Below are 51,115 nucleotides of genomic sequence, written 5' to 3'. Positions count from 1 at the left end.
CTTCCGGCACGTCCCTCCTTTTCATAGAAAATGTTGTCTTTCTCTGTTATAGAACACAAAAAAAGAGCAAATGGCGCTTACCATTCGTACACATTAAATGTTGAAAACATATAATATAGTAGATAAATAGCTTTTCGACAAATTTCACAACTTGTGGACAACCTTCTACACAAGCTGTGTGAAATCAATCCACAACTTATCCACACTTTGTGGATAAAGAGGAAAGGTAGTATTAGTAATCAAGAGTTAAAACACAAATATAATACCAAAATAAACGAGAGCTTGCAATGGTTGTCACAATCTTATCCACAAAGCGGACAACCTGTTGAAAAAACCTTGTCCACAGGGGTTGGTAATGTGAAAATGTTGTCGATAACCTCTGTGGATACTAAAAAAAGCCGAAAAAGATATCCACATGCGTGATTTTAGGGGCAAATTATTTGGATTTGTCTTTTTTCCGTAAAATTAACGAATCTAAAAAATAAGGTTTCGAAAGTTGAAAAGGTATGGTATCCTATTATGGTTGCAAGAAATAAAAGCACTAGTGAAGTTGACAATGAATAGGTAACGCAAATATAATAAGTAAGACTGTCTTTAACAGCTATTCCTCGAGGGAGGTGTCATAAATGAAAAGAACATTCCAACCGAATAACCGTAAACGCAGCAAAGTTCATGGCTTCAGAAGCCGTATGAGTTCAAAAAACGGTCGTCTAGTTTTAGCACGCCGTCGCCGCAAAGGCAGAAAAGTATTATCAGCTTAGGCCACTGAATAATGTCAGTGGTCTTTTTTCACGTTATGGGAAAAGATAGATGTGATGCGTAATGAACTGGGGCATGCTTCCTGGTTCAGATGCATCTCATGTTCATAATAAATTTTAAAAGTTTCTGCCAGCCAGTATCGGAGTGAGTCATTTGAAGAAGCGAAATCGTTTAAAGAAAAATGAAGATTTTCAAAAAGTGTTTAAACATGGGACATCAGTTGCAAACCGCCAGTTTGTCTTATATACGCTTGATCAGCCTGAAAATGATGAACTGCGTGTCGGGCTTTCCGTCAGCAAAAAAATTGGCAATGCCGTGATGCGAAATCGGATCAAACGTTTGATTCGGCAGGCCTTTCTTGAAGAGAAAGAGAGACTGAAGGAAAAGGATTACATCATTATTGCCAGAAAACCGGCGAGCCAGCTGACATATGAGGAAACGAAAAAAAGTCTGCAGCATCTATTCAGAAAGTCTTCATTATATAAGAAATCTTCGTCAAAGTAGGCATCACCACTGCTTTCTTACAACTTTTAAAAGCGCTTCCTTTCTGGTTGATCAGAAAAAGACACCATTTAAAACTGAAAGATGCTAAAATACATACAAGTATGCTTTGCAATAAAAGAGTGTAAAGATTAATTATAGGAGGAAATGTTGTTGAAAAGGAGAATAGGGTTGCTATTAAGTATGGTTGGCGTATTCATGCTTTTGGCTGGATGCTCGAGTGTGAAAGAGCCGATCACTGCAGATAGTCCGCATTTCTGGGACAAGTACGTAGTATATCCATTGTCTGAGCTCATTACGTATGTAGCGAAATTGACGGGAGATAACTACGGGCTTTCAATTATTCTAGTTACCATTTTAATTCGTTTATTAATTTTACCGCTGATGATTAAGCAGCTGAGAAGTTCGAAAGCGATGCAGGCTTTACAGCCGGAAATGCAAAAGCTTAAAGAAAAATACAGCTCAAAGGATCAAAAAACGCAGCAAAAGCTTCAACAGGAAACAATGGCTTTATTCCAAAAGCATGGTGTCAATCCATTGGCTGGATGTTTCCCGATTTTGATCCAGATGCCGATTTTAATTGGATTCTATCATGCGATCATGAGAACCCAGGCGATTTCAGAGCATAGCTTCTTATGGTTTGACTTAGGAGAAAAAGATCCTTACTATATTCTTCCTATCGTTGCCGGTGTCGCTACATTTGTTCAGCAAAAACTGATGATGGCTGGCAATGCGCAGCAAAATCCGCAAATGGCGATGATGCTTTGGATTATGCCAATTATGATTATCGTATTTGCGATCAACTTCCCGGCGGCTCTTTCTCTTTATTGGGTAGTTGGTAACTTGTTTATGATTGCGCAAACTTTCCTCATTAAAGGACCTGATATTAAAAAAAATCCTGAGCCGCAAAAAGCCGGAGGAAAGAAAAAGTGAGGAATGTGACTGCTGCAGGGCGAAATGTCGATGAAGCAGTACAGTCCGGATTGCAAGAGTTGGGATTAACGAAGGATAAGGTAGAAATTACTGTTATTGAAGAGGGAAACAAAGGGTTTCTCGGTATTTTCGGTAAAAAGCCTGCGATCGTAAAGCTGGTTGAAAAGATTGATCAGATTCAGCAAGCGAAGTTATATCTTCAAACGATTGCCGAAGCCATTGCCGGGAAGTCTGATGTGACTGTTCAAGAAAGCAAAAAGACAGTGAGATATCATATAACAGGTGAAAAGGCAGCATTGTTGATTGGGAAAAGAGGACAAACCTTAAACGCCCTTGAAACTTTGACACAGCTTGCCCTTAACCGTTATCCAGGCCAATATAAAAATGTGACGGTGGATGCAGAAAACTATCGTTTGAAAAGAAAAGAAACACTGAGCCAGCTGGCCATCAAGCTTGCTGACCAGGTTTTGAAAACGAAAAAATCCATCCAGCTTGAGCCTATGCCGTCCAGCGAAAGAAAAATTATTCACGATACTCTTTCTGGATATGCAAACCATCAGATCAAAACATATTCAATGGGTGAAGGCGAAAATCGTCATCTCGTTATTTCCCATAAAAGATAGCATAAAACCGAAGTCCGATAAAAATTGGATTTCGGTTTTTTTGTATCCGAAAAATCTACTTTTCCTAGTAATATCAAGGTTTTGCCGTTTAAGTTTTTTCTTTTTAGGTGTATCCTGTTGATAAAAAGGAAGTTCAGGAAATAAAATTAATTGTTATTCACATGTGGATAAGTTAAAGTAATAAGGGACGAATTTCTATTTCTGTGGATAACAAATCTTCCACTTCGAACCAAACTATGTTATCTTTTAGTTTTGGCATAATAAAAATTTTTTTATATAGATGAAGTATAAGTAAAGAGAGGTGAACAACATGGATACAATTGCGGCAATTTCCACACCGATGGGAGAAGGCGCGATTGCGATTGTACGGTTGAGCGGACCAGAAGCCATTCAAATCGCAGATAGAATTTATAAGGGACCGAAGGGGAAAACACTCAGCTCGGTCGAATCACATACGATTCATTATGGTCATATCGTAGACAGACCTTCAGATCGTGTCGTTGAGGAAGTAATGGTATCAGTGTTAAAAGCGCCGAGAACTTTTACACGGGAAGATGTTATCGAGATAAACTGTCACGGGGGAATTGTGACTGTGAACCAAGTGCTTCAGCTCGCATTGAGAGAGGGAGCGAGACTGGCAGAGCCTGGCGAATTTACGAAACGTGCGTTTTTAAACGGGCGAATCGATCTTTCACAGGCGGAAGCGGTTATGGACTTAATTAGAGCGAAAACGGACCGGGCAATGAACGTTGCTATGAATCAAATGGAAGGGCGTCTTTCTGCTTTGGTGCGCCGTTTGCGCAGTGAGATTTTAGAAACACTGGCCCATGTTGAGGTGAATATCGATTATCCGGAGTATGATGATGTAGAGGAAATGACGCATCAGATTTTAGTCGAAAAGGCAACCGCCGTGAAAAAGGAAATTGAGGCGCTGCTGAGGACTTCTGAGCAAGGAAAAATCTTGCGTGAAGGTCTTTCTACCGTCATTATCGGCCGGCCAAACGTAGGAAAATCATCTCTTCTGAACAGCCTCGTTCATGAGGCAAAAGCCATTGTAACCGATATTCCCGGAACGACACGGGATGTGATTGAGGAATACGTGAATGTAAGGGGCGTCCCGCTTCGTCTGGTTGATACAGCAGGTATTCGTGAAACAGAGGATATTGTTGAGCGAATCGGTGTTGAACGTTCTCGCCAGGTCCTAAAGGAAGCGGACCTGATTTTACTTGTGCTTAATTATAGTGAAGAGCTTTCTGAAGAAGACGTGAAGCTTTTTGAAGCCGTTAGGGGCATGGATGTTATCGTGATTTTGAATAAGACTGACCTTGAGGCGAAGATTGACACTGAACGTGTCCGTGAGCTTGCCAATGGACGTCCAGTTGTTACGACTTCTCTTTTAAAAGAGGAAGGCATTAATGATCTGGAAGAAGCGATTCAATCGCTGTTCTACACGGGTGCCATTGAAAGCGGGGATCTGACTTATGTCAGCAACACGCGTCACATCTCTATTTTACAGCAAGCAAAACGCGCCATTGAAGATGCGCTTAGCGGCATCGAACAGGATGTCCCGATCGACATGGTGCAAATTGACCTTACAAGATGCTGGGAGCTTTTAGGGGAAATCATTGGAGATTCTGTCCACGAAAGCTTAATTGATCAGCTCTTTTCTCAATTCTGTTTAGGAAAATAATTAAAGGAGGAACTAGAATCATGGGGTATGAAGCAGGCCAATACGATGTGATTGTGATTGGCGCCGGGCATGCCGGTGTTGAGGCTGCCCTCGCATCTGCACGCCAAGGCGCCAAAACGCTTGTCTTGACCATCAACCTAGATATGGTTGCATTTATGCCATGTAATCCGTCTGTCGGCGGCCCCGCAAAAGGGATTGTCGTCCGCGAAATTGACGCGCTCGGCGGAGAAATGGGAAGAAACATCGATAAAACACATATTCAAATGAGAATGCTGAATACAGGAAAAGGTCCTGCGGTTCGTGCATTACGTGCGCAAGCAGACAAATTCCAATATCAGCACGAAATGAAAAATACGCTTGAAAAAGAACCAAACTTAACATTGCTGCAAGGAATTGTGGAGCGGCTGATCGTTGAAGACGGCGAATGCCGAGGCGTTATTACACAAACCGGCGCACATTATCGTGCGAAAGCAGTTGTCATGACGACAGGGACATATTTAAGAGGACGTATCATTCTTGGCGATCTGTCTTACTCAAGCGGCCCGAATAACCAGCAGCCTTCTATTAAGCTTTCTGAGCATTTGGAGGAACTCGGTTTTGACCTTGTTCGTTTTAAAACAGGTACGCCGCCTCGCGTTAAAAGCGACACGATTGATTACAGTAAAACGGAAATTCAGCCTGGTGACGATGTGCCTCGCGCTTTCTCATATGAAACAGTGGAATATATCACAGATCAGCTCCCTTGCTGGCTGACATATACAAGCCCTGAGACACATGAGATTATTGACAGCAACCTGCACCGTTCACCGATGTATTCCGGTATGATCAAAGGTACGGGCCCAAGATACTGCCCATCCATTGAAGACAAAGTTGTCCGTTTTAATGATAAACCGCGTCACCAAATCTTCCTTGAGCCGGAAGGCAGAAATACACAGGAAGTCTATGTCCAAGGTTTATCTACAAGTCTTCCAGAAGACGTACAGCAAAGAATGCTTGCAACGATTCCTGGACTTGAAAACGTACAAATGATGAGAGCCGGCTATGCGATCGAGTATGATGCAATCGTACCGACACAGCTCTGGCCGACACTTGAAACAAAAAAAATCACAAACCTTTACACTGCAGGCCAAATTAACGGAACTTCCGGTTATGAAGAAGCTGCGGGACAAGGGATTATGGCGGGAATCAATGCAGGACGAAAAGCGCTTGGAAAAGAAGAAGTGATTTTAAGCCGTTCTGACGCCTATATTGGTGTTCTGATTGATGACCTTGTGACAAAAGGTACCAATGAGCCATATCGTCTTTTGACATCACGTGCGGAATACAGATTGCTGCTTCGCCATGACAATGCTGATTTGCGTCTGACAGAAATCGGACATCGCATTGGATTGATTTCTGATGAGCGCTATGCGGCTTTTGAGAAGAAAAAAGCGGCGATCGAGGCGGAGAAAAAACGTCTTCATTCTGTAATTATCAAGCCGTCTCCGGAAAATCAAGAATATATCCGTTCTCTTGGCGGAAGCGAATTGAAAGATGGAGTTCGCGGCACAGACTTGATGAAGCGTCCTGAAATGAACTATGAAACAGTCACAAAACTGGCGCCGCCAGAAGTGCCGGTTCCTCAAGACGTGGCAGAACAAGTAGAAATCCAAGTGAAATATGAAGGATATATTGAAAAATCTCTTCAGCAAGTGGAAAAACTAAAGAAGATGGAAAATAAAAAAATTCCAGATCGAATTGATTATGACGCAATTAAGGGGATTGCGACCGAGGCGCGTCAAAAACTGAAAAATGTACGGCCTTTGTCTGTTGCCCAAGCTTCCCGCATTTCCGGTGTAAACCCGGCGGACATTTCAATTCTATTGGTGTATTTAGAGCAGGGACGCATTGCGAAGATAGCCGAATAGAAAGGATGACGGCATGAATATTGAAGAATTCACTTCTGGTTTGGCGGAAAAAGGGATCTCCCTTTCTCCCCGTCAGCTGGAGCAATTTGAGCTGTATTACGACATGCTGGTTGAATGGAACGAAAAAATCAATCTGACTTCAATAACAGAGAAAAAAGAAGTGTATTTAAAGCATTTTTATGATTCCATTACAGCTACTTTTTATGTCGACTTCAATCAGGTGAACACGATTTGTGATGTCGGAGCGGGAGCGGGTTTTCCAAGTCTGCCGATAAAAATATGCTTTCCGCACCTCAATGTCACAATCGTAGATTCACTGAATAAACGGATCACGTTTTTAGAAAAGCTATCTGAGGCTTTGCAATTGGAGAATACAACATTCTGCCATGACAGAGCTGAAACGTTCGGGCAACGGAAAGACGTGCGTGAAAGCTATGATATTGTGACGGCACGAGCAGTTGCGAGATTATCTGTTTTGAGTGAGCTTTGCTTGCCTCTGGTGAAGAAAAACGGTTTATTTGTTGCTTTAAAAGCCGCATCAGCTGAAGAAGAACTGAATGCAGGCAAAAAAGCAATCACGACGCTTGGAGGAGAACTTGAGAATATCCATTCTTTTAAGCTGCCTATTGAAGAAAGCGATCGTAATATTATGGTGATACGCAAAATAAAAAATACGCCTAAGAAGTATCCAAGAAAACCGGGAACTCCTAATAAATCGCCAATTGAAGGGTAATTTAGACAGCCTGATATGACAATACCATCATATTTTCATCAAAATTGATGGATGTACAGCAGGAAAAACCATGAGAAAATAGAATTATAAAAATGGCAGTTTTTAAAGGTGGTGTAGGTACATGAAGCATTCATTCTCTCGTTTCTTCGGGCTTGGTGAGAAGGAACAGGAGCCGGAGATTGCTGAACATGATACAAACAAAGAAGAGATTCTGGAAATACCGGTAAATGCTATCGTTCCCAACCGTTTTCAGCCACGCACCATTTTCTCAGATGAAAAAATCAAAGAGTTAGCAATGACCATTCATACACACGGCATTATTCAGCCGATTGTTGTTAGGCATACAGAAGAAGAAGGCCAATACGAACTCATTGCAGGTGAAAGACGCTGGAGAGCGGTGCAATCGCTTGAGTGGGAAAAGATTCCGGCAATTATTAAGGATTTTTCCGACACGGAAACCGCTTCTGTGGCGTTAATCGAAAACTTGCAGCGGGAAGAACTGTCTTCTATTGAGGAAGCGCATGCTTATGCTAGGCTGCTTGAGCTGCATGATTTAACACAGGAGGCACTCGCACAGCGCTTAGGAAAAGGGCAGTCTACAATCGCGAATAAGCTTCGGTTATTAAAGCTGCCTCAGCCGGTCCAAGAGGCGATTATGGAGAAGAAAATCACCGAGCGCCATGCCAGAGCGCTGATTCCGCTGAAACAGCCTGAGCTCCAAGTCACACTGCTCACAGAGATTATTGAGAAAAGTTTAAATGTAAAGCAGACGGAAGACCGCGTGGTGAAAATGCTGGAGCAAGGCAAGAGAAAGCCAAAGCCGAGACGCAAAGCATTCAGCAGAGATACAAGAATTGCGATGAACACGATTCGCCAGTCACTATCAATGGTGGAAGACAGCGGTGTAAAATTGAATACGGAAGAAGAAGAATTTGAAGAATATATTCAATTAACGATTCGCATACCAAAATAGAAGCTCTCCTGAAAAGCAGGAGAGCTTTTTATATTTTTAATAAAAGGTAATCACTTACTTTTAGTGAAAATTATTATATTAGAATTCTTTTCTTTGAGTTTGTGGATAAACTCTTCAGATTTTTGCGGTGAAATCACTGCATGTCCCCATCCCCCCTGATAATATATTGTGATGGCATGGCGAGAGCCGATCAGACGAAAACCGGACCATAGTTTCTTTTTTTGAACGACTTTATCGATTTTTTCATAAGGAATTTGATGTTTGATCAATCCGGCTTTAATGATCAGATGTTGTTCCTTCAATACATATTTTAGGTCAATAAAGCTCCAAATGATGAGTCCATTTAAAAGAGTCAACAGAATAAAAATGATCCAGCCGGAAACTCTCATATTTCCCAGCACAAAAGGAACAATGGCATCTGCTTGTATCAGTAATATGAGAAACACAATCATCAGCGTAACGGGTACATCCCTCTTCGTTTGATAAACCATTTTCTCACCATCCTGTTTCCACGTTCTGTACTGTGACTTCTTCTTTTTTTCTTTAAGAAATTCCTTTTTTAAGTCAAAAAAACATAGAAATTGCAGAATTTATAAGAGAAAGCATAAAGCGTGCTTGAATTTTCAATTATTTCCCTTCTGATTCGGAACAAAATGATGAAAAAAATGAAACGCTTTAATCTTTTTTTGATAGAATAGAAGCAAGATAGTACATGTTCATGTGAAAGTAGGTGACATCGTGGGAAAAATCATAGCAATTACGAACCAAAAAGGCGGGGTCGGCAAAACAACGACGTCTGTCAACCTTGGGGCATGTTTGGCTTACATAGGGAAAAGGGTTCTGCTGGTAGATATTGATCCGCAGGGAAATGCGACAAGCGGATTAGGGATTGAAAAAGCCGATGTAGAGCAGTGTGTGTACGATATTTTAGTAGATGATGCAGATGTAATAGATATTATTAAAGCAACGACAGTAGAGAACTTGGATGTGATTCCTGCGACGATTCAGCTTGCAGGGGCTGAGATCGAGCTGGTTCCTACAATATCAAGAGAAGTGAGATTGAAGAGAGCGCTTGAAGCAGTAAAGCAAAATTATGATTATATTATCATTGATTGTCCGCCGTCATTGGGCTTGCTGACGGTTAATGCCCTTACTGCCTCGGATTCCGTTGTGATTCCTGTACAGTGCGAATATTATGCCTTGGAGGGTCTCAGCCAGTTATTAAATACAGTACGTCTTGTGCAAAAGCATTTGAATACTGATTTAATGATTGAAGGTGTATTGCTGACAATGCTTGATGCCCGGACAAACCTTGGTATTCAAGTGATTGAAGAGGTTAAAAAGTATTTTAGGGATAAAGTATATAAGACAGTTATTCCGCGTAATGTCCGTCTGAGTGAGGCACCGAGTCACGGAAAACCCATCATTTTATACGATCCGCGGTCAAGAGGTGCGGAAGTATATTTAGATTTAGCAAAGGAAGTGGCTGCGAATGGCTAAAGGCCTTGGAAAAGGGATTAATGCGTTATTTAATCAGGTAGATTTGTCTGAAGAGACAGTTGAAGAAATTAAAATTGCCGATTTACGCCCTAATCCTTATCAGCCAAGAAAACACTTTGATGACGAGGCATTAGCTGAACTAAAAGAATCTGTGTTGCAGCATGGCATTCTTCAGCCGCTTATCGTCAGAAAATCTTTAAAAGGCTATGATATTGTTGCGGGTGAACGGCGTTTTCGAGCGGCAAAGCTGGCAGGTTTAGATACAGTTCCGGCCATTGTCCGTGAATTATCAGAGGCGTTAATGAGGGAAATTGCTTTATTAGAAAACCTTCAGCGTGAAGATTTATCTCCGCTTGAAGAGGCTCAGGCATATGACTCCTTGTTGAAACACTTAGATCTCACACAAGAGCAGCTTGCCAAACGTCTTGGGAAAAGCAGGCCGCATATTGCGAATCATTTAAGACTGCTGACACTGCCAGAAAATATTCAACAGCTTATTGCCGAAGGCACGCTTTCTATGGGACATGGACGCACGCTTCTTGGCTTAAAAAACAAAAATAAGCTTGAACCGCTGGTACAAAAAGTGATTGCGGAGCAGCTCAATGTTCGCCAGCTTGAGCAGCTGATTCAGCAGTTGAATCAGAATGTTCCACGTGAAACAAAGAAAAAAGAACCTGTGAAAGATGCGGTTCTAAAAGAACGAGAATCCTATCTCCAAAATTATTTTGGAACAACAGTTAATATTAAAAGACAGAAGAAAAAAGGCAAAATCGAAATTGAATTTTTCTCTAATGAAGACCTTGACCGGATTTTAGAGCTTTTGTCTGAACGAGAATCATAAATGAAAAAACCATCTTTCAAACGAAGATGGTTTTTATTTTATATGCGCCCAGTGAGCCTTTGCAACGGGTTAAGGCGTTCTTGCCTCCACTCTGTCCGATCTGTTAAACTCAAACCTTCCGCTAAAACATTTGCCATATTCATGACCAAGTTGAGTCTAGTATTTTGCAATACAAAATATTCCATAAAACCGCTCACATTCACGATTCCGTTAATATGAAGATCTCCCACTTCAGGAAGGTCTTTTTGTACACCGGCGCCGGGCTTTAATGGCCCGTCCCCGATTTGAAATGAACCCACACTCTTAACGCGGCCTAAGCATGCATCGACTGCTATAACAAATGGGTTTTTATGTAATTTATGAATGTCATTGATTTTATCCTTCATGTTCACAGCATGGACGGGGTCAGATAAGGTTCCGTAGACATGGAATCTGGTGAGCTGCATCTGTTTGAGTTTCATTCCTACGAGCGGGCCTAATGAGTCACCGGTTGAACGGTCTGTTCCGATACAAACCACAACAATTGGTTTGCCGGCCGCTTTACGTAAGGATGAAGAAAGAATGGTTTGGATTTGTTTTGCTGCAGCTGCATCTGTATGTGAAACATATTGTTTTACTCGTTCCTGAGAGGAAAAAAGCCCGCCTTTTCGATTCATAGGTTTCACTTCCTTGTTATAGTAGGTAACAGAATTGCTATGGTGTGTGTTTCGTTATGTAAGGTTGTTTACAGTATATCCAGCAGTACGGTTTTTTATGCTTTGTGTATGACACCGGAGATTTTAAAAAAGTAGAGGTTATTATGAATGGTTAGTGGGTGAATTATAAATATTGTCCCCCATTGCCTCGATCATGATCAAGCTACGGTTTGCTTACAAAACACTTTATAGATAGGAATGGTTAATGAGGTTCATTCCTTCATTCCACTGCAAGATGATATATTTTTAGACTGCCTCCATTAGCAGTCTTTTTTTTATGTGTATTTCGTATGATAATTTCACCTTGTATTTAAATGTCTATGAAAATATGGCATGTTTGCTTTCTTTTATTTATATAGTAACAATAACGGAAACAAGCTGAACTTTGTCTATGAGGTGATAGTGTTGTGGAGAGCCGGAATGAAGTGGATGCTGCTCATATTAGGGAGCCTGATCGGGGCCGGTTATGCGAGCGGTCAGGAGATATGGCAGTTTTTTGGGGCGGAAAGCGGACTTGCTATTGTGCTGTTTACAATCATGTTCATTTTCTCGTCTTATATTGTGATGAAAATCAGTTTTAAAGTTCAATCCACTCATTTTCTGCCGGTTCTGGAGCATTTAATGGGGCCATGGCTGGCGAAAATTTATGATGTCCTCATCATTTTTTATTTGTTTTCGACGACTATGGTGATGATTGCGGGAGGCGGTGTGACCCTGCAAATGTACAAGCTTCCTTTCTGGTGGGGAATCACGCTGATTTGCATCGTGACAGTGTGTTTGTTTTTGTGGGATGTGAAAGGAATATTATCTATAAATAGTATTTTGATTCCTGTGTTAGTAGCGGGGCTTTTATATGCGCTGATCTCTTTTCAGAGCACACATCACCATACGTGGACGATTGATTTGTCCCAGCAGTATAACTGGCCTGCGAGCATTACGTTTACCTCTTTAAACATCCTTTCAGTTGTTGCGATTTTATCCTCTGTTGGGAAAGAGATGAAAGGGCTCGGAGAAGCAAAAATCGCAAGTGTGGCAAGCGGTCTTATTTTTGGCGTGATCTCATTTGTTTATAATGAAACGTTGGTGGAGCTGGCGGGCTCCCTTTCTCAGTTTGAAATACCGCTGTTTGCCGTTCTGGAGGGTGCGCCTTATTTCCTTTTTTTATGTATGACGGCGGTGCTGTGCCTGGCGATTTACACGACGACGGTAGCAGGTTTGCTGGGGCTGTCCAGCCGGCTGATGGCGTTTATTCATATGCCTAGATGGATGATTGTGTTGATTTTGTTAGTGTTAATGGTACCTTTTACTTCTTTCGGATTTTCTGATTTGATCGCGTTCTTGTATCCGATATATGGGATGCTCAATTTGTATTTGTTAGTTTGTCTGCTCTTATATCCTATTTTGAGTAAATGGAAATAAGAGGATGGATTTCTTTTCGGGTATCTTGATTGCTCTTATGATCAGTTTTTTTGTACAATAGATACAGCAGTTTAGGAAAAGAGGTGAAGGGTCTTGGCGGATAAAGACTTTGGCCTGAATGATATCGTAGAAATGAAAAAACCGCATCCATGCGGAGCGAACAGCTGGAAAATTATACGCATGGGAATGGATATTCGAATTAAGTGTGAGGGATGCTCTCACAGTGTTATGATTCCGAGAAGAGAATTTGAAAGAAAACTAAAAAAAGTACTAGTCAAGCATGAGGAGCCTACTTCATAAATAGGCCGACACTCATGCTTTTTCATATAGAAGGTAAGGAGAAGACGGCGATGAGCAAAGTGCATCAGTCGGCATGTCCGCTGAATTGTTGGGACAGCTGCGGCTTTTTGGTGACTGTTGATGATGGAAAGGTAACAAAAGTGGACGGAGATCCAAACCATCCGATTACGGAAGGTAAAATCTGCGGCCGCGGCAGAATGCTTGAGACAAAAACAAATTCTCCTGATCGGCTTCGCTATCCAATGAAAAAACAAAATGGCGAGTTTGTGCGGATTTCTTGGGAGCAGGCACTTGATGAAATTGCCGATAAACTTCGGGAAATCAAGGAAACGTCGGAGACGACTGCTGTTTTGCACAGCCATGATTATGCGAATAACGGTCTGTTAAAAGCGCTTGATCAGCGTTTTTTTAATGGATATGGAGGCGTGACTGAAATCGTCGGAAGCATATGCTGGGGCTCCGGCATCGAGGCGCAAAGCTGGGATTTTGGCCGTTCGTACGGTCACGGCCCGCTTGATATTTACAACAGCAAGCATGTTGTTGTGTGGGGAAGAAATGTATCCAGAACAAATATGCACTTATACCATCACTTGCAGCAGGTGAAAAAGAAGGGCGCCACGATTACGGTGATTGATCCGATCTTCAACCCGACTGCAAAGCTTGCTGACCGCTATATCTCTGTAAAGCCTGGAATGGACGGCTGGCTTGCGGCAGCCGTTTTGAAGGTTCTGATTGAGACGGGAAGAACGGATGAAACGTTTATTTCTGAGCATTCTGTCGGTTTTGATGATGTGAAAGAGCTTTTGAAAACTGTTTCTCTGGAAGAGTTTATTGTGAAAACAGAAACTTCTATGGAGGAGCTGGAGTATCTGGCCGGTTTGTATGCTGATGGTCCGGTGTCTACTTTTATGGGGCTTGGCATGCAGCGATATAAAAACGGCGGCGGAACGATTCGTTGGATTGATGCACTCGTTGCGGCAAGCGGAAATGTCGGAATTAAGGGCGGCGGCGCGAATTTCGGAAATGTCCAGATTGGCGAGAGCTTTGCAAAAACAAAGCTGACGTTGCCGGAATTAAAAACAACATCACGTTCTTTTTCAATGATGACGCAGGCTGAAGAAGTGTTGACCGCTGCTGATCCTGCGATTGAGATGATTATTGTGACGTGCGGAAATCCGCTGACTCAGGTGCCGAATACAAATAAGGTGAGACAAGCTTTTGAAAAGGTTCCAATGACGGTCGCGATTGATTCCATTATGACGGATACCGCAAAGCTATGTGATTATGTTTTGCCGACTGCCACTGTTTTTGAAGAAGAAGATATCTACTATTCCAGTATGTATCATCATTATGTTCAGTACGGGAAGAAGCTTGTGGAGCCGCAGGGTGAAGCGAAGTCGGACAGCTGGATCTGGTCAGAGCTTGCAAAACGTCTTGGGTTTGGCGAGCTGTTTGAATACAGCACTCAAGAATTTTTAGAGATGGGGCTTTCTTCATTGGAAGCAGAGGATGTGACACTTGAGCGTTTAAAAGAAAAAGGCCACCTCCCTCTTCCAGTAAAACAGGTGCCGTGGGATGATTATCAGTTTTTGACGCCGAGTGGAAAATTTGAATTTACTTCGTCGCTAGCTGAGCAAAAGGGATTTAGCGGCTCGCTTCAATTAAATGTGCCCGAAGAATCTGTTTTCCATAATGAGGAGTTAGCTGAAAAGTACCCTTATACGCTGTTATCCATTCATCCGCAGCGTTCCAACCATTCACAGCATGTGCCGTTTATTGAAAAGCTTCAGCACGTTCAGGTCGATATTTCTCCAGATATAGCGGCTGAGCAGGATCTTCAGGATGGAGACGAAGTTGTTATCTTTAATGACCGCGGACGCTTGAAGGGCAAGGTGAAAGTGATGAAGCAGGCTCATGCGAAGACGATTAATATAGATGAAGGCATGTGGGCGGCTTTTGGAGGGTCAGTCAATGCACTGACAAATGATACAAATTCTGATAATGGAATGGGAAGTACGCTTTTTGACTGTTTAGTAGGCTTGAAAAAAGCATAATCAAAGGGATTGGCAGGCTGAAAATGCTTTTTTGTCAGCTTGTCTTTTCCAGTGAACCTCCTTATAATTGCTCTAGGTTCAAAATACGTTCATACAATGACGGTTTTATATAGAGGAGATGAAAGAATGGCTTTAACAGCTGGAATTGTTGGTTTGCCGAACGTCGGAAAATCAACACTATTTAACGCAATTACACAGGCCGGTGCCGAATCAGCCAACTACCCGTTCTGTACAATTGATCCGAACGTGGGAATTGTAGAGGTGCCGGATGATCGTCTGCAAAAGCTGACTGAGCTGGTCAACCCGAAGAAGACTGTGCCGACTGCTTTTGAATTCACTGATATTGCAGGGATTGTAAAGGGCGCATCTAAAGGAGAAGGACTCGGCAACAAGTTCCTATCTCATATTCGCCAAGTTGACGCGATTTGCCACGTTGTCCGTGCTTTTTCCGATGACAACATTACACACGTTTCCGGAAAGGTTGATCCGATTGATGACATTGAAACGATCAACCTTGAGCTGATCCTCGCTGATATGGAAACGGTTGAAAAGCGGATTACACGCGTCAGCAAGCTTGCGAAGCAAAAAGATAAAGACGCTGTATTTGAGTTTGAGATTTTATCTAAACTGAAAGAAGCGTTTGAGAGTGAAAAGCCTGCTCGATCTGTAGAATTCACTGAGGAGCAGCAAAAGCTTGTGAAGCAGCTCCATTTACTGACTTCGAAGCCTATTTTGTACGTGGCCAACGTAAGTGAAGATGAAGTTGCTGATCCATCTGGCAATGAAAATGTAGCGAAGATTCGCGAGTACGCTGCCGGCGAAAACGCAGAAGTTATCGTTGTGTGTGCAAAAATCGAATCTGAAATCGCTGAGCTTGAAGGCGAAGAAAAGCAAATGTTCTTGGAAGAGCTGGGCATTCAAGAATCAGGTCTTGATCAGCTGATCAAAGCGTCTTACTCTCTTCTCGGCCTCGCAACATATTTCACAGCCGGAGAACAGGAAGTCAGAGCTTGGACATTCAAAAAAGGCATGAAAGCCCCTGAGTGTGCAGGAATTATTCATAGTGACTTTGAGCGGGGCTTCATTCGTGCTGAGACAGTTGCTTATGAGGATCTTCTTGCGGGCGGCGGTATGGCAGGAGCTAAAGAGGCAGGAAAAGTCCGCCTTGAAGGGAAAGAATATGTGGTTCAAGACGGAGATGTTATTCATTTCCGATTTAATGTATAGGATGCAGTTGTAAAGGGACAAGAGCTTTGGTATAATATAAAATTGTGAGTAATAGAATTATTGCTCCTTGCCCATTATGGGCCGCTTAGTCCAAAAGGAGGTGCAAACAGATGAGAAAGTACGAAGTTATGTACATTATCCGCCCAAACATTGACGAAGAGTCTAAAAAAGCAGTTATCGAGCGTTTCAACAACGTTCTGACTTCTAACGGTGCGGAGATCACTGGAACAAAGGATTGGGGTAAACGTCGTCTTGCTTACGAAATCAACGATTTCCGCGACGGTTTCTACCAAATCGTAAACGTTCAATCTGACGCTGCGGCAGTTCAAGAATTTGACCGTCTAGCTAAGATCAGTGACGATATCATTCGCCACATTGTTGTTAAAGAAGAAGAATAAGCAATTTTGAAATATATAATGGTAAAAGGTGGTCTTTCTTATGCTTAACCGAGTTGTATTAGTCGGAAGACTGACAAAAGACCCAGAGCTTCGTTATACGCCAAACGGTGCGGCTGTTGCTACGTTTACTCTTGCTGTGAATCGTACATTTACGAACCAGTCCGGAGAACGTGAGGCCGATTTCATTAATTGTGTCACTTGGAGAAGACAAGCCGAAAACGTTGCAAACTTCTTGAAAAAAGGAAGCCTTGCAGGCGTAGATGGCCGTTTACAAACAAGAAACTATGAAAACCAGCAAGGACAGCGTGTCTTCGTGACAGAGGTCCAAGCTGAAAGTGTTCAATTTCTTGAGCCGAAAAACGGCGGCGGTTCTGGTTCAGGTGGATACAACGAAGGAAACAGCGGCGGAGGCCAGTACTTTGGCGGAGGCCAAAATGATAATCCATTTGGGGGAAACCAAAACAACCAGAGACGCAATCAGGGGAACAGCTTTAATGATGACCCATTTGCCAACGACGGCAAACCGATTGACATCTCGGATGATGATCTTCCATTCTAATGTGATTATCGCCTAAAATGAAAAAGAAAGGAGGGAAATGACAATGGCAGGAGGACGCAGAGGCGGTCGTGCGAAACGCCGTAAAGTGTGTTATTTCACTTCTAACGGTATCACGCACATCGACTACAAAGATGTAGATCTTCTTAAAAAGTTTGTTTCTGAGCGCGGTAAAATTTTACCACGTCGTGTAACTGGAACAAACGCTAAATACCAACGTAAATTGACTGCAGCGATCAAACGCGCACGTCAAATGGCTTTACTTCCATACGTAAGTGGTGAGTAAGCTGATGCGTAAAGAGCAAGAACCTTCGGGTTCTTGCTCTTTTTTATAGGGGGGAGGATGAAACATGAAGTTGATTTCATGGAATGTAAACGGCCTGCGGGCTGTGATGAGAAAAATGGATTTCCTCTCTTATTTGAAAGAAGAGGATGCAGATATTATATGTCTTCAGGAAACGAAGATACAGGACGGCCAGGTTGATCTCCAGCCTGAAGGCTATCATGTGTACTGGAATTATGCAGTGAAAAAAGGATATTCCGGCACAGCTGTTTTTTCTAAGCAAGAACCGCTGCAGGTCATCTACGGTATCGGAGTAGAAGAGCATGACCAAGAAGGCAGAGTGATTACGCTGGAATTTGAAAACGTGTATGTGATGACTGTTTACACGCCCAATTCCAGAAGGGGATTAGAGCGGATTGATTACCGCATGCAATGGGAAGAGGCTTTATTGTCTTATATTCTTGAATTGGATCAGAAAAAACCAGTGATTTTATGCGGTGATTTGAATGTAGCCCATCAGGAGATTGATTTGAAAAATCCAAAGGTGAACCGGAATAACGCTGGATTTTCAGATCAAGAAAGAGGGGCATTCACTCGTTTCTTAGAAGCTGGCTTTGTTGATTCTTTCCGTCATGTTTATCCTGATCTTGAAGGCGCTTATTCCTGGTGGTCGTATCGTGCCGGCGCCCGGGACAGAAATATCGGATGGCGGATTGATTATTTTGTTGTTTCTGAAAGACTTAAGGAACAGATTGAAGATGCCAGCATATCAGCGGACGTCATGGGTTCCGACCATTGTCCTGTTGAACTTATCATCAATATATGATGAGATAGCAGTAAGGATTTTACACTTACTGCTTTTTTTATATGAAAAGGAGAAAGAGATGGCAAATATAAAAGAGATCGCAAGACTGGCAAATGTATCTGTTTCGACTGTCTCGCGTGTATTGAATCATCATCCTTATGTGTCTGAAGAAAAGAGAAAGCTTGTTCATCAAGTCATGAAGGAATTGGATTATACGCCAAATCGAACCGCAATCGATCTCATTCGCGGGAAAACCCATACGGTCGGTGTGATTCTGCCTTATAGCGATCATCCCTGCTTTGATAAAATCGTTAACGGAATCACCAAGGCGGCTTTTCAGCATGAGTATGCAACGACCCTCCTCCCCACCAATTATAACCCCGCTATTGAAATCAAATATTTAGAGCTGTTAAGAACGAAGAAAATAGACGGTCTCATCATTACTTCCCGCGCCAATCATTGGGACAGCATTTTAGCTTATCAGGAATATGGGCCGATCATCGCTTGTGAGGATACCGGAGACATTGATGTTCCTTGTGCTTTTAATGACAGAAAAACTGCTTATGCAGAGAGCTTTCGCTATTTAAAGAGCCGCGGGCATGAGAATATTGCTTTTACGTGTGTCAGAGAAGCTGATAGGAGCCCGAGCACGGCTGATAAAGCTGCGGCCTATAAAGCTGTCTGCGGAAGGTTGGAAGACCGCCATATGCTGTCCGGATGTAACAATATGAATGATGGTGAGCTGGCAGCTGAACATTTTTATATGAGCGGGCGGGTTCCGACTGCTATTTATGCAAATAGTGATGAAGTGGCAGCTGGAATTCATCTATTTGCCAAAAAGAGTAATTGGGATGTTGAAATCATAGGCGAGGGGAATACTTCTATCAGCCGTGTTCTTGGTTTTCCGTCGCTTGATTTGAATCTTGAGCAGCTCGGCATCGCAGCATTTTCTCTATTTTTGCAGGATGAACCCGCTGATATCAAAATTCAGCATAAATTTAAGAAAAAAGCTTGAACTGAAATGCATTTCATACCTTATAACTTCATTGAAGGCGAAGGAGGAGGAAGAAATGCATATTGAACATACAGCGGTCTGGGTCAATGATTTAGAGCGAATGAAATCTTTTTATGAAACGTATTTTAATGGCGAAGCGAATGATTTGTATCATAATGAGAAAAAAGATTTTAAGTCTTATTTTATTACGTTTGATTCCGGAGCAAGGCTGGAGATTATGAAAAAAGGGAATGTGACCGATCCGTCCTCACAAACAATGACAGGCTGGGCACATATTGCCTTTTCCGTTGGGAGCCGGGAGAAAGTTGACGAACTGACTAATCGATTGAAGGCGGATGGTTTCGCAGTAGTTAACGGCCCGAGGACAACAGGAGACGGCTACTATGAAAGTGTGATTGAGGATGATGAAGGAAATTTGATCGAGATTACAATCTGACATCTGGAGTGACTTACATGCTGAGGACAGAAAAAGAAAAAATGGCAGCCGGAGAATTATACAATTCGGAAGATCAACAACTATTACTAGAACGCAAACATGCGAGACAGCTGATTAGACAATATAACGAAACACCGGAAGATGATGCAGTGCGGACGGAGCTTTTGAAGGAGCTGCTCGGTTCGGTTGGGGATCAAGTCACGATTTTGCCGACATTCCGCTGTGATTATGGCTATCACATTCATATCGGAGATCATACATTTGTTAATTTTGACTGTGTCATTTTAGATGTGTGTGAGGTGCGTATCGGCCGTCATTGTTTGATTGCGCCAGGTGTACATATCTACACGGCCGGTCACCCTCTTGATCCGATCGAAAGGAAATCCGGGAAGGAGTTCGGTAAGCCTGTGACAATTGGAGATCAAGTTTGGATTGGAGGCCGGGCGGTGATTAACCCGGGAGTGACAATCGGTGATAACGCAGTGATTGCTTCTGGATCTGTTGTCACTAAGGATGTACCCGCTAATACTGTTGTAGGCGGAAACCCCGCGAGGATTTTGAAGCAATTGTAATGAGATCAGTGCGGCAGATCCGCACTGACTTTTTTAAATCTGTTTCGCATTCGTATTAGGACCGAAGAAGATTAACAGCAAGGAGCATGCGAGCCAGCAGCCCCCAATAAATAAGAAGACGCTGATATAGCCGAGCTGAACGGCAATAAATCCGACAAGCAATGAGCCAAAAATGTTTGAAAAACGGCCAAGACCATAGGCTAAACCGCTGCCAGACGAGCGGTATTCAGTCGGATAAGGTTCAGATGTATAGGCGTATAAGTTCGAGGTAAAGACCCGTTCTGTGATATTCACGATAAAACCAAATACAATGATCATGATGGGAATAAAAGTCATACCATATAAGAGCCCGGCGATGGCCGTCAGAAACGCACTCGCAGCTAAAATCCATTTTCTTTGAAATCTTTCGGAAATCATGGAGCCGAGCAGTGCACCAAGCGGAGCGCCGATGGAATGCAATACGTTATACCACAATGTATTTTCCATGGTGACGCCATTGCTTTTTAGCAGGCTTGGAACCCATGAGGCAAATCCGTAAAACCCAAACGTTTCAAAAATCCATACAGCAGATAATACGATGGTGATTTTGAGGTTTCTGCCTTTCAATAAGCCGGCATAACCTGCATTCTGCTTAACAGTTTCGCTTACTTTAGGCTGGGATGCTGCCGGAAGCGGGCCTTTCTCCTTTTCAACCTGTGCCTCAATTCGGTTGAGGATCGCATCGGCTTTCGCATATTCCCCGCGATTTTCGTGCCAGCGAGGCGACTCTTCCAGCCGTCGAATAAAGAAAAAATAAATAAGGCCGACGGCACCCCATACAAATACTAGCCTCCATCCCCATGAACCAAGAGGAATGACAAAGGCAGACACAATGTTGGTGATCGGAACCCCGATCAATCCAATCATGGCACAAAAAGAAATATATTTTCCACGTACACTTGAAGGGAAAAATTCCGCCAAATAGCTATTCGTAATGACCATGGCGGCTGCAACGCCAAATCCGGTGAGAAAACGGAATGTCATTAAAGATGGAATGTCCCATGCCGCAGCATTGCATAGCGATGCGATTGAGAAAACAAAGACAAATAGATTTAAGGCTTTTTTGCGGCCGATTCGATCGGACAGCCGTCCGCCCAGTGAAGCGCCTAAAAACATGCCTAAAAACGAAGCAGCCGTTACGTTAGCAATAGTTGAAAGCGGGATGCCCCAATGCTCGATCAGTGCCGGCGCTACATTGCTGAGGGTAAATAAATCTGCGAGATCAAAGAAATAAACAATGCCGAGAGCGGTTAACACTTGGAAATGAACGCGTGAAATCGGAAGGCGGTCTAAACGATTCGCTGCGTTTGAGAAAGGATGTGTATTCTTTTGTTTGAAGATCGTATTCATAAAAAACCCCCTTTTAGTAGTAAGAAAAGACTGAAAATTCCCCTCTTGGGACTATTATAAGTATCTTGGTTCATTGGCAACAGAGTTCAAATCACTAGATGGAAGAACTAAATTCACACTTTATATTTTAATTTTGCTTGAAAGATTTCCAAAACAGTAGATTCATAGACCAATTTATGCAAATATATAGTAATATTCTCATTGAAAGGAAGAGACATAGAAGGAATGAATTCATTTATCCGTCCTATAGAAGGAAACAATACGTTGTGGAGATATTTTTTCGCTTTTTTGGTGATGGTAGGGTTATATGTATTCGGGAATATAGCTTACCTTTTCGCTATACTGTTCACGGTTATTGTGAATCCCAATATCACGTTTGATTTGGATGAAGCTGTGCTGAGTGATCCCCTCGTAGATCTTTATTTGTCCCATGTGATTTATTTATTCGCCATTCCGGGAGTTTGGCTGGCTGTGCGCTTTATTTTGAAGCGGCCTTTCCGAACTGTGATTACACCAAATTCAAAGATGAATTGGCGGAGAATTTCCTTTGGTTTTATTGCTTATTTCTTGCTGATGATCGCCGTACAATTGATTGATTTTGCGATTCATCCTGATAGCTATTCAATGCAAGAGTTTAATGCCTCACGCTTTATCTGGCTGCTAGCGGCTGCCCTCATTTTGGTTCCGATTCAGACATCAGCTGAGGAACTGTTTTTCAGGGGATTTTTGCTTCAAGCTTTCGGGAGATTGACGAAAAATCCTCTATTTTTGACACTGATTGTCGGAGGATTGTTTGGCGTATTGCATTTTGCGAATCCAGAAATGAACAATGGCGCTGTCTGGGCAGGAATTGAGTATTTAACATTTGGTTTTGTGTGGACCTATTACACGATTAAAACTGGAAGCATCGAAATATCACTTGGCGCCCATGCCGCGAATAATATGTTTTTGTGTATGTTTATTACAGAAAAAAACAGTGTGTATGGAGGAATTCCTTCTCTGTTTACGGTTACGCGGGGGAACCCGATGTGGGAGGCTTTCTTTACGATAGCGGTCAACCTTGTGTTTGCGGGGATCGCTTTATGGTACCATAAGAAATCAAAAAGTAAGCAGCAAGGGTCTTAATCCCTGCTGCTTATTAATGTGTGGATCGCTTCTTCAATATTTGTTGTCGGCTGCTGGCAGGCGAAGTTTTCACAAATATAAACGGTTGTTTTGCCGTCTATGATGCGGTAGTCTGCAGCGAATGGCGCAATGTCTTTGCATTGATCAGGATGCTCTGCTACCAGAATGGAGTCGTTAGGCTTAAAGGCTTTTTGGAGCTCTGTTATGATTTGTTTTCTGGCTGGATCGTCTGCGCTTCCAAAAATCACGATTTCTTTTTTAGGCATTAGATGCCTTAACACACTTTGCATAAAGAAAGCATGGCCGCTCGGATACGCGTCGATGTCTGGCTTGAACACGGAAAACATCGTTTCCGCTTTTTCGATCAGTGATAAGTCGCCGGTGACTTGGCCGAGACGCAGCAGCTGAACAGCTGCCACACTGTTTCCGGAAGGCACGGCGCCGTCGTACACTTCTTTTTCCCGTACGATTAAGGCTTCTGCATCGTGTCCGGTGAAGTAGAATCCGCCATGCTCCTCATCCCAAAATAAGCTGATCATATCGTCTGTCAGTTTCTTCGCTTTTTGTAAATAAGAAAGATCAAACGAAGCTTCATAGAGATCCAGATAAGCCCATAGGAGAAAAGCGTAATCGTCGATAAAGCCTTTGGTTTTCACTTCGCCATCACGATATCGGACCATCACACGGCCGTCGATGATTAATTTGTTTTCAATAAATGTGATGGCGTCTTTCGCTAGGCTGAGATATTTCGGCTCCTGGTATACCTTTGCCGCTTTCGCAAGACCCGCGATCATCAGCGCGTTCCATGAGGTAAGCACTTTATCATCGACATGGGGATAGGTTCTTTCCTCGCGTGTCTTCAAGAGCTGCTGTCTTGCGTCTTCGAGTTTGAGGCTGAGCTCTTTTTCGGTTAACCCGGCATCCTCTTTGATTTGTTCTCGCTTTGTGTGAATGAGGTTAGGAATATTTTTGCCTTCAAAGTTTCCTTCTTCAGTGATGTCATACACTTGGCAATACAGCGTTCCGAGATCGTCTCCGAGCGTTTTTAGAATCTCTTCCTTTGACCACACGTAGTACTTTCCTTCTTCTCCTTCTGTATCCGCGTCTAAAGCAGAGAAAAAGCTTCCGTCTTCATGAGTCATTTCCCTCTGAATGAACGTAATGATCTGCTCACAAATCTCTTTATAGCGGCTGTTTTGCGTGACCTGATAGGCTTCTGTATAAGCGGTCAGCAGCAGCGCATTGTCGTACAGCATTTTTTCAAAGTGGGGAACGAGCCACTCGTCATCGGTCGAATAGCGGGCGAACCCATAGCCGATATGATCGTAAATGCCGCCATTCGCCATGCTGTCCAGCGTTTTCGTCACGTTGTATAAAGCGTTCTCCTGCCCCGTATTGTGATGATAACGAAGCAAATACATCAGCATATGGGGCATCGGAAATTTCGGTGCCTGCCCGAAACCGCCGTAGATCGTATCAAACCCGCTGGCAAGCTGCTGGAATGTCCGGTGAATCGCTGACTCGCTAAGGCCTTCACCTGATTTGGCGGCTGTTTTGGTCTGCAAATGTTTAGCGGCGTTCTCCGCAATATCCTCGACATGCTCGCGGTCGTTCGCAAACGTCTCAGACAGATGCTCAAGCACATCAACAAAACCAGGACGATTGAATTTGCTCGTCTTTGGAAAATATGTACCCGCGTAAAACGGCTTCTGATCAGGCGTGATAAACACATTCAGCGGCCAGCCGCCCTGCCCGGTCATCAGCTGGCAGATTCTCATATAAACAGAATCCACATCCGGCCGCTCTTCCCGGTCGACTTTAATCGCCACAAACCGTTCATTGAGAAGACGCGCGATTTCTTCGTCTTCAAAGCTTTCGTGAGCCATAACGTGGCACCAATGACAAGTCGAATAACCGATGCTGACCAGAACCGGCTTGTTTTCGCGTTTTGCTTTTTCAAAAGCTTCTTCTCCCCACGGGAACCAGTCCACAGGGTTGTGGGCGTGTTGGAGTAAATATGGTGATTTCTCATTGATTAATCTATTGGGTTTACTTTTGTTTGGCATGGGATCACCTTCTTCCTATAATTAGTGTATATTTAACTTAACACATTTTCTCAAAAATACTCCCTATTTCTTTATATAGCTGACTGTTCTTTAGTATTGTACTTAGGAATACGTATTACCCCCGAAGCGGTTAAAACGCCTAATATAACTAGCACAGCCCCAATAACTTGAAATACCTTTATTGGTGTTCCAACGGCAAATGAAATAATCATCGTTACAACGGGAACAAGGTTGAAAAATAAAGATGTTTTACTAGCCCCAATCTCTTTAATCCCCTGATTCCACCATAGGTAACCCAAAACACTTGTAAAGAAAGCCATAAAAGCAATTGCCCCCCAAACTCCAATCGGGATGTTCGATAAAGAAACAGGTTTGGATGTAAATAAGGAAACTACTATTAAACTAACAGCACCGATAACCATCGTATAAGTGGTTGTAGATACCGGTGTACCATCCTTTACAAACCGACGTCCAAGTACGCCATAAAGTGCCCAACAAACGTTACCTGTAAAGATTATTAAGTCTCCTCCTGAAATTGATAAGGTTTTAATGGTTTCGATAGAACCTTGTGTAATGACTAACAATACACCGATGAATGCAAAGAATATGCCGAGTACTTGTTTTTTTGTCATGTTGTCCTTTAAGATAATTCGAGCGAGAATTGCTGTTAATAAAGGATTCAGCCCCATTATTAATGCTCCGTTAACGGAAGATGTATATTTTAAACCAACAAAAAACAAGGCATTAAATCCAAAGATTCCTATAATTCCAAGAACAATGTATGAAACGGCGTTTTTCCGTAATTGACTCTTCTTTATACCTTCAGTAAAAATCAAAATGATGAGCATCACTGCAGCCGCTAAACCGAAACGCCATGCCGCAGAAGACGATGGAGAAAAATATCCAACTGTATATTTTGCAAGATTAAAAGTAGCTCCCGTGAAAATAGAGAAGCCAAGTAACATTATGTATATATTTAAATGTTTCATTTGTTTTCCACTTCCTCTTTCAAAATTGAATAATATGTATCCAGTTTTCCTTTTGTAGTAGAAATCACTTCTTCCAGCTCCCTTTTTTTAATTTCCATTTTCTCTAAGTGCTTGGTTAAAATCTCAATACGTTTATTTATAGATGGGGAGAGTTGTGCCGATTTAGCATCCGAATTGATTTTTTCCAAAATGCATCCGTCTTTGACAAACTCATTAATATCCTCTAAAGACATACCTGTTTCCTTTAAACTTTTCAGGAATAACATGAACTGAATATCAGTCTCCGTATAAAAACGCCTTCCACTGTTTTTTCGTTTTGGTGGTGGAAGTAACCCAATCTTTTCGTAATATCTTAATGTATACGAACTAATACTAGTCTTCTCAGCAGCTTTACTAATGGAATACAACAACATCATCCCTCTCATTTAATTAAAGTTAGTTTACAATTTAGAGTTAACTCTAAGTCAAGCAAATAAAAAAACCTGCTACCGCGTGGTTACGGATTACAGGTTTTAGAAAATGAATGACATAAAAGGTAGACTGTATTGTTTGAACAAATAGTATTATCGTTTAAAATGGCTTCTGTTATCTTTTAATGGAGTTCCACACGATTTGATTATCCCAGGCCACCAATGACAAGTCGTCGAATAACCGATGCTGACCAGAACCGGTTTGTTTTCGCGTTTTGCTTTTGCAAATGCTTCTTCTCCCCACGGGAACCAGTCCACAGGGTTGTGGGCGTGTTGGAGTAAATAAGGAGACTTTTCAGCGATTAATCTATTGGGTTTACTTTTATTTGGCATGGGATCACCTTCTTCCTAAGTTGGTTATATTCAGGTTACCACAGTTATCCTAAACAAATACAATAACTGACTGCTTATCGATAATTGTGATGTGAAAATATAAACTAATGTTTCATTTTGCCACTTGAGATAAATGCGAATAACGTTTTTCCTTGTTTCGCAATCTGGTCAAATTTTTATAAAAAAAGTAAAAGTTTAATCCTTAGTCTATATATAATAAGATCATATCAATCAAATGTAGGGGGAGTTATTATGAAGTGCAATAAAATGAACAGGGTACAATTAAAAGAGGGAAGCGTATCAATGACCCTATAAACTGCGTCTGCCCTCATTAATGGAGGGGAAATTGTGAATACGTCTTATTCACAGTCAACTTTACGGCACAATCAAGTTTTGATTTGGCTTTGTGTTCTATCATTTTTCAGCGTATTAAATGAAATGGTTCTGAACGTCTCATTACCTGATATTGCCAACGAGTTTAATAAACTGCCAGCAAGTGCAAACTGGGTGAATACAGCCTTTATGTTAACCTTCTCCATTGGAACAGCTCTATATGGAAAGCTATCAGACCAGCTGGGCATCAAAAATCTGCTTCTATTTGGGATTATGGTAAATGGATTAGGGTCGATCATTGGATTTGTTGGACACTCTTTCTTTCCTATTCTCATTCTAGCCCGATTTATTCAAGGAATTGGTGCAGCCGCATTCCCAGCTCTTGTGATGGTTGTCGTTGCGCGCTATATTCCAAAAGAGAACAGGGGGAAAGCATTTGGCCTGATCGGGTCCCTGGTAGCAATGGGAGAAGGTGTTGGGCCAGCTATTGGCGGAATGGTTGCTCATTATATCCATTGGTCGTATTTGCTGCTTATTCCAACTGCAACAATTATCACCGTTCCATTCCTTATAAAATTGTTGAAAAAGGAAGAGAGAATAAGAGGACACATTGATATGGCAGGGATTATATTGATGTCTGCAGGTATCGTATTTTTTATGCTGTTTACAACATCTTATAGATTTTCTTTTCTGATCATCAGTATCCTTGCTTTCTTCATATTTGTGCAACACATTAGGAAAGCTCAGGACCCTTTTGTTGACCCTGAATTAGGGAAAAACGTCTTTTTTGTGATTGGAACCCTTTGCGGAGGACTAATATTTGGTACAGTAGCAGGATTTGTCTCTATGGTTCCTTACATGATGAAAGATGTTCACCATTTAAGTACTGCAGCAATTGGAAGCGGCATTATTTTCCCCGGAACAATGAGTGTCATCATCTTTGGTTACATTGGGGGATTGCTTGTTGATCGGAAAGGTTCCTTGTATGTACTAACTATTGGAAGTGCATTGCTTTCTTCCGGCTTTTTAATCGCTGCCTTTTTTATAGATGCAGCACCATGGATCATGACAATTATAGTAATTTTTGTTTTTGGGGGGCTATCTTTCACAAAAACAGTTATATCTACAGTTGTGTCTAGCAGTTTGAAAGAAAAGGAAGCGGGCGCTGGAATGAGTTTGCTTAATTTCACGAGCTTTTTATCAGAGGGAACGGGTATTGCGATTGTAGGCGGTTTATTATCTATCGGCTTCCTAGATCATAGGCTGCTGCCTATTGACGTTGATCACTCTACCTATTTGTATAGCAATATGCTCATACTTTTTGCAGGAATCATTGTTATTTGTTGGCTAGTAATCTTGAATGTATATAAACGTTCGCGGAGACATGGCTAAATGAGTGAAAGGATCAATCTTGTGAAAGTAATTCAAGGTTGATCCTTTTTTGTAAAATGAATAAACATGGCATCAATAGCATGTTCTTTAGATTAGCCATCGTTAGCTATACCCAATAGATACGAGAACAGGCTTGTTTTCGCGTTTCGCTTTTTCATATGCTTCTTCTCCCCAAGGGAACCAGTCCACAGGGTTATGAGCATGTTGAAGTAAAATAAGTAGACTTCTCAGCGATTAATCTATTGGATTTATTGTTATTGGGCATAGGATCACCTCTTAGCCGATTTACTTAAAAGAGGGAGAATGAAATATACTATAATGTTTAATTATGTTAATGCGTCCTTTCCAGTCTTCTTTTCTTTTAATACAAGAGAATGGATATTTTTAGCTCTGTTAAAATTTGATGTTGATAATTCAATAGTATTAAGGAGAACCCATTGGATTCCCCCTTTAGTTCAATAAGAAAAATAACTGTCGAGTGTTACCTTACAATGTATATTTTGGAGGAGTAAGATTTTTTTAGCCATTCCAATGATAAACGATTTGCACAACGCCAGAGGAAAATGTTCTTGTATTCACCATTTTTAAATTTATCCTCTGTTTTACATCAATAAACAACGGTTTTCCTTCTCCCAAAACAACAGGGTGAATAGATAATCTAAATTCATCAACAAGCCCCAAATTTATAAAAGTTGTAATGAGACTCGCTCCACCATATAGCCAGATGTCTTTGCCAGACTTTTTCTTCAATTTATTTACTTCTTCAAGAATATTATCATTTATAAATATGGCTTGATTATCAATCTCATTTTGTGTTCTGGAAAAAACATATTTCTTTTTACTATGAACCAATTTCCAAAGTTCCTTTTCTGTATCAGGGTCTTCATCTTTTGGAATATATTGTCCCCATAAATCGTAGCTTTTTCTGCCATATAAAATAGTATCAATTTGATTTAAGAAATCAGTAAACCCCATATCAGGGTCCATAATGCACCAATCAACTTCTCCATTTTTCCCTTCAATAAAACCATCTAAAGTAACTGCTAAATCTAAAATGATTCTTCTCTGTTTTAAGTTATTTGTCATAACTATTCATCCTTTTCCATAAGAAGTTGGTAGAAATTCTTCTCCCACTCTCGCACCAGATAGACTAAGTTGCGTTTATGGACTGAGTGAAGAACAGTATCCTAAAATGAAAGTGCCCACTACTTTTCGCAGCTTGATTAGCCGGAACACTCTTTATCTTCACTTGGTTAAATGAAAGCTCTGCTCGATTAAGTTATAGATTTCGCCTTCTGGATCTGTCCGTTCTAAAACAATTGAAATCCAATGTTCCTTATCCATATGATATCCGGGTAAGATATTTTCCCCGTTTCTTAAGCTATCACTTATTTCAGGGGGACATTTTAGATTTAGAATATCTATTTCGCCATGACCATCCAAGCCTAATTTTTCTGGGAGAACATTCATGATAAGACCGTACCATTTTTTGTTTGATGTATGTCTCAAAGAAGCATAGTTTGGGTATTTCACCCACGGGTAATCAGGCGATGTACCGTATTTTTCTTTGACGTGTTTAAAGATATCTTCTCTTGTTAACATACTCAATCACTCCTTTATTCACTCTCATTCTTTCATAGAAAAAACAAAGGTCAACGGATTTTTGGTAGTCTTTTGGACATGTCACCAATGGCAGAGTTATATCTAATGCTTCTAATCCCCACGGGTACCATTCAATGGCGGGTTGAAGGAAGTATGCTTTTTCATATTGATGAATCTATTATTGTTAGTAGGCACGGGATCATCTATTCCTTTTTACTGTACCACAAGCCTCTGTTGAAATACCCCATTAAGACAGTGAAATAGAAAAATCGCTATATATAAAAGGTGATGGATGCTGTTCTTGATCGAAACGAGTATGCTAATATAATCTCGTTTAGGAGGGGATTGATATGATCAAGAAAATGGCTCAAATGAATTTGAAAGATTTCAATAAACCAAATGAACCTTTCGTTGTTTTTGGGAGAATGATACCTGCTTTTGAAAACGGTGTTTGGACATATACTGAGGAACGATTTTCTGAACCTTATTTTAAACAATATGAAGATGATGAAATGGATGTTAGTTATATTGAAGATGAAGGGAAGGTTGTCTTTTTATATTATGTTGAAAACAACTGCATCGGCCGGATTAAGATTCGTTCTAACTGGAATGGGTATGCACTAATAGAGGACATTGCCGTTGCAAAAGACTATAGACAAAAAGGCGTTGGAACAGCATTATTACATAAAGCGATTGAGTGGGCAAAGGAGAATCGCTTTTGTGGTCTTATGCTTGAAACACAAGATATTAATGTTTCAGCTTGTCGTTTTTATGCCAAACATCACTTTATAATAGGTGCAGTTGATACGATGCTTTATTCCAACCTTCCAACAGCAAATGAAATTGCGATTTTTTGGTACTATAAATTTTAATTTATCATAAAATTATTGAACGAAACGTAGCTTGTTTTGCGTTTCGTTTTTTCAAAGAAGAGGTTTTTTAACCCCTTCTTTTTTTTGATAAGAATTGTTTTTCCACAATAGGCATAAAAACGTGAAGGATCATTCCTCCCAAACAGACGGTTAATAGGGTTCCGATGCCGATAGGGCCTTTAAAGATGATGGCTAATACTAAGAAAAGAGCGTATACCAATGTTCTTGAAAACAAGATTGTTCTTTTGGAGAGATCTCGGATAATAAGTGTTAAATGATCGATGGGTGTTGATGCGAATTTCGTCTGAAGATAGATGGCTGTTCCAAGACCGATGAGCATCAAACCAATTCCGAAACAAATCAGTTTGCTTAACAACGCATTTAGATAGATGGTGTTTTTTACAACAAACAACCATAGGTCAATGCCTATTCCAGTAATGAATGCTGTAATTAAGCCTAGCAAAATAGGTTTTTTTCTCGTTAATATAGCGTTGCAGATTAAGAGGATCACAGAAATAAGGACCTCCCAGCTCCCTACGGTAAGACCGATTTCTTTTGACAGACCAACCAAAAGGGCATCGAAGGGTGATGTGCCCAGTCCTGATTGTATGGTTAAGGAAATGCCCAAACTTAATATGAGTATGCCTAATCCGTAAAAAATATATTTCATGTTATATTCCGCGATATGTCTTTTGTCATCAAGACATGAGGGATGCCGTCTTCCATAAATTCCTGTGAAGAAATCTGGTAGCCCAGTTTTTGATAAAAGCCTGCTGCTTGTGTTTGACCATGCAGCTTACATGCAGTCAGTCCTTTTTCTTTTATGATTTCTTCTAACCAGCTTACGATGACTTTCCCCAATCCATACTTACGGTAAGGTTTTAGGATGCAGATTCTTTCCAGCTTTGCTGTATGGTCAACGATGCGCACACGGCCCGTGCCGACAGGCTGATTCTCATGATATACCAAGACATGCTGGCATTGTTCCTGGAGCGTATCAAATTCATCGAACTCTTCGGATTCCGATACATGTTGCTCCTCAATGAAAACCGTCTTTCTAATATTCAAAGCTTCATGTAAATCAGCTTCAGTTGTTATTCTTTTTATATTCATTATGAATCAATCCTTTTCTGATATTAGTCTGGACTGTACAGCATGCATGTGGTCTTATAATAGTAAGGTTAAAACATTTTTGTTGTAATTGCAACAAAAATACGTGAGGGGTTTTAGGAATGAATGATATTTTGCGTGAGATCGGCATGATAGCAAGAGCGTTGGATTCCATAAGCAACATCGAATTTAAAGATTTGGACTTAACAAGAGGGCAGTATCTCTATCTCGTACGTATATACGAAAATCCGGGAATTATTCAAGAAAAATTGGCGGAAATGATAAAGGTGGACCGGACAACGGCCGCGCGGGCCATTAAGAAGCTGGAAATGCAGGGATTTATTCAAAAACTGCCAGATGAGCAAAATAAAAAAATAAAAAAACTGTTCCCGACTGAGAAAGGGAAAAAGGTATATCCATTGTTAAGAAGAGAAGGAGAACATTCCACGGAAGTGGCCTTGTCCGGTTTTACTTCAGAGGAAAAGGAAACCATTTCTGCACTCCTTCATAGAGTGAGGAAGAATATAGAACGTGATTGGGAATATGTGAAGAAGGGGAACAAAAGGGATTATTAATGGACAACGTTAACAAGTTGAGCTGATGCTGGCGAAAATCGGCGTTTCCTCTCAAGAATCCAGTCAGCTCGAGCGTGGGTGAAAATAGTCCGTTCACTTCTGTTTTCTTTAAAACTATCAAAAAATTTCCACAGGAGATGGTTTGCGTGAATTTGAGACAACTATCAGAACATGTCTTTCAATGTGAATTTGAGCTTGATGTGCCTCTTCGTATTCCGGTTCATACCTGGTTTATCAAAGATGGTGATGATGTTTATATTGTTGATACGGGAATAGAACGTTTTGCTGATGCTCAAATTAGGGCAGCGTTAGCGATCGGCAATCCAAAAGCCATTTTGCTTACCCATGGCCACAGTGATCATATCGGGGGTGCATCAAAATGGTTAGAGAGATTTGATATTCCGATTTTTGCGCACCAGAAAGAACTAAAGTACATCAATGGGGAAGAGCCATATCCGAACAAAAATGAAGTGGAGAACACAGGGGTAGCCCATATTGTACAGCCGCTGACGGAGCAAACGCTTGCTCATCTGCCTCTGAAATACTATTTAACACCTGGCCATTCGCCGGGGCATGTTGTGTATTATCATAAAATCGATCGTACGCTATTGACGGGCGACCTTTTTATCACAAGTAAGGAGGATTTACACCCACCTATAAGAAGATTCAGTGTTGATATAAATGAGAACATCGACAGCGGCTCAATCATAGATCAAATCAAACCAACGCTCATTTGCTCTTCACATGGCGAAGAAATCCTTTATAACGAAGAATTGTATAAAAACTATGTGGTAAGGTATAGGGATTAATGGAAGTGAAAAACATAAGCTGAAAAATCTCCAGCATGGTGAAGCCCTCGATCCGATTTACTCACACCCAAAAAGAAAAAATGGCAGCTGCCTGCCGCAGAGGCTTTTGCGGAGCTTGTTTTACATTCGATTCATGAGCAAAAGGAGTGAGTGTCAGGCTCACTCCTTTTCTATTTAAATTGCGGCTGTGAGCTTTGGTTTTACAAATTTCATGAAAACTCCTCTGACTAATGGGCCCATAATCAGTAATTGCAACGGATAGGCCAGGATGAAATTTTTCAACACAATCATAAGATAAGCACTGAAGAGGCTGTCCCCGTTCAGCCCATTTGCTAGAACCGCTGTCACTAAACCGAACACAGACATACAAAGTACCATGCCAATCACCATACAAGTTGACATGGCAAGGATGACATAAATTTTTTTAGTCTTGTCGAACGGCATGCGGAATGCAATCTTCTTGGCGAGGGGGCCCACTAACAGTAAATCTAACAGGAGGGCGATCATAAAACCGATGACCATTTCAAAAACGGTCATCAGTGAAAAATCGTAGATGGCTCCGTTGATGATGGCATTGTAAATCGACATGACGCAAACCATTCCAAAGCACATCATCACGCCAAATATAAGGCCTTCTTTTTTATTTGCTGGCATACAATCATTCCTTCTCTCCATAATCGGTGATTAGTATACCAATGAACCGTTCATGCTCATAAGTGACAAATTTGTGAACAATCTATAGCGCAGAATCGTCTTGTTTTGTCATCAGCACATGCGGAATGCCGTCCAGCATAAATTCTTCTGATGCAGTCCGATAGCCGAGCTTTTCATAAAAGCCTGCCGCCTGTGTCTGGCCGTGCAGTTTGAAGGCAGAAATGCCTTGTTCTTTTACAATACGTTCTAATGCATCGACGATCACTTTTCCCAAACCGAATTTGCGGTAAGACTTCAGAATGCAGATTCGTTCCAGTTTCCCCGTGTGGCCAACGATACGGACACGTGCAGTGCCAACAGGTACATTCTGATGATAAGCCAGGATGTGCTGGCAGTCACCGTGGAGTGTATCGAACTCATCGAATTCATCCGAAATGGGACAGCCTTGTTCCTCTACAAATACTGCCTTTCTGATTTCAAACGCTGTATGTAAATCCTGTTCTGACGTGATTTTTTTGACATTCATGCTTGAATCCTTCCTACTCAGAAAAATGGCTGATCACATATTGTTTAAAGGTCTCAGCAACCGGTGATAAAAACCTGCCTTTTATCCAGGCAATTCCTATGACACGCTGACATTCCGGCCAGCTGACGCGGATTTTGGTGATTTTGCTTTGGTCTAAGCCTTTCAGGTCTGGGAGAATAGATATGCCCAGACCGGCTGCCACAAAACCTGCGGCAGTAGTTGCTTCTTCTCCTTCAAACATAATGTTCGGCTGTATATTGGCCTTCTCAAACAGCTCATCGACCGTCATCCGAAGCGCATAGCCCTTTTTCAATAAAATAAAACGCTCCCCGGCAATCTCATTCAGGGTAATGCTTTCGCGACTGGCTAATGGGTGATCATTTGGCACAAATACAAAGAGTTCTTCACTCCACAGCTTGATCCATTGGATCGGATTTTCAGGCTTAATCGAAGCGAGGAGACAGAGGTCCAGATCCCCGGATTTTAATCGTTCAAGCAGCCAATAAGAGTGGTTTTGCTTCAGCTGGAAGGAAATGTTGGAGTATTCCTGCTGAAAGGAGCCGATGAGATCGGGCACGAGCGTGGTGCCTAATGTATGTAAAAAACCGAGAGAGACTACGCCTTGGTCTGGCTTTAATAAGGCTTGGATTTCTTCTTTTCCTTCGGTGTACTCCTTCATCATCGCCTGAACCCGCCGTAAAAAAATGTGTCCGTATTGATTTAAGCTAATGGATCGTCCTTGCCTGTCAAATAGCGGCACACCCAAATGATTTTCCAGCCTGGCGATAGAGCGTGAAAGCGCAGGCTGTGTGATGGAGAGGCTTTTTGCGGCTTTCGTGACGTGCTGCATTCGGGCCAGTGTTTGAAAATATTCAAGTTGTTCCCATTCCAATTATCATCCCTCCTTTATTACATATAAGCATGAAAATGATATTTTATATGCATTATACAACATATATCAACGGTGCTAAGATAGTAATATAAACAGACTCGAGGATGTTTGAATTCGGAAGAAATAAAGGATGGTTGTTTATGAATGGCAGTGCTCCACAACATGATGAGGGACCGATAAAGTCCCGATGACATACATTCAAAAAGGCACACCGGTTTTTCGAAAAATTACGTTTGCTTTCTTCGCTGCGGGTTTCAATACATTTGCGATTCTATATTGCGTACAGCCGCTCATGGAGGAATTCACGCGGGAATTTCATGTGACGCCTACTGCGGCGAGTCTTTCTTTATCTGTTACCACAATGCTGTTAGCTGTGAGCATGCTTGTCTTTGGTTCATTATCCGAGGTGTGGGGGCGCAAGCCGATTATGGGTATTTCCATGCTGGCCGCATCGGTTCTCTGTCTGGCATCGGCCTTTAGTCCGAACTTTCATACGCTGCTCGTATTGAGAACCATCCAAGGCGTTGCGCTCGCAGGCCTTCCGTCGATTGCGATGGCTTATCTCGGGGAAGAAATTGAACCCGGAAGTCTTGGGTCGGCGATGGGGCTGTATATCAGCGGAAATGCAATCGGCGCCGTTTTCGGAAGGATCGTTTCCGGGCTCCTGAGCGAGTACTTGAATTGGCATATGGCGATGGGGGCAATTGGTGTCATTAGTTTGATTGCTAGTGTTATATTTTTTATAAATTTGCCGCCATCCAGGCATTTTACGCCAAGAAAATTGAAGCTCGGGAAATTGGGAATGTCTCTGAACGGCCACTTGAGGGACCGTAAACTATTCAGCTTGTTTCTCATTGGTTTTTTGCTGCTTGGAAGCAATGTTGCCTTGTTTAATTACATTGTGTATGTGCTGTTGGGCCCGCCGTATTCGCTTAATAAAGCATTTTCCAGCTGGATCTTTATTGTGATGATTGTAGGCATTTTCAGCTCGTCTTTCATTGGAAGAATGGTTGATCGGTATGGCTATCCGAAAATACTGGTGATGAATATTTTCATCGTCATTGCAGGTGCTTTATTCACGATAAACAGTATGCTGGCAGTGAAAATTCTGGGGATTGCCCTCTTTACATTCGGTTTTTTCGGAGGGCATTCAGTTGCCAGCAGCTGGGTGGGCAGGAGAGCCCTTCACAACAAAGCACAGGCTTCATCGCTGTATTTGTTCTTTTATTACGCCGGTTCAAGTGTTTTCGGAACAATCGGAGGGCTATTCTGGTCTGTTTTTCACTGGCTGGGCGTTGTCGGTATGATCACCTTCATGCTGCTGGTTGCGTTATGGCTGTCGGGATACTTGGCAAGAAGTGCGAAAGTGCCGGATAAAAGGAACGAAAAAGGATTGAATTGATCAGTAAAAAAGGACCGTTAGCGGGTCCTTTTTTATTTCCAATGGGCAGGGATTCGTAAAGACAGCGGCAGCTTTGTGTTCGAATCGCCGTTGGCGGCGTTCACCTGTGCCTGTGTCAGAAAGATGCTCCCGGTCAGGTCGGCGCCGCTGAGATCAGCGTCTCTCATATCTGCACCGATAAAGTCTGTCATTCTCAAATCGGCATTTCTCAGATCGGCGGCTATGAGCAGCGCCCCTCTTAGATTTGCTCCTCGCAGATCAAGCCCTTTCAGTTTCGCGCCGATCAGGACACTTCCCCGGCTGACCTTTTTCGGGAGTTTTGGATGGCGGGCTTGGGCTCGCACCAGTTCACTTGTTTTTAACAGCCATTCATTGACCTCAGCTCGATGCTCGTCCACCTGCAGTGTCAGCAAGCGTTCTTTGCTGAGTCTGGTGAGCCTTTCTATTTTTTCGAAACTGGTTCTCAGTTCAGCATGAATCGGCTTGGCTATATCTATAGAAAGAGCTTCATGTAAATACCAGAGCATTTCGTGCAGCTGCTGCATGATAGGAAAAACATCAAACATCTGGTTGGCCGTTTCGGGGCTGTTTCGCCAATCCTTTCCCTCATAAGTGATTTGGGATACTTTTTGGCCGGCGCCAAAGCATTCATATGCAGAGCAGCCTCGAAATCCTTTTTCTCTGAGATCTTTATGTATAGAACATTGATAGTTTGATTGTAAGTTGCGGCAAGGCGTGCCCCCGTCTTTATCAAAAGCAAAATCTGCCGACTTCGCATAAGGCAAGGCGACACAGCACAGGCCAAAACAGTGCTGGCAATCCGCACTTAAATCATGATGTATATTGTCATGTAACGTTACTTCCGCAGACAATAATATTCACCCCTTCACTTGGGTACTTTGTTAAATATATCTATTTGATTATATAGGAAAAAAGGATACTTTTCATTTTGTTTTCACGGTTTCAGTGGTCTAGCGATGTATAATATATCCAATCATGATGATTGGGGGAATTCATTTGGAACAGCAATTGAAAGACATCATCTCTGCGTGTGATTTGGCAATCCAAAATGAAGATTTTGATACACTGATGAATTATTATTCGGAAGATGCCGTTTTAGTCGTGAAGCCGGGCATGATCGCGCGAGGCAAAGAAGAAATCAAAAAAGCGTTTATTACGATTGCGAACTATTTCAATCATCATATTGTCCCGAAACAAGGGGAAATGATCCTGTTGGAAGCAGGTGACACGGTACTCGTCCTTTCTCAGACACTGCTTGATTCGGATAAAAAGGACTCCGAGTATGCGATGGAAAGAAGGGCGACCTATGTATTTAAGAAGAATGCGCAAGGCGAGTGGCTTTGTGTAATTGATAACTCATATGGTACGGATTTAATTGGTGTGTAAGATATGTCTTTGATGTGCCATACCTGCATATAATGATTCATTCAGCTGATTAGGGAAGGTGACACAATTGAATGTGTATGACATCAGAATGGCTCCTTATTGGTTTTATGAAAGCAGAGGACTTGTTCAACATCCATACGTATTTCGGCAGCCTGTCTCCTCACGTGCAATCATTGCATCTACTCGCGGCGATGTAACGGGAGACGGCGTTATTGACGAGGTCTTTCTAACTGGAAATCAAATGCCCGGCAGCCTGTTATGGAGAAATATCACATTGGTGATCCGTGATGGCAGAACCCATCAGGAGCAGCAGATTCAGCTTCAAAACAATATGGGATACAATCCGTCACTTTTTCTGGGGGATATGACAGGCGACAAGATTGAGGATGTGGCGGTGGTAATAGATACAGGGGGAAGCGGCGGTGCTATTTATGCATACGTGTTTGCCTATCTAAACAGGCAGTTCCGGCGAATTTTCAATTCAGATGTATTGAATGATGAATTAAAGTACAGTGTGAGGTATCAAAATCAATATAAAGCGAGCGTCATCAGTCATCAGCAAAACGAAACGTATATCCTCGACCTTACTTACAAAGGCAGGGAATATTTGAATGAGATTTATAACAGCCAAGGTGTGTTAAAAATGCCGATAGAAGGATGGGTGAATCCTTTATCGGGCTTGTATCCGGTTGATTTTGACAGAGACGGCGTATACGAATTATTGGCGTACCAGCGGATAGCGGGAAGGTATAACGCCGACTCATTGGGATATGTTCAAACCGTATTAAAATGGAACGGACGGCGTTTTGCCGTTGACCGGCAGAATGTTTCGATTGTTGGCGGTGCTGTCTCGTAATCCTGATGGCTGTCACCCTATAAAGGGTGACAAAACACTACAGGTGTTCTGCAACGACAACCAAATAATAAGATAAACCGGCTTGCTGCTCTTCTAACATTCCTCTATGGAAATCATCTTGCATAAAAAAACGTGTTTGTTTTACGTAATCTTCTTTACTTGTCGGATGCCCGTTCTGATTTAGGAACTTAAGATGATTCATGACATGCTCTTGCACGGAAGGGTCATGATACGTTACGCCGTTTCTTAAAAAATCAGCCATCCTATCAAGAAAATGTTTAGCCTCTATTGCCATTTTGTTCATTTCATCGACATTGATTGTATGTGTATCCAATTCAAAATCGTAACGCTCTTTTAAATACCCATTTTGTTCTGCTAAAGATTGTTTCCATTCTTCAGCGCTTTCAAATCCTTTAAACATTACCTTATGATCCATGTTTTCGCCTTTTCTCGTGTATTCTAAAGATGTGTTGACTGTTTGAATGAGACGCTGATACTTTTCAATTTTCTTTTCAAACAGCTTTTTTTGTTTTTCTAATGTACTTGTTCTTTCAGCATCCTCATTTAATAATCTTTTGATTTCTGACAAAGGAATATCTAATTCTTTGTAAAAAAGGATTTCCTGCAGTCTTTTTAGTTCGTCAGCACCATAGTACCGATATCCGGCTTCGCTTATTTCCTTTGGGGCTAGCAAGCCGATTTTGTGGTAATGATAAAGCGTTTTGATTGTGACATTCGCAATATTGGATAGTTCTTTTACTGTTAATTTCACCATCTGACTCCTCCTTTCTTCTTTCACTATGAGGCCTTACCTTTGGTTGGAGTCAAGGATAAAATGGTGGTGTTTTCGTCCGAAGACAGCCTAGTGAATGTTGGGAGAAAGAAAATAACACCTGGCGGATTCAAAGAAAAGAGTGCTTTTCAGCAAGCACTCTTCATTCCAGTTTAATTCGTTTTACATCCCCTAATACAAACACATAAAAAACCAATCCCAGCAACAGCACAAAACCAGCTACCAGAAAGCTGAGCGTAAAGGAGCCTGTCACATCAAACAAATACCCTGTCAGTGACGCAGCAATAATGCCTCCGAACAGGTTGTTTGCGAGATTCACCATAGAGCTCAGCATGGATACGGAACCGATCGGCGCAAGTTCTGCGGAGATGGACCAGCCGACCGGAGCGGTTGCGGAAATTCCGGCGAGTCCGATGGAAATGCAAATAATGGCTACGGTAATATTGTTCGTCAGAATGGAGCCTAAAAAGAAAAAGCCAAAGCTCATTCCGACTATGATTACGGTTCGGTACACCTTGGTGTTAGGATAGCCTTTCTTAATAAAATAATCGACGAGCCAGCCGCCGACGGCAATTCCGGAAATGGTTGAGATCAGCCACGGCACTGCTGTAAATAAACCGGACGACATGAGATCCATACCGTATGTATGCTTAAAGAAAGTCGGAAGCCAGGTGAGCAGCAGGTTGAATGTATACCCGTACCCTGTAAATCCGATCATTAAGCCCCATACTTTCCGATTGGTGAAAAGCTTTTTTAAAAGCGGGCCCGTTTTGTAAGGGATTTGCTCTGTTGTAATGGCATTGTGTTTTTGAATATAGTTTAGTTCACTTTTAGAAATGCGTTTGTGCCGTTCAGGCTGTTCATAATACTGCCAGAAAAAGATCGTAAACAGCACATTGATGCATCCAATCGTCAAAAAAGCGACACGCCAGTCAAATGTTGTGACAAGAAAGGCGACCAATGGCGCGCCGATTACATTTGAAAACTTGGCGGCCGAATCGAACAGTGAGTTTGCCAATCCCCGCTCACTTGGAGGAAACCAGAGAGCGGTTGCTTTAGAGGCAGCAGGGAACGCAGAGGCGCTCGTCAGCCCAATGAGAAACCGGAACAGATACAACAGCAATTTTCCTTGCAAAAAAGCAAGAAGGATCGTTAAAAAGCTCCATATTGTCATTCCAACCCTCGTGACCCATGCAACCCCAAAACGGTCCAGCAAACTTCCGACAGGCAGCTGCATCAGTGTATAGGAATAGGTGTAAATGGAAAACACGATGCCGAGTTCAGTTGCAGTAAGGTGAAACGAATCTTGTATCGCAGGGGCCGCTACCGAGATGGCCACTCGGTCAAAATAATTAAGAATAATAATGCCGCTAAGTAACGAAGATATGTACCATCTGGTATGCCCAGGCCGTTTCACGCGCTCTTGACTCATGATGAAAACCTCCTCTGTCATAGCATGATCTCCTGATGGAAAAACCATTCAAATTTTAAATACCACAGCGCGCTTTTATATAAACGGCAGGAATTTGACTGGAACAGATCGGTGCTTTAGAATGAAAGTAATAAAAATGAACACTCCAAAGGGGAGTAGCTTTCACAGTAAAGTCGTCATTACGGGACAAGGTGTCCTCGGCTTTGCTGGCAATCTCATTGTTAGCGAGACCTTTGCCAAATCTGATTTGGTGAAGGTCTTTTTGTTTCAGGAACTTCACCAAATTGGTGGAGTTTTTTCATTTTTATCAAAAAGGGAGAGGAGCATCAGAATGTCTAAGCTGAAAAAGTGGCTGAAGCGTGAATTGGTGAGGAAAGGGCTGCCGTTAGCGAAAGAGAAATTGATTCCGATCTTAAAAGAAAAAATGAAAAAGAAACAATAAGGGGGCTGAAGATGAAGATCATTTTGACAGTACTTGCCGGAGTGGGACTTTTGAGTGCAGGCGGATGTGGCATGCTTGATCAGGTGAACGACGGATTGAACTATACGAGTGAAGCAGCTGGTTATGTGGAGAAGGTGAAGACATTTGCAGAGGAAGCGCCTGAATTGGCTGAGAAAGCTGTAAATGACACCGAGGCGAAAGAAAAACTTGAAGCGCAGCTTGAGTCGATTCAGAAGGCTGCCGCTGATTTTAATGAATTAACGCCGCCTGATGCCGCAGCGGAGATTCATCAAACCATTCAGGAACATAACGAAACCTTGCAGAAAAGCGCTGAAGATGTGTTGAAACAAGCCGAGGAAGGCAAGGTATCGCTTAAAGAATTGGAACAGTCAGACCTGGTCCAAAACGCAAAGCAAATTACTGATGTGATGGGACAAATTGAGAAGCTGGGTGAATAAGAAAAAGCATCCCGACGCGGGATGCTTTTTGCTTATTCAGCCATTGCGTCTGTTAAGACAGGAACGACTTGTTTTTTACGGGAAACAACGCCTTTTAAGAGGGCTGTGTTGTTTTCTAATGTAACGTTGAACGCTTTTTCCACTTTCGCTGCTTCGTTACCGATTGCAAGAGCAAGTGAATCATTTTCTAAGATATCTGTGATAACGAGAAGGAACAGATCAAGATTCTTCTCAGCCACAACTTTTGAGATCACAGCTTCTAATTCAGCTTGGCGTTTTTTTACATCTTCAATGTCCACTGTGTTTACTTGTGCGATTTCGACTTTTTTGCTGCCGAGTGTAAATTCTTTCGCATCAAGAGAAATGAGCTCTTCCACTGTTTTTTTGCTTAGATCAGCGCCTGCTTTCAGCATGTTCAAGCCGTATTCTTCAGCATCTACGCCAGCGATCTCCGCAAGCTCTTTTGCTGCCGCTACGTCTTGGTCTGTGCAAGTTGGAGATTTAAATAACAGGGAATCAGAAATGATCGCAGACAGCATAAGGCCGGCAATTTCTTTCTCGATTTTCACGTTATTCTCTTTGTACATTTTGTTTAAGATGGTAGCCGTACAGCCTACAGGCTCAGCACGATAGTAAAGCGGCTCAGCTGTTTCGAAGTTAGCGATGCGGTGATGGTCGATAACCTCTAAAACCTGAACCTCTTCAATGTCTTTGATGCTTTGCTGGCGTTCATTATGGTCAACCAGGATAACGCCGTTTACTTCGTTTGCAGCTGTTTCAACAAGACGCGGGCTTTCTTGTTTGAAATAGTCAAGCGCGTATTGTGTTTCGCCGTTGACTTGTCCGAGGCGGACAGGCTCAGCATTGAAGCCGAGTTTGTTTTTCAAATCAGCATAAGCAATCGCAGAACAAATCGTATCTGTGTCTGGGTTTTGGTGTCCGAAAATAAGTATCTTTTCCATGATAGCTCCTATCCTTTTTTTAAGTAGTGTAATCTTTATATAGTTTAACACGTCTTGCTGCAGGTGTAATCATGCAAACCCTTAAAAATTGATGTGAATAAGAAGCATTTTCTTTGAGCTGAGAAGAAAAGGTGTGTAAAATACTGGGTAGCTTAGTTGCAAAATGTAATGTAGTATCAAAAAAGGTACTGTTGGAGGGTCAAGAATGAGTGAAAAAAAGAATATATACCCGAACAAAGAAGGCTGTCCAGTTGAATTCACTCTAGATGTCATTGGCGGAAAGTGGAAAGGAATTCTTTTTTATCACATGATAGATGGCAAGAAACGATTTAATGAGTTTCGGCGAATCTGCCCGAGTATTACTCAAAGAATGCTTACTCTCCAGCTGAGGGAGCTGGAAGCGGACGGCATCGTGCACCGTGAGGTTTATCACCAGGTGCCGCCCAAGGTTGAGTACTCTCTGACGGAATTCGGGCGAACGCTTGAACCGATTGTTTTGCAAATGAAAGAATGGGGAGAATCCAACAGAGACGTGCTGGAATCTTATCGTTCGAACGGTTTACTGAAGGATCAGCAGAAATAGCAGCAAAGGGAAAACTCCTTTGCTGCTTGTTTTATTTCATTGAAATGGCTCTGTTGGCGTTTCTGACATCGTTTTTCAACAGTTCAGAAAGGTTGTAAGACGGATAATATCCATGCTGATACATGTATCGATAAACTTGGGCGTGCAGCTGGATGGCAGCATTCAGCTGTTTGACCAGTACGTTTCTTAATTGAGGTGTTGCTGTTTCTGTAATTGCGATGGCATAGCTGCGGACAGATGTTTTAGCAAAACCGAGCAGGTCACCGCTGTAAAATGGGTTATCTGCGCGTTCTTCTTCCTCATCTTCTCTGTGCGGAGCCTGTGGAAAGAACGGAAGAAGCTCTCTCAAATTTTGCTCAACACCCTGAATAGACACGTTATAAAGCTGTCTGAGCTGAGGGTCTTTTACTTCTCTTATCATTTTCTTCAGTTTAATGAGTCCGTTTGATTGAAAAGCAACCAGCTCGTGCATTTCTAATGTTTCATGCCAAGCCAATGTTCTGCGTTCATCCATGTGAAAATTCTCCTTTATCGATCAGATTCCATATCAGCATATGCCCAATGCTCAATGTTGTTCATGATGTTTTGAAGTTTTTAAAAAGGGAAATTCACCTTATATAGGATACGGGTTGAGAACATGCACAAAGAGGTGAAACACAATGTGGGACATGATAAAGAACTTTTTCTTGTTTAGCAGCGGCGTTCTGCAAGCAACAACCCTTTTACTGGTGATCTTAATTTTTATGTATGTCAGAAAAACGAAAAAGAAAAACAAGGAATCTTCTGGCTTTATGGATGATAAACATTAATTGTGATGGGCATTCTTTTCAAAGAATGTCTTTTCATTTTTCATGTTTCACATGAAACATTAGCGTTATTTTACTTGCGATTTGGACTTATGTTAAAATATAAAAGTAAAATTTAGAGATGATATAAAAACATTCGGTGTAACGTATGTTGCAGCGATGAAAAAGAGCAGTCGTTTATGCTGCTCTTTTCTATTCGTATGTTCAGGATGATACGAGGTGACTAAGTGAAACAAACGAGAGCTTTAATGGAAGGTGCTATTTTAATCAGTCTGTTTGCGATCATCACGCTTCTGGTCGTTTATGTTCCTGTGATTGGAACAATTCTGTTATTTGCACTGCCGCTGCCAATGATCTTGTATACGATCAGACATGGATTGAAGCTAGGGATATGGATGGGCGCTGTCAGTCTTCCGGTTGTTTTTATTGTCGGGTCCTTTAACGGGCTTATTGTAGCTTTTATGTCAGCTTGCGCCGGCATTGCCATGGGACATTTTTTTAAAAGGAAAGAGCCCGGGCACGCCATTATTTCGGGCGCTCTTATTTATATGCTTAGTATTGTCTTCTATTTTGTGATAAGCATTCAGTTTTTGGGTATCAATATCATTGATGAGGCGATGACACAATACCGGCAATCTCTTGATATTGTAGAAACTGTAGCGAAGCAGTCGGGCAATGCTGGACAGTTTGAGAAGCAATTAAAACTGATGGAAGAACAATTGGGTATCGTTCAATATCTTTTTCCAACAGCTATTGTGATGGTAGGAGTTATTTTTTCTTTCCTCAGTTACCTTATCGCTAAGCCGCTCTTAAGGCGATTCTCCCCCGATATTCCTAATCTAAAGCCTTTTAGAGAGTTGAAGTTTCCGCAAAGTGTTGTAGTACTGTATTTGATTATTGTCATGCTTTCATTTTTGCCTTTAGAAAAAGGCCAAATGCTGTACTCTATCGCTTTAAATGGGGAGTTTATACTCGGGTTTCTGATTTTCATCCAAGGTTTATCATTTATCTTTTTCTATTGCCATAAGAAACAATATCCAAAGGCTGCGGCTGTGATTGCTGTCATACTTGGGTTTGTGCATCCGGTCTTCATGGCAGCCATTCGCATTTTAGGCGTTTTAGATATGGGCTTTCATATAAGGAATAAGGTGAAGTGAACATGAGTTTTACTCACATGGTGGGGAGTGATAGAAATGCCAAGCTTTTATGAAAAACCGCTGTTTCGGTATCCCATCTATGCATTGATTGCTCTGTCAATTATTACAATCCTCATCAGCTTTTATTTTAACTGGATATTAGGAACCGTCGAAGTGCTGCTGCTGGCAGTTATTTTGTTTTTTATTAAGCGTGCTGATTCTCTTATTCGACAAGAGATTGATGCTTATATTTCTACGTTGTCCTACAGGTTGAAAAAAGTCGGTGAAGAGGCATTGATGGAAATGCCGATTGGAATCATGCTTTTTAATGACCAATATTATATAGAATGGGCAAATCCGTTTCTTTCCTCTTGCTTTAATGAAAGCACTTTAGTGGGGAGATCACTTTACGATACTTGTGAATCGGTAGTGCCGCTTATCAAACAAGAGGTGGAATCGGAAACGGTTACATTGAATGACCGCAAGTTTAGGGTTGTCATCAAACGGGATGAGCGTCTCTTATATTTCTTTGATGTAACAGAACAAATTCAGATTGAAAAGCTATATGAAAACGAAAGAACCGTCCTGGCATATATTTTCCTTGATAACTATGATGATGTGACACAAGGATTGGATGACCAGACGAGAAGCACGATGAACAGCCAGGTGACATCTTTGCTGAACGCTTGGGCGCAGGAGTACGGGATCTTCTTGAAAAGGACGTCTTCAGAACGCTTTATCGCTGTACTTAATGAACACATCTTAACTGAACTCGAAAATTCGAAGTTTTCGATTCTTGATGAAGTGCGGGAAAAAACCTCATTTGACGGTGTAGCGCTGACGTTAAGTGTCGGTGTCGGGGCTTCAGTCTCTTCCCTGAAAGAACTTGGCGATTTGGCGCAATCCAGCTTGGACTTAGCACTGGGACGCGGCGGGGACCAGGTAGCCATTAAGCTGCCAAACGGCAAGGTGAAGTTTTACGGCGGTAAAACAAACCCAATGGAGAAACGAACAAGGGTGCGGGCCCGCGTGATTTCTCACGCCTTAAAGGAAATCGTCACCGAAAGCAGCAATGTGATTATCATGGGGCATAAATTCCCCGACATGGATTCTATCGGCGCAGCGATCGGGATTTTAAAGGTGGCTCAGGCAAATAACAAAGATGGTTTTATCGTGATTGACCCAAATCAAATCGGATCAAGTGTGCAGCGTTTGATTGGGGAAATCAAAAAATATGAAGAACTGTGGTCAAGATTTATTACGCCTGAAGAAGCAATGGAGATTTCCAATGATGACACACTGCTTGTGATCGTTGATACACATAAGCCGTCACTCGTCATGGAGGAACGGCTGGTCAATAAAATTGAACATATCGTGGTCATCGACCATCACCGCAGAGGTGAGGAGTTTATCAGAGATCCGCTGCTTGTTTATATGGAACCATACGCTTCTTCCACAGCGGAATTGGTGACAGAGCTGCTTGAATATCAGCCGAAGCGCTTAAAAATCAATATGATTGAAGCAACAGCCCTATTAGCTGGTATAATAGTGGATACAAAGAGCTTTTCTCTCCGCACGGGCTCGCGGACTTTCGATGCGGCTTCTTATTTAAGGGCAAAAGGCGCCGACACGGTGCTGGTGCAGAAGTTCCTGAAAGAAACCGTTGATTCCTATATTAAACGGGCGAAGCTGATCCAGCATACGGTCCTCTATAAAGATAACATTGCGATTGCTTCTCTTCCTGAAAATGAAGAGGAATACTTCGATCAAGTGCTGATTGCGCAGGCTGCCGATTCGCTGCTGTCGATGAGTGAGGTTGAGGCTTCATTTGCGGTGGCGAGACGGGATGAACAAACGGTTTGTATCAGTGCACGGTCGCTTGGCGAGGTAAATGTTCAGATCATCATGGAGGCCCTGGAAGGCGGAGGGCATTTAACAAATGCGGCGACTCAGTTGTCCGGCATTTCAGTTTCTGAAGCGCTGGAACGGCTGAAGCACGCCATAGATGAGTATTTTGAGGGAGGCGTACAGAGATGAAGGTTATTTTCTTACAAGATGTAAAAGGAAAAGGAAAAAAAGGCGAAGTCAAAAACGTAGCAGACGGTTATGCGCATAACTTTCTAATTAAAAAAGGCCTCGCGGTTGAAGCGAACGCGTCAAACATCAGCGCGCTAAACGGACAAAAGCAGAAAGAGAAAAAAGAAGCCATTGCTGAGCTTGAGCAGGCTAAGAGCTTAAAAGAGACATTAGAAAAACTGACTGTTGAGCTTAGCGCAAAATCAGGTGAGGGCGGTCGTTTATTTGGTTCAGTGACAAGCAAGCAAATTACTGAACAGCTCCAAAAAGACCATAACATTAAAGTAGATAAGCGGAAGCTTGAACTGCCGGACGGCATTCGTGCATTAGGATATACAAACGTGCCTGTGAAGCTGCATCCTGAAGTGCAGGCTGTGTTAAAGGTACATGTAAAAGAAGAAGCTTAATAGAAAAGAGGCTTGGATTCATCCAAGCCTCTTTTTTTATTCCACGAGATAAAGAGTTTGCTGGCTTTCTCCGCCAGGTCCTCTTCGCATTCCCTGCACGCTGTTTGTGCTGCTGGAGGAACCGCTGTACTCGTCAGATGTTATTTCTTTTCCGTTTTTCTTAATCCAGGAAACAAGTTCGCTGTTGCCTGAGTTGTTTTCTGACAGAAGGAAGTATTTCACTTTGCCTTCTTTGATCAGTTTTTTCAGTTCCGACACAGTCAGAATGGGATCCGTGCCGTTAAATCCGCCCATTGCAATAACAGATTCATTTTCGTAAATGATGTATGGCGCAGCTGTTACGGTTGTCAAAGTAGCAAATAAATATTCTTCGCCGGTATTGTGTTTTCTCAGATAGGACAGGAGCCCGCTGTCGACCTCTGAAGAGAACATGTTCCCGCCGTTTGCTGAGTCTTTGAGCTGCGGACCGGATTCAGGAAGGACGCTGTTGCCACCGTATAGAAGCGGCGTTGCTGACCAGTAAACTGGTGTGAGAAGCAGAACGCACAAGCTGATGATGGTCAGCTGCTTACTGAACGGATGGCTGCGTTTAAGCATCAGAAGTGCAAGGGAGATGCCCAGTCCTAAGAGCCCCAGGGCATACATCCATACACTGCTGATTTGGCTTGTATAAGCGCTCAGAATATACACCTGGAACACGGTTGTGATCAGAACGGCTGCCGGCAGAAGATAGCTGGCCCAGTCTTGATTATTTTTGTATAAGCGGTGCATCGTATACCATCCGATACCAGAAAGGGCGGCAATCGGCGGTGCCAGCATAATCAAATAATACTGGTGGAAGAATCCTGCGATGCTGAAGAAACCAGCCACGGGAACAAGCCAAGCCGCCCAGAATAGCGTTTCTTTTTTTTCAGCAGCATGTCCGCGGCGATCACGGTACCAGCTGACGAGTGAGCCCAGTAATCCGATCAATGAGAATGGGAGCATCCAGCTGATTTGGCCGGAAAGTGCTGATTGGAAAAGACGAAGCGGTCCAGGATCACCGGTGCCGAACATATTCACGCTTTTTCCGCCTCCACCGCCAGGCCCTCCATTTCCAGGCCCGTTGCCACCTGTAGGAGGTGTGCCTCCGCCTCCATTGAGAGCGCCGGTTTGTCCGTTAGGCGGCTGAGGCGCCTGTGAATGGTTTCCGAATGATTGATTTCCGTTCTGAGAAAAAGATGAACCGTTGCCATTTGGCGCTTGCATGTTGTCTTGATTCTGCATGTTCCCTCCGCCAGCAGCATTCATATCACCCTTTGCAAGGCCCGTAGTTTGCCCAAGCAGACGCTCTGTGCCGTTGTAGCCAAAGGCCAGTTCTAGCACTGAGTTGGTCTGGCTGCTTCCTACATAAGGCCGGCTTGAGGAAGAGGCTGAATCCACTGCAATCGCCCATGAGAGTGAAAGGCCTGTCAGAAGGACAAGAGACAGAAGCAGGGACCCGATTTTTTTCTTCAGAGAAACCCGAGATGCAACCATGTAGAATAACACAAATGCAGGCAATACCATAAACGCTTGCATCATCTTCATATTAAAGGCGAGCCCAATCAGGGCAAATGCCATCAGCAGCCAAACCAGCTTGCCTTGTTTTACTGCCCGAAACAGGCAAGCTGAACCGAGCAATAGGGTAAAAACGAGCATGCTGTCGATATTGTTTGTCCGGCTGACAGCTACTGCGATAGGGGTCAGTGCCATAACAAGTGCGGAAATGCGGGCCGCTCCAATTCCAAAAGTCGGCTTGATCATTCTGTAGAGAAGGAAGACAGATCCAACTCCGGCAAGAGCCTGGGGAATGATGACACTCCACGTGTGAACACCGAAAATCAGTGCGAAAATCGTTTGAATCCATAACACGACAGGAGGCTTATCTACTGTCACAAATCCAGAAGGGTCAAATGACGCATAAAAGAAATTATGGAAGCTTTGCGTCATGCTTTTTACAGCCGCCAAATAGTACTGGTTCGCAGTATCATCCTGCCAAATGTGATACGTATTCAAAAAAGCTGCTGCCAGCAAAATAAGAATAAGGGCTGCGTCGAATCGTTTGGTTTTCATCGTTTTTCACCTCTTTATGGTGTCTCATTGTAAAAAACAAATATGAAAAACTTATGAATAAACCATAAATATTCAAAGAAAAAAGCGGAGATATTTTCCCCGCTTTTATGCTGAATTTCTTTGTTTTTCTGACTGGAAAATGTATCGATCTCGTCCGGCTCCCTGTCCGGCTGCTCCCATTACGATCAGGGCAGCAATGAGAAGCACAATCGGCATCGTCCATGAATGCGTCTGGTCAAAGAGATAGCCGACAAAGATTGGCCCGACTGCTGCCAGCAGGTAGCCGAATGACTGAGACATGCCTGACAGCGCAGCGGCCTGTTGGGCATTTTCACTGCGGAGACCAATCAAAGTGAGCGCCAGACTAATGCTGGAGCCTTGCCCGATACCGATAATGATCATCCAGATGGCAAGCAATGTATGGCTTCCGCCCGCTAATAATCCGCAGAGGCCGATCAGATAAACTGAGGCCAGCGCCGCAACGATACCACGCTGCTGTTTCACACGGTCAGCTAAAACTGGTGTCAAAAAAGTGGAAGGCAGACTCGCAAATTGCATGAGTGATACCATCCATCCGGCTGTTGCCGTATCAATCCCGTGTGAACGGAGAATTTCAGGAAACCAAGCGATGCTGCTGTAAAATAAAAACGATTGCAGGCCCATAAAGATGGTGACATACCATGCCATTTTGGAAGCCCAAATGGAACTGGATTGCAGCTTCATTGTCTGGTTTGCCGTATCCCGGTGGCGCAGCTGAGGTATCCAGATTAGCAATGCAAGTAAAGCCAGCCCACCCCATAAGAGAAAGGCATGTTTCCATCCGCCATCCATCTGGGTCGCTAAAGGCACGCTGACACCCGATGCTAAAGCTGCGAATATATTCATTGATGTCGTATACAGGCTG

At 42.4% G+C, this 51,115-nt stretch carries 57 protein-coding genes and 2 pseudogenes (1 of these 59 running past the window's edge); 37 read left to right on the top strand and 22 right to left on the bottom strand.

Annotated features, from left to right (window positions below):
• The first annotated feature begins 626 nt into the window (after positions 1 to 626).
• The 8 genes from rpmH (at position 627) to noc (ending at position 8,119) form a co-directional block, all read left to right on the top strand.
• The gene (rpmH, locus tag NSQ83_RS21535; RefSeq protein WP_003178075.1) at positions 627 to 761 is read left to right on the top strand and encodes a 50S ribosomal protein L34; all 135 of its coding nucleotides are present in this window, start codon (positions 627 to 629) and stop codon (positions 759 to 761) included.
• Positions 762 to 912: 151 nt separating this feature from the next.
• The gene (rnpA, locus tag NSQ83_RS21530) at positions 913 to 1,263 is read left to right on the top strand and encodes a ribonuclease P protein component (RefSeq protein ID WP_003242628.1); all 351 of its coding nucleotides are present in this window, start codon (positions 913 to 915) and stop codon (positions 1,261 to 1,263) included.
• A gap of 144 nt (positions 1,264 to 1,407) precedes the next feature.
• Entirely contained in the window at positions 1,408 to 2,193 is a 786-nt protein-coding gene (gene spoIIIJ / locus NSQ83_RS21525; protein WP_010886648.1) for a YidC family membrane integrase SpoIIIJ, read from the top strand.
• Positions 2,190 to 2,816: an RNA-binding cell elongation regulator Jag/EloR gene (gene jag, locus NSQ83_RS21520; RefSeq protein ID WP_088327392.1), complete on the top strand. Its 627-nt coding sequence runs from the start codon at positions 2,190 to 2,192 to the stop codon at positions 2,814 to 2,816. The genes spoIIIJ and jag overlap by 4 nt, the downstream gene beginning before the upstream one ends.
• Before the next feature lie 310 nt (positions 2,817 to 3,126).
• Complete coding sequence (gene mnmE / locus NSQ83_RS21515) at positions 3,127 to 4,506, top strand: tRNA uridine-5-carboxymethylaminomethyl(34) synthesis GTPase MnmE (RefSeq protein ID WP_195727671.1); 1,380 nt, start codon at positions 3,127 to 3,129, stop codon at positions 4,504 to 4,506.
• Positions 4,507 to 4,526: 20 nt separating this feature from the next.
• The gene (gene mnmG / locus NSQ83_RS21510; RefSeq protein ID WP_003226825.1) at positions 4,527 to 6,413 is read left to right on the top strand and encodes a tRNA uridine-5-carboxymethylaminomethyl(34) synthesis enzyme MnmG; all 1,887 of its coding nucleotides are present in this window, start codon (positions 4,527 to 4,529) and stop codon (positions 6,411 to 6,413) included.
• Positions 6,414 to 6,426: 13 nt separating this feature from the next.
• Entirely contained in the window at positions 6,427 to 7,146 is a 720-nt protein-coding gene (gene rsmG / locus NSQ83_RS21505; RefSeq protein ID WP_003226827.1) for a 16S rRNA (guanine(527)-N(7))-methyltransferase RsmG, read from the top strand.
• 121 nt (positions 7,147 to 7,267) lie between these two features.
• A complete protein-coding gene (gene noc, locus NSQ83_RS21500; RefSeq protein WP_015250778.1) occupies positions 7,268 to 8,119 on the top strand; it encodes a nucleoid occlusion protein in 852 nt (283 codons plus the stop codon).
• Positions 8,120 to 8,169: 50 nt separating this feature from the next.
• Here noc and NSQ83_RS21495 read toward each other — a convergent pair whose 3' ends face one another.
• Positions 8,170 to 8,610, bottom strand: coding sequence for a PH domain-containing protein (locus NSQ83_RS21495; protein WP_185184153.1), 441 nt, complete (start codon positions 8,608 to 8,610; stop codon positions 8,170 to 8,172).
• Between the two features lie 247 nt (positions 8,611 to 8,857).
• Between NSQ83_RS21495 and soj the strand changes: the two genes are divergently transcribed.
• A complete protein-coding gene (gene soj, locus NSQ83_RS21490) occupies positions 8,858 to 9,619 on the top strand; it encodes a sporulation initiation inhibitor protein Soj (RefSeq protein WP_198878345.1) in 762 nt (253 codons plus the stop codon).
• Positions 9,612 to 10,460, top strand: coding sequence for a stage 0 sporulation protein Spo0J (gene spo0J / locus NSQ83_RS21485; protein ID WP_003226832.1), 849 nt, complete (start codon positions 9,612 to 9,614; stop codon positions 10,458 to 10,460). The genes soj and spo0J overlap by 8 nt, the downstream gene beginning before the upstream one ends.
• 38 nt (positions 10,461 to 10,498) lie before the next feature.
• Here the strand turns inward: spo0J and yyaC are convergent, their stop codons facing one another.
• Complete coding sequence (gene yyaC / locus NSQ83_RS21480; protein WP_003243890.1) at positions 10,499 to 11,116, bottom strand: spore protease YyaC; 618 nt, start codon at positions 11,114 to 11,116, stop codon at positions 10,499 to 10,501.
• A gap of 441 nt (positions 11,117 to 11,557) precedes the next feature.
• On the opposite strand from yyaC, the gene NSQ83_RS21475 reads away from it, so the two are divergent.
• From NSQ83_RS21475 to NSQ83_RS21425, 11 genes are all read left to right on the top strand, one after another.
• On the top strand, positions 11,558 to 12,574 hold the full coding sequence (locus tag NSQ83_RS21475; protein ID WP_010886647.1) for a membrane protein: 1,017 nt from the start codon (positions 11,558 to 11,560) through the stop codon (positions 12,572 to 12,574).
• A gap of 93 nt (positions 12,575 to 12,667) precedes the next feature.
• Complete coding sequence (locus NSQ83_RS21470) at positions 12,668 to 12,874, top strand: DUF951 family protein (protein WP_003226838.1); 207 nt, start codon at positions 12,668 to 12,670, stop codon at positions 12,872 to 12,874.
• 50 nt (positions 12,875 to 12,924) lie between these two features.
• Entirely contained in the window at positions 12,925 to 14,928 is a 2,004-nt protein-coding gene (locus NSQ83_RS21465) for a molybdopterin-dependent oxidoreductase (RefSeq protein ID WP_198878346.1), read from the top strand.
• Positions 14,929 to 15,054: 126 nt separating this feature from the next.
• The gene (gene ychF, locus NSQ83_RS21460; protein WP_003242727.1) at positions 15,055 to 16,155 is read left to right on the top strand and encodes a redox-regulated ATPase YchF; all 1,101 of its coding nucleotides are present in this window, start codon (positions 15,055 to 15,057) and stop codon (positions 16,153 to 16,155) included.
• 110 nt (positions 16,156 to 16,265) lie between these two features.
• Positions 16,266 to 16,553 (top strand): 30S ribosomal protein S6, encoded by a 288-nt coding sequence (gene rpsF / locus NSQ83_RS21455; RefSeq protein WP_003244064.1) that lies wholly within the window; start codon positions 16,266 to 16,268, stop codon positions 16,551 to 16,553.
• A gap of 40 nt (positions 16,554 to 16,593) precedes the next feature.
• A complete protein-coding gene (gene ssbA, locus NSQ83_RS21450; protein WP_003219228.1) occupies positions 16,594 to 17,112 on the top strand; it encodes a single-stranded DNA-binding protein SsbA in 519 nt (172 codons plus the stop codon).
• Positions 17,113 to 17,155: 43 nt separating this feature from the next.
• Positions 17,156 to 17,395 carry a 30S ribosomal protein S18 gene (gene rpsR, locus NSQ83_RS21445; protein ID WP_003219224.1) on the top strand — a complete coding sequence of 80 codons (240 nt, stop codon included), beginning with the start codon at positions 17,156 to 17,158 and terminating at the stop codon, positions 17,393 to 17,395.
• 64 nt (positions 17,396 to 17,459) lie between these two features.
• Complete coding sequence (gene xth / locus NSQ83_RS21440) at positions 17,460 to 18,218, top strand: exodeoxyribonuclease III (protein ID WP_038429969.1); 759 nt, start codon at positions 17,460 to 17,462, stop codon at positions 18,216 to 18,218.
• A gap of 58 nt (positions 18,219 to 18,276) precedes the next feature.
• Positions 18,277 to 19,212, top strand: coding sequence for a transcriptional regulator CcpB (ccpB, locus tag NSQ83_RS21435; RefSeq protein WP_153912460.1), 936 nt, complete (start codon positions 18,277 to 18,279; stop codon positions 19,210 to 19,212).
• Between the two features lie 55 nt (positions 19,213 to 19,267).
• The gene (locus tag NSQ83_RS21430; protein WP_048654831.1) at positions 19,268 to 19,648 is read left to right on the top strand and encodes a VOC family protein; all 381 of its coding nucleotides are present in this window, start codon (positions 19,268 to 19,270) and stop codon (positions 19,646 to 19,648) included.
• Positions 19,649 to 19,665: 17 nt separating this feature from the next.
• Positions 19,666 to 20,220: a sugar O-acetyltransferase gene (locus tag NSQ83_RS21425; protein WP_032722825.1), complete on the top strand. Its 555-nt coding sequence runs from the start codon at positions 19,666 to 19,668 to the stop codon at positions 20,218 to 20,220.
• A gap of 33 nt (positions 20,221 to 20,253) precedes the next feature.
• Here NSQ83_RS21425 and NSQ83_RS21420 read toward each other — a convergent pair whose 3' ends face one another.
• Entirely contained in the window at positions 20,254 to 21,609 is a 1,356-nt protein-coding gene (locus NSQ83_RS21420) for an MFS transporter (protein ID WP_048654832.1), read from the bottom strand.
• A gap of 225 nt (positions 21,610 to 21,834) precedes the next feature.
• Here NSQ83_RS21420 and NSQ83_RS21415 point away from each other — a divergent pair, with 225 nt between their 5' ends.
• Positions 21,835 to 22,734, top strand: coding sequence for a type II CAAX endopeptidase family protein (locus NSQ83_RS21415; protein ID WP_015250787.1), 900 nt, complete (start codon positions 21,835 to 21,837; stop codon positions 22,732 to 22,734).
• Here the strand turns inward: NSQ83_RS21415 and NSQ83_RS21410 are convergent.
• The 4 genes from NSQ83_RS21410 to NSQ83_RS21395 form a co-directional block, all read right to left on the bottom strand.
• The gene (locus NSQ83_RS21410; protein ID WP_198878348.1) at positions 22,731 to 24,800 is read right to left on the bottom strand and encodes a thioredoxin domain-containing protein; all 2,070 of its coding nucleotides are present in this window, start codon (positions 24,798 to 24,800) and stop codon (positions 22,731 to 22,733) included. The genes NSQ83_RS21415 and NSQ83_RS21410 overlap by 4 nt on opposite strands.
• A gap of 71 nt (positions 24,801 to 24,871) precedes the next feature.
• Positions 24,872 to 25,789, bottom strand: coding sequence for an EamA family transporter (locus NSQ83_RS21405; RefSeq protein ID WP_089172735.1), 918 nt, complete (start codon positions 25,787 to 25,789; stop codon positions 24,872 to 24,874).
• Positions 25,786 to 26,202 (bottom strand): MerR family transcriptional regulator, encoded by a 417-nt coding sequence (locus NSQ83_RS21400; protein WP_089172734.1) that lies wholly within the window; start codon positions 26,200 to 26,202, stop codon positions 25,786 to 25,788. The genes NSQ83_RS21405 and NSQ83_RS21400 overlap by 4 nt, the downstream gene beginning before the upstream one ends.
• Positions 26,203 to 26,352: 150 nt before the next feature.
• A complete protein-coding gene (locus tag NSQ83_RS21395; protein WP_003243894.1) occupies positions 26,353 to 26,592 on the bottom strand; it encodes a DUF255 domain-containing protein in 240 nt (79 codons plus the stop codon).
• A gap of 348 nt (positions 26,593 to 26,940) precedes the next feature.
• Here NSQ83_RS21395 and tet(L) point away from each other — a divergent pair, with 348 nt between their 5' ends.
• Entirely contained in the window at positions 26,941 to 28,317 is a 1,377-nt protein-coding gene (gene tet(L) / locus NSQ83_RS21390) for a tetracycline efflux MFS transporter Tet(L) (protein WP_003242953.1), read from the top strand.
• Between the two features lie 102 nt (positions 28,318 to 28,419).
• Here tet(L) and NSQ83_RS21385 read toward each other — a convergent pair.
• From NSQ83_RS21385 to NSQ83_RS21375, 3 genes and pseudogenes are all read right to left on the bottom strand, one after another.
• Positions 28,420 to 28,582, bottom strand: a pseudogene (locus NSQ83_RS21385) (DUF255 domain-containing protein).
• A 254-nt stretch (positions 28,583 to 28,836) separates the two neighbouring features.
• On the bottom strand, positions 28,837 to 29,403 hold the full coding sequence (locus tag NSQ83_RS21380) for a dihydrofolate reductase family protein (protein ID WP_003226866.1): 567 nt from the start codon (positions 29,401 to 29,403) through the stop codon (positions 28,837 to 28,839).
• 159 nt (positions 29,404 to 29,562) lie between these two features.
• On the bottom strand, positions 29,563 to 29,919 hold the full coding sequence (locus tag NSQ83_RS21375; RefSeq protein ID WP_003226867.1) for an MmcQ/YjbR family DNA-binding protein: 357 nt from the start codon (positions 29,917 to 29,919) through the stop codon (positions 29,563 to 29,565).
• Between the two features lie 350 nt (positions 29,920 to 30,269).
• Between NSQ83_RS21375 and satA the strand changes: the two genes are divergently transcribed.
• On the top strand, positions 30,270 to 30,791 hold the full coding sequence (gene satA, locus NSQ83_RS21370; RefSeq protein ID WP_003226870.1) for a streptothricin N-acetyltransferase SatA: 522 nt from the start codon (positions 30,270 to 30,272) through the stop codon (positions 30,789 to 30,791).
• Between the two features lie 67 nt (positions 30,792 to 30,858).
• Here satA and NSQ83_RS21365 read toward each other — a convergent pair whose 3' ends face one another.
• Positions 30,859 to 31,461, bottom strand: coding sequence for a YitT family protein (locus NSQ83_RS21365; RefSeq protein WP_003226872.1), 603 nt, complete (start codon positions 31,459 to 31,461; stop codon positions 30,859 to 30,861).
• Positions 31,458 to 31,904, bottom strand: coding sequence for a GNAT family N-acetyltransferase (locus NSQ83_RS21360; protein ID WP_003226873.1), 447 nt, complete (start codon positions 31,902 to 31,904; stop codon positions 31,458 to 31,460). Before NSQ83_RS21360 ends, NSQ83_RS21365 begins: the two co-directional genes overlap by 4 nt.
• A 119-nt stretch (positions 31,905 to 32,023) precedes the next feature.
• On the opposite strand from NSQ83_RS21360, the gene NSQ83_RS21355 reads away from it, so the two are divergent.
• The 3 genes and pseudogenes from NSQ83_RS21355 to NSQ83_RS21345 all read left to right on the top strand — a co-directional run.
• Complete coding sequence (locus tag NSQ83_RS21355) at positions 32,024 to 32,476, top strand: MarR family transcriptional regulator (RefSeq protein ID WP_003226875.1); 453 nt, start codon at positions 32,024 to 32,026, stop codon at positions 32,474 to 32,476.
• 146 nt (positions 32,477 to 32,622) lie between these two features.
• The gene (locus NSQ83_RS21350) at positions 32,623 to 33,285 is read left to right on the top strand and encodes an MBL fold metallo-hydrolase (RefSeq protein WP_003226877.1); all 663 of its coding nucleotides are present in this window, start codon (positions 32,623 to 32,625) and stop codon (positions 33,283 to 33,285) included.
• 16 nt (positions 33,286 to 33,301) lie between these two features.
• Positions 33,302 to 33,435 (top strand): annotated as a pseudogene (locus NSQ83_RS21345) (LysR family transcriptional regulator); the annotation flags it as partial.
• Positions 33,436 to 33,459: 24 nt separating this feature from the next.
• Here the strand turns inward: NSQ83_RS21345 and NSQ83_RS21340 are convergent.
• The 3 genes from NSQ83_RS21340 to NSQ83_RS21330 form a co-directional block, all read right to left on the bottom strand.
• Positions 33,460 to 33,939 carry a hypothetical protein gene (locus NSQ83_RS21340; RefSeq protein ID WP_003226879.1) on the bottom strand — a complete coding sequence of 160 codons (480 nt, stop codon included), beginning with the start codon at positions 33,937 to 33,939 and terminating at the stop codon, positions 33,460 to 33,462.
• A gap of 82 nt (positions 33,940 to 34,021) precedes the next feature.
• A complete protein-coding gene (locus tag NSQ83_RS21335; RefSeq protein WP_003226881.1) occupies positions 34,022 to 34,465 on the bottom strand; it encodes a GNAT family N-acetyltransferase in 444 nt (147 codons plus the stop codon).
• A gap of 13 nt (positions 34,466 to 34,478) precedes the next feature.
• Positions 34,479 to 35,357 carry a LysR family transcriptional regulator gene (locus NSQ83_RS21330; RefSeq protein ID WP_003226883.1) on the bottom strand — a complete coding sequence of 293 codons (879 nt, stop codon included), beginning with the start codon at positions 35,355 to 35,357 and terminating at the stop codon, positions 34,479 to 34,481.
• Between the two features lie 187 nt (positions 35,358 to 35,544).
• On the opposite strand from NSQ83_RS21330, the gene NSQ83_RS21325 reads away from it, so the two are divergent.
• Positions 35,545 to 36,759, top strand: coding sequence for an MFS transporter (locus NSQ83_RS21325; RefSeq protein ID WP_003226885.1), 1,215 nt, complete (start codon positions 35,545 to 35,547; stop codon positions 36,757 to 36,759).
• Between the two features lie 32 nt (positions 36,760 to 36,791).
• Here the strand turns inward: NSQ83_RS21325 and NSQ83_RS21320 are convergent, their stop codons facing one another.
• The gene (locus NSQ83_RS21320) at positions 36,792 to 37,631 is read right to left on the bottom strand and encodes a pentapeptide repeat-containing protein (protein ID WP_003226887.1); all 840 of its coding nucleotides are present in this window, start codon (positions 37,629 to 37,631) and stop codon (positions 36,792 to 36,794) included.
• 145 nt (positions 37,632 to 37,776) lie between these two features.
• Here NSQ83_RS21320 and NSQ83_RS21315 point away from each other — a divergent pair, with 145 nt between their 5' ends.
• Both NSQ83_RS21315 and NSQ83_RS21310 read left to right on the top strand, forming a co-directional pair.
• Complete coding sequence (locus NSQ83_RS21315; RefSeq protein ID WP_029726106.1) at positions 37,777 to 38,166, top strand: nuclear transport factor 2 family protein; 390 nt, start codon at positions 37,777 to 37,779, stop codon at positions 38,164 to 38,166.
• Positions 38,167 to 38,233: 67 nt separating this feature from the next.
• Entirely contained in the window at positions 38,234 to 39,022 is a 789-nt protein-coding gene (locus NSQ83_RS21310; protein WP_032676931.1) for a hypothetical protein, read from the top strand.
• A gap of 37 nt (positions 39,023 to 39,059) precedes the next feature.
• Here the strand turns inward: NSQ83_RS21310 and NSQ83_RS21305 are convergent, their stop codons facing one another.
• A complete protein-coding gene (locus tag NSQ83_RS21305; protein WP_032676932.1) occupies positions 39,060 to 39,797 on the bottom strand; it encodes a MerR family transcriptional regulator in 738 nt (245 codons plus the stop codon).
• 160 nt (positions 39,798 to 39,957) lie between these two features.
• Positions 39,958 to 41,268: an MFS transporter gene (locus NSQ83_RS21300; protein WP_014478548.1), complete on the bottom strand. Its 1,311-nt coding sequence runs from the start codon at positions 41,266 to 41,268 to the stop codon at positions 39,958 to 39,960.
• A gap of 100 nt (positions 41,269 to 41,368) precedes the next feature.
• Between NSQ83_RS21300 and NSQ83_RS21295 the strand changes: the two genes are divergently transcribed.
• Both NSQ83_RS21295 and NSQ83_RS21290 read left to right on the top strand, forming a co-directional pair.
• On the top strand, positions 41,369 to 41,689 hold the full coding sequence (locus NSQ83_RS21295; RefSeq protein WP_029726110.1) for a hypothetical protein: 321 nt from the start codon (positions 41,369 to 41,371) through the stop codon (positions 41,687 to 41,689).
• Positions 41,690 to 41,700: 11 nt separating this feature from the next.
• A complete protein-coding gene (locus NSQ83_RS21290; protein WP_014478547.1) occupies positions 41,701 to 42,147 on the top strand; it encodes a DUF6376 family protein in 447 nt (148 codons plus the stop codon).
• A 32-nt stretch (positions 42,148 to 42,179) separates the two neighbouring features.
• On the opposite strand, the gene NSQ83_RS21285 is transcribed toward NSQ83_RS21290, so the two are convergent.
• The gene (locus NSQ83_RS21285) at positions 42,180 to 43,109 is read right to left on the bottom strand and encodes a manganese-dependent inorganic pyrophosphatase (RefSeq protein ID WP_003226902.1); all 930 of its coding nucleotides are present in this window, start codon (positions 43,107 to 43,109) and stop codon (positions 42,180 to 42,182) included.
• Between the two features lie 205 nt (positions 43,110 to 43,314).
• On the opposite strand from NSQ83_RS21285, the gene hypR reads away from it, so the two are divergent.
• Positions 43,315 to 43,692, top strand: a complete 378-nt coding sequence (hypR, locus tag NSQ83_RS21280; protein ID WP_003236556.1) for a transcriptional regulator HypR — start codon at positions 43,315 to 43,317, stop codon at positions 43,690 to 43,692.
• 31 nt (positions 43,693 to 43,723) lie between these two features.
• Here the strand turns inward: hypR and cotF are convergent, their stop codons facing one another.
• Positions 43,724 to 44,206, bottom strand: coding sequence for a spore coat protein CotF (gene cotF / locus NSQ83_RS21275; RefSeq protein WP_003243364.1), 483 nt, complete (start codon positions 44,204 to 44,206; stop codon positions 43,724 to 43,726).
• Between the two features lie 145 nt (positions 44,207 to 44,351).
• On the opposite strand from cotF, the gene NSQ83_RS21270 reads away from it, so the two are divergent.
• From NSQ83_RS21270 to rplI, 4 genes are all read left to right on the top strand, one after another.
• Positions 44,352 to 44,501, top strand: coding sequence for a hypothetical protein (locus NSQ83_RS21270; RefSeq protein ID WP_003226909.1), 150 nt, complete (start codon positions 44,352 to 44,354; stop codon positions 44,499 to 44,501).
• 224 nt (positions 44,502 to 44,725) lie between these two features.
• Positions 44,726 to 45,655, top strand: a complete 930-nt coding sequence (locus NSQ83_RS21265) for a YybS family protein (protein ID WP_003243969.1) — start codon at positions 44,726 to 44,728, stop codon at positions 45,653 to 45,655.
• A gap of 36 nt (positions 45,656 to 45,691) precedes the next feature.
• The gene (gene gdpP, locus NSQ83_RS21260) at positions 45,692 to 47,671 is read left to right on the top strand and encodes a cyclic-di-AMP phosphodiesterase GdpP (protein ID WP_003242517.1); all 1,980 of its coding nucleotides are present in this window, start codon (positions 45,692 to 45,694) and stop codon (positions 47,669 to 47,671) included.
• Positions 47,668 to 48,117: a 50S ribosomal protein L9 gene (rplI, locus tag NSQ83_RS21255; RefSeq protein ID WP_003226915.1), complete on the top strand. Its 450-nt coding sequence runs from the start codon at positions 47,668 to 47,670 to the stop codon at positions 48,115 to 48,117. The genes gdpP and rplI overlap by 4 nt, the downstream gene beginning before the upstream one ends.
• 36 nt (positions 48,118 to 48,153) lie before the next feature.
• On the opposite strand, the gene NSQ83_RS21250 is transcribed toward rplI, so the two are convergent.
• Both NSQ83_RS21250 and NSQ83_RS21245 read right to left on the bottom strand, forming a co-directional pair.
• The gene (locus NSQ83_RS21250; RefSeq protein WP_198878349.1) at positions 48,154 to 50,211 is read right to left on the bottom strand and encodes a glycosyltransferase family 39 protein; all 2,058 of its coding nucleotides are present in this window, start codon (positions 50,209 to 50,211) and stop codon (positions 48,154 to 48,156) included.
• 105 nt (positions 50,212 to 50,316) lie between these two features.
• Positions 50,317 to 51,115, bottom strand: partial view of a CynX/NimT family MFS transporter gene (locus NSQ83_RS21245; RefSeq protein WP_163182288.1) — the 3' portion only. It continues 410 nt past the right edge of the window; only the last 799 of its 1,209 coding nucleotides appear in the window; its start codon lies beyond the right edge, outside the window; the stop codon is at positions 50,317 to 50,319.

This window comes from Bacillus sp. PS217, assembly GCF_037963535.1.
GTDB classification, from domain to species: domain Bacteria; phylum Bacillota; class Bacilli; order Bacillales; family Bacillaceae; genus Bacillus; species Bacillus subtilis.
Note: the sequence above shows the minus strand (reverse complement) of the source record. Positions and strands in the feature narration are given on the sequence as shown.

What these genes read in the sequence shown, in the direction of transcription:
- NSQ83_RS21380 (WP_003226866.1), bottom strand. Translation starts at nt 29,403, where the DNA reads ATGACAAATAACTTAAAACAGAGAAGAATCATTTTAGATTTAGCAGTT.
- NSQ83_RS21430 (WP_048654831.1), top strand. Translation starts at nt 19,268, where the DNA reads ATGCATATTGAACATACAGCGGTCTGGGTCAATGATTTAGAGCGAATG.
- ccpB (WP_153912460.1), top strand. Translation starts at nt 18,277, where the DNA reads ATGGCAAATATAAAAGAGATCGCAAGACTGGCAAATGTATCTGTTTCG.
- xth (WP_038429969.1), top strand. Translation starts at nt 17,460, where the DNA reads ATGAAGTTGATTTCATGGAATGTAAACGGCCTGCGGGCTGTGATGAGA.
- satA (WP_003226870.1), top strand. Translation starts at nt 30,270, where the DNA reads ATGATCAAGAAAATGGCTCAAATGAATTTGAAAGATTTCAATAAACCA.
- NSQ83_RS21400 (WP_089172734.1), bottom strand. Translation starts at nt 26,202, where the DNA reads ATGTTGTTGTATTCCATTAGTAAAGCTGCTGAGAAGACTAGTATTAGT.
- NSQ83_RS21425 (WP_032722825.1), top strand. Translation starts at nt 19,666, where the DNA reads ATGCTGAGGACAGAAAAAGAAAAAATGGCAGCCGGAGAATTATACAAT.
- NSQ83_RS21465 (WP_198878346.1), top strand. Translation starts at nt 12,925, where the DNA reads ATGAGCAAAGTGCATCAGTCGGCATGTCCGCTGAATTGTTGGGACAGC.
- rpsF (WP_003244064.1), top strand. Translation starts at nt 16,266, where the DNA reads ATGAGAAAGTACGAAGTTATGTACATTATCCGCCCAAACATTGACGAA.
- rpmH (WP_003178075.1), top strand. Translation starts at nt 627, where the DNA reads ATGAAAAGAACATTCCAACCGAATAACCGTAAACGCAGCAAAGTTCAT.
- NSQ83_RS21365 (WP_003226872.1), bottom strand. Translation starts at nt 31,461, where the DNA reads ATGAAATATATTTTTTACGGATTAGGCATACTCATATTAAGTTTGGGC.
- mnmG (WP_003226825.1), top strand. Translation starts at nt 4,527, where the DNA reads ATGGGGTATGAAGCAGGCCAATACGATGTGATTGTGATTGGCGCCGGG.
- NSQ83_RS21335 (WP_003226881.1), bottom strand. Translation starts at nt 34,465, where the DNA reads ATGAATGTCAAAAAAATCACGTCAGAACAGGATTTACATACAGCGTTT.
- NSQ83_RS21305 (WP_032676932.1), bottom strand. Translation starts at nt 39,797, where the DNA reads ATGGTGAAATTAACAGTAAAAGAACTATCCAATATTGCGAATGTCACA.
- NSQ83_RS21300 (WP_014478548.1), bottom strand. Translation starts at nt 41,268, where the DNA reads ATGACAGAGGAGGTTTTCATCATGAGTCAAGAGCGCGTGAAACGGCCT.
- NSQ83_RS21250 (WP_198878349.1), bottom strand. Translation starts at nt 50,211, where the DNA reads ATGAAAACCAAACGATTCGACGCAGCCCTTATTCTTATTTTGCTGGCA.
- NSQ83_RS21340 (WP_003226879.1), bottom strand. Translation starts at nt 33,939, where the DNA reads ATGCCAGCAAATAAAAAAGAAGGCCTTATATTTGGCGTGATGATGTGC.
- spoIIIJ (WP_010886648.1), top strand. Translation starts at nt 1,408, where the DNA reads ATGTTGTTGAAAAGGAGAATAGGGTTGCTATTAAGTATGGTTGGCGTA.
- spo0J (WP_003226832.1), top strand. Translation starts at nt 9,612, where the DNA reads ATGGCTAAAGGCCTTGGAAAAGGGATTAATGCGTTATTTAATCAGGTA.
- hypR (WP_003236556.1), top strand. Translation starts at nt 43,315, where the DNA reads ATGAGTGAAAAAAAGAATATATACCCGAACAAAGAAGGCTGTCCAGTT.
- NSQ83_RS21285 (WP_003226902.1), bottom strand. Translation starts at nt 43,109, where the DNA reads ATGGAAAAGATACTTATTTTCGGACACCAAAACCCAGACACAGATACG.
- rpsR (WP_003219224.1), top strand. Translation starts at nt 17,156, where the DNA reads ATGGCAGGAGGACGCAGAGGCGGTCGTGCGAAACGCCGTAAAGTGTGT.
- NSQ83_RS21355 (WP_003226875.1), top strand. Translation starts at nt 32,024, where the DNA reads ATGAATGATATTTTGCGTGAGATCGGCATGATAGCAAGAGCGTTGGAT.
- cotF (WP_003243364.1), bottom strand. Translation starts at nt 44,206, where the DNA reads ATGGATGAACGCAGAACATTGGCTTGGCATGAAACATTAGAAATGCAC.
- NSQ83_RS21360 (WP_003226873.1), bottom strand. Translation starts at nt 31,904, where the DNA reads ATGAATATAAAAAGAATAACAACTGAAGCTGATTTACATGAAGCTTTG.
- NSQ83_RS21395 (WP_003243894.1), bottom strand. Translation starts at nt 26,592, where the DNA reads ATGCCAAATAAAAGTAAACCCAATAGATTAATCGCTGAAAAGTCTCCT.
- NSQ83_RS21420 (WP_048654832.1), bottom strand. Translation starts at nt 21,609, where the DNA reads ATGAATACGATCTTCAAACAAAAGAATACACATCCTTTCTCAAACGCA.
- rplI (WP_003226915.1), top strand. Translation starts at nt 47,668, where the DNA reads ATGAAGGTTATTTTCTTACAAGATGTAAAAGGAAAAGGAAAAAAAGGC.
- mnmE (WP_195727671.1), top strand. Translation starts at nt 3,127, where the DNA reads ATGGATACAATTGCGGCAATTTCCACACCGATGGGAGAAGGCGCGATT.
- NSQ83_RS21405 (WP_089172735.1), bottom strand. Translation starts at nt 25,789, where the DNA reads ATGAAACATTTAAATATATACATAATGTTACTTGGCTTCTCTATTTTC.
- gdpP (WP_003242517.1), top strand. Translation starts at nt 45,692, where the DNA reads ATGCCAAGCTTTTATGAAAAACCGCTGTTTCGGTATCCCATCTATGCA.
- ssbA (WP_003219228.1), top strand. Translation starts at nt 16,594, where the DNA reads ATGCTTAACCGAGTTGTATTAGTCGGAAGACTGACAAAAGACCCAGAG.
- NSQ83_RS21410 (WP_198878348.1), bottom strand. Translation starts at nt 24,800, where the DNA reads ATGCCAAACAAAAGTAAACCCAATAGATTAATCAATGAGAAATCACCA.
- NSQ83_RS21295 (WP_029726110.1), top strand. Translation starts at nt 41,369, where the DNA reads ATGAAAGTAATAAAAATGAACACTCCAAAGGGGAGTAGCTTTCACAGT.
- NSQ83_RS21375 (WP_003226867.1), bottom strand. Translation starts at nt 29,919, where the DNA reads ATGTTAACAAGAGAAGATATCTTTAAACACGTCAAAGAAAAATACGGT.
- NSQ83_RS21415 (WP_015250787.1), top strand. Translation starts at nt 21,835, where the DNA reads ATGAATTCATTTATCCGTCCTATAGAAGGAAACAATACGTTGTGGAGA.
- NSQ83_RS21325 (WP_003226885.1), top strand. Translation starts at nt 35,545, where the DNA reads ATGACATACATTCAAAAAGGCACACCGGTTTTTCGAAAAATTACGTTT.
- ychF (WP_003242727.1), top strand. Translation starts at nt 15,055, where the DNA reads ATGGCTTTAACAGCTGGAATTGTTGGTTTGCCGAACGTCGGAAAATCA.
- NSQ83_RS21290 (WP_014478547.1), top strand. Translation starts at nt 41,701, where the DNA reads ATGAAGATCATTTTGACAGTACTTGCCGGAGTGGGACTTTTGAGTGCA.
- yyaC (WP_003243890.1), bottom strand. Translation starts at nt 11,116, where the DNA reads ATGAATCGAAAAGGCGGGCTTTTTTCCTCTCAGGAACGAGTAAAACAA.
- NSQ83_RS21270 (WP_003226909.1), top strand. Translation starts at nt 44,352, where the DNA reads ATGTGGGACATGATAAAGAACTTTTTCTTGTTTAGCAGCGGCGTTCTG.
- rsmG (WP_003226827.1), top strand. Translation starts at nt 6,427, where the DNA reads ATGAATATTGAAGAATTCACTTCTGGTTTGGCGGAAAAAGGGATCTCC.
- NSQ83_RS21495 (WP_185184153.1), bottom strand. Translation starts at nt 8,610, where the DNA reads ATGGTTTATCAAACGAAGAGGGATGTACCCGTTACGCTGATGATTGTG.
- noc (WP_015250778.1), top strand. Translation starts at nt 7,268, where the DNA reads ATGAAGCATTCATTCTCTCGTTTCTTCGGGCTTGGTGAGAAGGAACAG.